Genomic DNA, 54,675 nt, shown 5'->3' with positions numbered 1-54,675 from the left:
TTTGGATTCGCGAGCAATTCGTCGTACATCGCATCCATATCCATGTCGTCGAGGTGCTTTCCATATTCTTTAAAAACGGAGTGGCCGCCGAATACGGCGAGAGGTTTGTTTTCTTCCGCCAGTTTGTAGAACTTGTTAGGCACGATAAGGCCGATCGATAGAGTCTTAATACGTGTCTTTTCATCCGCGTTAATCTTTTTACAATCGAGGAACTCAATTACGTCCCATCCGAAAATGTTGTAATAAGCTGCTCCGGATCCTTTACGCTGGCCCATTTGATCCGCATAAGAGAACGCGTCTTCCATTAATTTCATAACGGGCATGATGCCCTTGGCCGCGCCCTCCACGCCTTTAATCGCTTCGCCACGACCACGCAGCTTCGAGAGATTAACCGCTACGCCTCCGCCGATTTTGGAGAGCTGCATGCACGTTCCGAGCACGTAGTTTATCGAATTCAGCGAATCGTCCATTTCGAGCAAGAAGCACGATACCATTTCACCACGTCTCGCTCGACCTGCGTTAAGGAACGTAGGAGTAGCCGGCTGTAAACGCTGCTCCATCATGGATCGCGCAAGCCTCGCCGCTCGCCCATAGTCGCCTTGGCCGAGATAAAGCGCAACAATTGCGACGTGTTGCCCGTAATCTTCGAGGTATTGGCGCTTGTCGTTCGTTCTCAACGCGTAGTCAGAGTAGAACTTTGACGCGGCCATATACGAAGCAAACCGGAATTTATATTCGTTACAAAGAAAGTGAACGTCAATGATCTCGCTTTCCGCATATTGCGCGAATACGTCGTAATAGTACGTATTCTCTACGAGGTACTTGAGACGGTCGATCACGGAATCAAACCGCATCGACTTTGCCTTAACCTCTCGCATGAATGCACGGACGGCTTCCGCATCCTTTTCTAAGCGGTAGAAACCGTCTTCTCCGCGTTGCATAATCTCGTTGTTGAGCTCAATATGTTTCGGCAAGTAGCGCAACCTCCTCCGTAAATTTACGTACATCTTCGTCAGTTCCTGATAGCTCAAACTTGAGCAGCGCAGGAACGTTATATTTTTCGCTAATCTTATCGGCAGCTGCGCCGAAGTTGGCGCCCCAATTCCGATTTCCGGACGCAGCTACTCCGCGCAAGTACGAACTATTTCGGATGAGGTAACTCACGACTGGTGTCGGTATCTCTCCGTATCCAGTCGTAGGCGTTACGAGTACAAACGGTTCGACCGCTGGCCAACGTGTGGGTAACGATATCGCAGGTGTAATCCCCGTCTTCCGCACGAATCGGCGAACGTTGCCTGTTAGCGAATAATAGACGATCAGCATGCGTCAACCAGTCCCTCCGCAATCAAATACGCCAGGATAACCGCAGCCGCATCCGATTCATCATCGGTAGCGAACGCATAGTCCACTGGCAGTCCGCACAGTCTACGCACGGCCGTCGCAACCTCCGGCTTCTCCGCCTTACCGCTACCGGCTACGGCCTTCTTTACGGTCGTTGGCGCGATATTCGCAATGACCGATAGACCTACGCGACTCAATGCACGATCGACAGCGGACCACGCTCCGTGAATTTTATCGTTTTGCTCGTAGTTTCGTGCTGGCGGCCAGATTTCGCGAACTACAGCGGCCACTGGCGCACCCTTCCGCAAGTGATCGCGAAGCCAAACCAGCGCGAACGATTCGATTAATTCGTAGCGCAACGTCTGAGCGTCCGCTGATTCCGTTTTATAGTGGTTATGAGCGATTAGCGTAGGTTTTCGTGACTTAACGTCAATGATTGCGAATCCTGGCGATGTGATCGAGAGATCGAGGCCGACGTATCGAAGTGTTTCCGTTTTATTGGGAGGCAACTGGCGCAACCTCCTTAACAAACGTATACTCGGTATTCTGCGTCCAAATAACGAGCTCACCTTCGCCTACTAATGCATCAATAACCATCGACGTATGTACGACCGAGTCCTCATCGGCGTAAGCGTAAATCATCGAAGCACCCACTCGACAGCTTATGATATTTACGCGGTCTCCTTTGCGCCGAGCCTCGCGTTCATTAGGTGTACCGTCTTTGTGGCGGATCCCTTTGATAAAGTATGTCATGCAGGCACCTCCGCCCTAATCTGCGTAATCAACTCGTAAGCCTCAACCGGTCCGCGTTTCTTAAAGTCCGGTAGATTTGACGAAGCCAGGCGTTCGACATACCGCCCAATTTCCTCGTACTCTTCTTCCGTAAGAGACAGCGCACATGCACGTTTGAAGTTATTAAACGTGAATTTCTCAGGATCTAGTTTCGGTGCCTTGCCTATTGCCACCGATTCCAAAACGTCCGCAAAGTAATCGAGCACGCTATTCCGATCATCGTCGCTAATCGCAATACCGAACGCTTTTGTATCCGGATTCTTGGCGTAATCCGCAGCGTCCATTTCCCACGATTTCTTTGACGCGTTAACGTAAAGGATGATATAGTAATCGATCGGCTCGGCGTCTGTCCCGTACATTAACGAGTAACACACGCATTGCTTAACGTGATCCTCCTTCGGACCGTAACGCGTAGAGTAATCGGAGGTTTGGGCCGACGTTGTCTGTTTCGATTTAACTTCGAGGCCGACGCGGAGAAATTCGCCGTCTTCCGTTACATAGCGCATGATACCGTCACAGGTACCATATAGAGCGAATTTCTTTCCGTTATGCTCGATTACATGCGATTTCTTCGCAAAATCCTCGAACATCGGGCGACCGTCTTCCGTGCGTTCAAACGTGAATCTCGGCGCATCGCCGGTAGCCTTTTCGTAATGACGTTCCGCGAATAAGATATCGCGCTGGATGACGTCGCCGATCGCGGTCCCGATGCGGGTCCAACGTCCTTGGTGCGGTGGGCGTCCTACTTTATCGCGCTGAGCTCCGCGTTGCTTTTCGTACAGTTCACGCTTGTCCGAGTTGGCGCTCGAAGGCGAGAAATACGGCATATTGCGTGGTGGAAACAGTGGCTTATCCCGTAAGGCATTTGTATACCATTCGTGAATCTGCGCATCAAGCGGATTATCGTACACTTCATCCGCAGAATGCCACGCGTCGAGGAATCGTTGGAACTCGGTGGCGATTTGGTCGGCGATGGCTTGTGGTGACTTATCCGCTACTGCTGCGGAACCAATACGTGTGAATACGCTCAGTTAGATCGCCTCCCATACTTCGGTTACGATTGTCTTCGTTACCTTACGGACTTCCGAGATATCAGCGTTTCCGTAGTCATCGTAATGCCAGTCGGAGAAGTACGACCCCGATCGCGTAATCGTGCCGCTGAAGAAACGCTCGCCATCCGTGAAAATTACTTCTAGCGATTGATACTTCTCGCCAGCTCCGTCCCATTCGCCTTCCTCAACAACCGTTAGCTTTCCGCCTGGACCTTCTAGCTCCTCATCGCTCCAAAGTTCAATAAGCTGTTTCTGCGTAAGTTTTACGTCCATATAATCCGCCTCCTCTTCATGATTAAAGCATCCGTTAGGGCAGCCGTGATCTCCGACCTCATCCGCAAGTACACGGAATGTGCGTCGGCATCTCGAACATGTTTGCGTAGCTGATTCATGTTCGCGCATTACTATCGCCTCACTTTCGAATGTTTACGTACACGTAAACGTAGATGTATACGTCACACTTATTACGACGCCGTACGATCGGATTCCGTACAGCTATGCATACTTATTCGCAAACTCCACTTTTGGTCGGCAGTTAACGAAGTCCCATTCAGACGGTTTATACTCCTGCATCCAACGCGGTTCGATCACTATATCGGTTACCAGCGGTACGCTCAGCGTCGCAGTCTGCGTCATGATATCGTTAATTAACGCGATCGCTTCTTCCGTAAGCTGCTCGTTTAGGACAGAGTTTTTTATTTCATCATGGATGGATGCGTTGAACTCCCAACCGCGCTTCTTACATTCTTGAGCGTTGCGATTACCGATCATCTTCAGAATGTCGGCGCCAGTGCCTTGGATCACCGCGTTAAATGCGGCGCGCTCCCAATAACCAATGAGGCCGCGTTTTTCCGATAGCACGTCGATTTCGTCTTGGACCGCGATTAAACGTTGCGCATCACGTTGGCTCGGCGCTTCCTTACCGCGCAATTGCTTACGCTCCGTATAGAGCCGGATTAAGCGTTGCTCGTTCTTCGAAGCCGCCGCCGAAACCGATGCATAATCCGGAAAGCGCCGTTTCCGACCATATAGCGTCTCAACGTAGCCGTTCTTGCGCATACCTTCGCGGATATCGGCTACCATCGTTTTGAACGACGGAAATGTGCGGTCGAAGTTTTCGAAGAAGTACGCTGCCACTTCGTCCGTAACGTTCATTTTCTTCGCGAAAGCTCTCGGTGACTGATCGTATGAGACAGCGAGCACGCCCGTTTTCATCATCGAACGTGGTTTGAACGTGCCGGTCGGATCGTACGCTTTGTCGACGCAGAATTCCTCCGCGATATTAAACGTCCTCATCGCCATCGTCGTATATAGATCAACGCCATCGAGGAAAATCTGACGAAGCGAGTTGTCACCGTAACGGTCCCACATAATCGCGCTCATTACACGCGGTTCAATTTGGCCCAGGTCAGCGCCGACAAACGTGAATCCGCGCTTGGGAACGAAGCAGTTACGAACGCGAGTACCTGCGCCTTTTGACGGGAGGTTCTGCATGTTTACTCCGAGTGGAATTTTGCGATCATCGGCTACTAATTTACGTACAATTGCGTGATAGTTTGCGTCAGTTACTACGAACATAGGCGTGGATTACCTCGCTTTCTAGGCATCCAAGTACCTTGCCTCATATCTTTTGCGACTTTTACCGCCTCGTCAAAGTTTTTACGTTTGGCTCTCGTAACAACTCCGTTTCGCATAACAGCGACATGGTATAGACCGCTACTTTCCGAATAACAAACGTTTAGCTCTCCGCTTTTGTTGTTTCTACTTGGAATTCCTCTGAGGTTCTGCATGTTCTCAAAGGTATCCGTTACACGAAGATTACACTTACGATTGTCTAGTGTGTTTCCGTCGATATGGTCAACAACTTTGCCATCTGGAGCGTTAGTGAGAAACCTATGAAGCTTAACGAATTGTCTGCCACCACCTTCGCGCGGTGCGTTTCGGATAGCGTAGGGTTTTCTAGCTGGATCATTATGGACATAAGGTAAGTCTACGCACCACGAACCGCCCACCTCAAGAAGTTTAGGCAAGTCCTCTGTATCCATTAAAAACTCGTACACAATACCGTTTTTTCTCTTGATGAAGATAACTGTCGTTGCTTCACGGATTTCGTAATCATTCTTCATCCGCGTTTACCTCCCGAAACTCGTCAAGTATATCGATCGGTCGACCACTGTACCCGCTTGAGCTATACCGGCCTGTAGCAGTGCCTCCAGCTTTGAATTCGCTGTGTAGGCGTCCGTCTATTGCTATAGCATCTGGAATCTTCATCACATACGTATTCAGCAACTTCTCGTACGCCGCAACGGTTGCCAGCGGCTTCAGCGCCTCTTCTTCCTCGTAGTAAACGTCGAGCACATCCGCAGCCGTTGAGCGCGTCTTCCCTCGTTTAAATCGTCCCGTAACGTCTTCGATACCGAGCGCATCGTAAATGAGATACGCGAGATGGTTGCCATTCGTAATCGTAAATTCCGTTATCGTAAGTGGCGCGTTTGCTTCGATCGGCTCCGCCAACACTTCCGCCTCTAATTGCGCTAACTTGGTGACTGCTTCCGTATAGCGTTTCAGCTTCGTTTTGCTTGCCGCCTCACACTCTGCAATAATAGCGCGTTGTTTAGTGATGGCTTCCGTATGTTTGGCGATCTTCCTACGCTGCTTATCGATCCACTCCGCAACAGCCTTCGCGTTAATATGTCGGTCCATCTTCCGGACAAACTCGTCGTTGATACCGTACGATTCAACCACATCGGCACGCGCCTTCTCCAATAACGGAGTAAACTCGTCCTCTAACGCCTTGAGTCCCGCAATATCAATCTCGAATCCGCATCGCGACATAAATACGTCAGTTTCCGGTAGCTTCGAGTCTATCTGCGCGTAACAATCAAGCAACCGTCCAGGCGCGTTCTTCATCGCTTCATACTGCCATTCGAACAGTTTCCATCCGTACAAAACGTCCTTTATCGCGTAGATGCCGACGAGCTCAACGTTGTATGGCGCCGGCGAACCGTTGCCGAAAAGATCTTCGAATGTAAATATCGGCCCCATTACGCCGAACATTTGTCCGTACTTCGCTACGAGCGGTTTCAAACCGTACGTCGCCTCGTGTTCGTTCAAATGGCGCATAGCGTCCAACGTATCCCAACAGCATCCGGCGATCTCGTAACCGTCCTTAATCGCAACGTGGAGGTCATACCGCGCGCTCCCCATATGAAAAGTTTTACCGTGATTCGGTCGCGTCAGGTACGGAGCAATGGCTGCGATTACTTTTGAACGTGTTAGCTGCGGATCACCTTCTTTAAACGCGTTCGGCACGTCGAATCCGCTAACGTGTCCGTACGGTAGGTAATAGCCTTCGTTAAGCAACGGAAGCCATATGCTGAATCCGATTGATAAGTCGATATACGTATCAACGCCGGTTCCCTCGAAATCGCCCGCCGTCATCGTATCAACGCCTAGAATACGGAAGCGATCGCGCCACTCCGAAAGCTGGCGGCGACATTCTTCGCGTAAACGTTCAACAAACGCGGGCAACTCCGAGTCGTCCGTTAATATGAAGTAATTTACGGGCTTACTCACTAATACTTCGGCAATCCGTTTCTCGCGCAGTCCCTCCGCTTGTTGGCGCAAGAGAAGGGAACCCGCTGAGATAACGTCACCTTTCGTCCATTTACTGCTTCCGCTACCAATCCGGACATTGCCTAATTGTCCGGAGAAGTATGCGGATTTTGCTGCGTTAAATTGTGCGCGTTCTTTATCCGTTAATGACATCGCGCTAATTCGATCGAACGCTTCGGCGGCCGTTTCTGGTTCGGCGGATGCCTTACGTTTGGCTGCGTCTTTAATCGCGTCGGTCGACGGTTTTGCTGCTAACGTCAGCTTCGGGGTCTGTATCGGATTCATACGTTACTTCGCCGCGTTGAACAGCGATTCGACTGGCGCGATGAGTTCTACGCATGACCAGCAGCTAGCGCCGTCAGGGTTATCTACCGTTGCTACTCGGACACTACCCTTATTACCTGAACTTAGCGCGGTGCCTACGTGCCCTACGGGTGCTCTACCACCGCATGCCTTTACGACACGTACAATATCGCCAATCTTGATTTCGTCAACCTTACGTCCGATCGCGGACCATTTCGCCTCTAGCGCAGTCTGTTGCGCCTTTACCTCCTCTTCATTGCGCGCTTGCTCCGCCTCAACTGGCGTTACTGCTTCGAATTTGGTTGATAGTAATCGACTATGTCCGTCCCATTCGTAAGTTACCGTACTGCCGCCATCGCTTACAGCTACTACTTTAACGATAGTACCCGCAGGTGCGCCGGATTGATACCCCGTAATCCTCACGTAATCGCCGACTTTAACGTTCTTACGTTTAGCCTGCGCAACTTCGGCAGCCGTAAGCTTAACGAACTCATCGTAGTTACCGTTCCACCTTTTTTGCGAAGGGAAATCAACGGAAAACATATTGCCGGAGATGTAGCTAATTACGCCTACATCTCCGTTTTTGACCTCACCCCAACCGCGTGACGGACGTTTGCCTTCCGCGATGACGACTTTGACTGTGTCACCTACGGCAAATTGCGCTTTCGCCACTTTACGTTTAGCCTGCGCAACTTCTTCGTCAGTGGCGCGGACACAATCGTCGTTGTGTACAGAGTACGTGGATTCACCGCCGTCAATACTCTCGCAGAATACTCGGTCTGTAGCGTGATCCCACCATTTCGCGACTTTTACGATTTGTCCGATATTGAACGAGTGCGGTCCGAATGAGCCGCGTCCCCTTCCGTCTCTCGTAACTTTCGCATACTCGCCAACTTGCAAGCGTGAGTCAGAGGGAGCTACCGGCTTAACGTTTGCTACCGGCTCAAGGACGACATACTCACGTAAGAAAGCGGTGTTGCGATCTCCGGCTTTATCGGTAAACCTAGCGTCGCCCTCACTGTCTACGTTAGTTACGACAAACTCATCGCCTTTACCGTAATCTAACGCACACTCAGGTTTAACGATGCGAATGCGCTCGCCTACGTTGGCTTTACGTTTAACCTCCGTGTACGTCGGTTCCACTGCTTCGCGATATTTAGGCTGAGCGGCCGCTTTCGGAACGAGTACGAGGTATTCGGAAGATACCGTAACCATCTCGTTAACTACCGGATCACTCCACGAGTCAACCTTAACGTTAGATGCGATAGTACCGATACTGTATTTACCGCGTGCGCCCAAAGTCTTAACGATTAGAACCGTATCGCCTCTCTTAGCCTTGCGCTTCTCCAACGTATACTCAACACCGTCGATCGTAACGGAGCCGGTCGGTGTAACAATAACGTATTCTTCCGGCTGAATTGTAGCAATTCCGTTGCATTGCGGCGCGAACGATCCTTCGCTTTGATACGGATTACTAACTGTTACGATATCCCCATTCGCATAGCTGTCTCTGACACCGGAGATATGGCGTTCACGGTTCCACGCTGTAATTAACGCTAACTCTCCCTTTTTCGAAGCCTTACGCGCTTCCTTCACGTACACTTTGCCGTTGTGGATTACGTAAGTGTCCGGTAAGGACGTAGCTTGCGTCGAAGGAGGAGTCGGTGCTAAAGCTGTGGCTTCGACCTGCTCAAGTACGCGATAATCCTCAGTAGCTACCGTTTGCGTAATTACATCGCCACGTTCGCAAGGCCCCTCTGCTTCGATGTCGCCGCCTGTACCGTAAACTTTCTTTACGTCTACTACGACCGGAACATTTAAGAAGAAGTGAGTCGGACTGCCGATGCGCGAAACTAAGATGACTTTATCTCCTTCGACTGCTCTGCGCGCCACTTTACGGTACTTCACGCCTTCGTGAAAGACTACGTCGTCTGATTTCGTCACAGCAGCTTCTACGCGTTTGAAAACCGTTTTGTCTTCGCCACAAAGATCGAGCTCATCACCGTCATCATCGATAATTTGCGGATCGTCATGTGAATCAATCCGCGTCACTTCATAGAAGGCACCCGTAGTCGCGTAGCTGGATGAATCATCGAATCGAATGATATCGCCGACAACCGCAGCCTCATTGGATTTCACGTACTCCGCACCGTTATAAGAAATGCGCTCAGATACCAATGTTACACCGTTTAATTTCGCCATTTATAAGTTGCTCCTTCGGGCGGTCGTTGCCGCGTATATTTTATTACGTTACTCTACGTCACCTAGCGCTGTAATCGTACCCTCCGCGTCATACACTCGCTCAAACGCGAATTCCTTCGCACAAGTCGAATCGTCACCGCCGTGTACGAACGCCTCTCGGTCATCTACGCGGTGTACTTCGTCGCCGACGTAAATCTCTCGTCCACACCACGCGCAGTGAGCGACGGTGACGGGCTCGGCGGGCGGTGCGAAACGGTCTAGGCCGGACATGATACGTCAGCCCCTTCGTAAATCTCTCGATTCAATTCAATCGGCAACTCGACCCACCGCTGACTTACACGAGCCTCGGTCGCCCAGTACTCGCCGATACCGCGATTTTCGAACATGTAAACGCGCGGCTTCTCACCTTCCGCCCCCAGGACGCCAATAATATAATCAGCCTCGGATAGCGTATAAGGTTCGCCATTACCTTTCTTCGCGTAGACTACGAGGTCGCCGCCACGGTCCATACGCTGACGGATCGTTTTTATTTGCGCAGTATAGAACGTCTTATTCAGCGGATCACGGAAAATCACGTCGTATGATTCGTCCGTTTCCGGTTTAGCTACGACGTACCCGTTAGCTAAAAGTGCTGTCCTCGCGATTAATTCCGAATGTTTACCGACTGCCTCCGTAATATGTGCGATCTCACTCAACCCCTTCCATTTCGTCGTCACCGTCGACGTATACTATTTCGATTGTTTGCGGCAACTTATCGCCAGCTTTCGGAAACTCAATCGGACCAATCATCGCCGACTCCGTAGGCTCGACGCTAACTGCGATATTCAACTCGAACGGACCGTGATCGTGATCAACGCTCTTTAGAAACTTCGCAATATCGCGTCCGACCTTCGGAAGATTGTCAGCGTCCTTTACGTTGATCCCGATCGAGAGTGTGCGCTTGATAACTTGCGTTGAATGCGTTGACTCACTCATTCCGCGCTCACCTCGATATCTACGCTTGTAATAGCGAAGGCTACGATTAGTGCTCCCGCGATAAGGAATGCGAATCCGAACGGAAATAACCCGCCTGTAACTGTCGTAATGCCTAGCGCGACTAACGAGATGAACCCTACTGCGAGCAGAGCTGAGACTACGATCAGTAACGCTATGCTGATTTTTTCGCGCATACAATCCGCTCCTTTACGTTAATTTACGTCAACAAGTACGATCCCCGCGTTTAGCGGAGAAAGTCTTTTGGCGCATCTACTTCGCCGATACCTGCTTTAAATGTAGCGAAGAACACGAATGCTAGTGAGAAAGAAGCGACGGACATAAATTTTGCGATTGTTTTCATTGGATGATTTCCCCTTTTCGATTGGTTTAGTTTTTAATTAAAAGTTTAGCGTTGAAACTGGTGTGTTTGGATCGATCGGCTTTACGTCCGCGTCCACAGGCTGCTTCGGTGCATCTCCGCCGTACGTTAGTCCGAGGCGCCCGATATCGAAGCCGGCAGTGATCAAGTTTTTGACCTGTTCCGCTTCGTCCGCTACGTAAAGACACGTTTCGAGCGATTCCATATCGAATGGAGCCGCGGACAGTTTCGCGAAATTGGCGCGTTGTGCATCCGATAAATCCTCGTCAACGTCGATGATCGGCGATAAGCTTACGACGGCGCTCGTTGAGCTTCCCGTTTTAGACAGTTCAAACGCGAGCTTATCGAGTTTCTTCGCATACTTGACGATAACGGCCTTAATCGTTTTCTCCTGGTTCGGCGAAAGATCCACTACGATATCCTTGCCGGTATCGAGATCGAAGAATGCGCGTAGGAAGCGAGGTTTTCCACGATACAGATAAGCTTCGTCCGTTAGTGGTTTAATTTCCGCTTCACTGGCGCCGGCTTCTTTAGCTGCGTTGGCCTCGGCATACAAGAGCTCAGCTGCTCGGTCCCAGACGCTCGGATTAGCTGTGATATAACCTTTCGCGTTACGTTCGGCGGGATTCTTCGGTACGAAAGTATTACACTTCTTGTAGATCGAGTATCCGTAATACTCCGCAACATCATCGATCGACTTAACGCCGACTTTCAGCGATGTACCGGACTTGAACGATACAATCGGACTATCCTTCGCGCCTCCCTCGTTAGTAGCTGCGGAGTTAACCGCGTCAGAGCCCTTCTTCGTAAATAAACTCATTCGATCACGTTCCTTCCTCGTTCATCTGCGTCATTTTGCGTTGACGCTACGCCGGTCCGCACTTTCAATTTCCCGCGTCCGCCACACGTCACCTAGGCTTACTATTCGCGCTCAACCGGTAAGACCGGCAAGGGCGTTTCTTCGGCGTAGATGGCGCGTGGCCGACGTGGGAAGTGGTTACATCTATTACGACGCCACTCGGCTTAATTCCGTACACTTTTTTACACGTAAGCTGCAATTCCTTTTGCCAGCGTTGTTTTCTCGCGTCTTACTTCGAATACTTCCGAGTTGATCGTAGTGACCGCGCCATCTATTTCCGCAATCCTGGCGTCCATTTGCTTCGCTACATTAATACTCGTCGTCTTAAGTTTACGAAGCGCACACTCGGCACGCTCAACGGTTAGCTCCGCCTTACGCAACTCCAATCGTTTTATTTCGCGTGTCTCTTTACGTTGAGCTGCGCGTAATACCGTCGTCAATGCTTTCGCAACACTCTCACGGACTGTTATCGGCGAGTCTTCACGTGGATACATCGTTATAACGGTGTCTTCGTATTGTGAGACTACGAACGCAGTCCGTCTGTATGCGAATAGGCGGCCGCTGTTTCCGTCTTCACCGAGTACATTTGCATCGATTAACGAAGACTTACGCAATAAATCCATTACGTGCATTGGCGCCTTACTGCGATCGACTCCGAAGTACTCGACGGCGCGTTCCAATGCGTGAGGAGTGACGAAGATTTTACCGGTAAAATGCGTGCCGGCTCGCGGATCCAGTGCGGTCGTCATGCGATTATCACGCCTTTCAGCGAGAGCCGCGGTAGGTAATCGGCGAGATCTTCGTAGGGGCGGCAGCCTCCGTTATATTGAAGGAACGCGTTATCTTGACGCGGTTTCTTAACCAATTTCGTTTGTTTGCGTGTAATTACGTTTTTCATTATATTAACCTCCGTTAGTTAGCGTAATCTTTATCGTATCTTTACGTAAACATGACTAAATAAGCGTTGACATCTACGGTTTTTTCGGTAAAATAGGTAATGTAGACGTAACATAATTTTTATAATATTAACAACAACGTATAACATACGTCATTTATACCCATACTTTAGGTAATGACATCACGGCACTGTGTGCTATAATTAATTAAGTTGAACACGGTAACTGACGCAATGCCTAATCGCCAGTCACCGTTTTTGACCAACTGCTAACTCGCTATGTATTGGCGTTTAATACGTAAATAAGGTGAAATAAACTCGGTAATATCACCGTGGGAATTTCGGTCATATGCACGCGCTAAACGATCAAACTTACGAGCTAGTGTGTTGCGTTGAACACCGAGCGCTTTCGAGAGCGCCTCGATGCTAAAACGTTGTTCTAATCGTTGTAACTCTTTGATGGCGCTAACCATCTCTGAGTCGAAAGGAATCCGGGCGGATTCATGAAGGGAGACTAACAGTTGGCGCTGTTGGTCTTCTTTCTTTTTGTCTAAACGTTCTACAACTTCGTATTCCACATCCAGCTCGTCCGCGATCAAGTGGGAAGTTGGCGCTTCATCACTGTCATCATCGGAGTTGCTTTTCGGTGCTAAAATATAGTGCGCCCGCCGTCGTTTTTCTTTTCGGAAAAAATCGATCCTGGCGTTCTTAAGTGCTCTTGAGAACAGCTTACCGAACTCGATAACGTCGTCTCGGTTGATTAACTTGAAGAGCCGGTCGTCAAAAATGCTGTCTGCGTCGTTCTCATCACCGAGACCTGATCGCAGCACTAGACGCGTGTTCGTTCGTCGTTCTTCGTGTACCTCTTCGTAAATCTCCGCAAATACCGACTGATCATTAGTCGCGCGGTACACACCGACCAATCTATTCAATTTTTCGAAGTTATTAATACGCTCCATCTCCCTTCATTTTCACCTTACACTTACTACGACGCCGTCCAAATACTTTCCGTACACTTTAGCGAAAACTTTTTAGAACTTTTTTCCAACGCTTAACTCTGCTATTATTACGTAGTAACATACGCCCCAAAATATGGGAGGCAAGCGTCAGGTGAGTCGCAAATTCACTATCGGACGCTGCCTTATTCCGGAACTCCTTAATGCGCGCGGTTGGAACCAATTGGATCTCGCAAAGCGAACGGGGATTAGCGAAAGCACTATTTCCGCATACTGTACTAACTTCCGCAAGAAAATGCCGTTAATTACTGCGGTCATAATTGCGGATTCTCTGGGTGTCGAGCCGCGAGATTTGTATGATTGGCTTTACGTTAAGGCGGAATAGGCGGCGTGTGAGCGTTCGGTTAACTACCGGACCTCACCGCTGATCGATCCACGATCGTGGATTACCGCCTAATTTCCTCCCTACAGACCAAGTTATTTTGTGAACGTGCCGACCTTACCTTCTACTAAATCTTACCATGTTTTCCATGTTGCTGGAACACCAGTATTTGGGGGTAAATATTGTTGTTGACATGTCCAAAAAAATGTGTTTCAACTTTGGACAACGCTTACATGCGGGAAAAGTTTCTTTAGAATCTTCACTTTAATCCTCGCGATTTCTCCTCGTATCTCAGTATCGCGGAAGACAACTTCAGCTGCAAAAAAGCTATCAACGACTTTATCGACGTGAGCCATATTTATGAGATTGGTGCTGTCCGCACGCCAGAATCCGAACATCTTCAGCATGTCCTCCATTACACTCAAAGCACCGCTGAGGTTAAACACATAATCCCCGCTTATCGCACGCACCCTTAATCTGCGATCATTCTTTGAAAGTTCAATCGTGTCAATAAGTATGACGCTGCTTAGCGGTATCATGTCATGCGATTTTACAACTTTACCATTTACTAGTCTGCTGCACGACATTTCCGGCTCGACGTTATACATAGTGTTGGTCTCACTTCTTAAAGAAGTTTTTTGGAGCTTCTAATTCGCCGATACCTGCTTTAAATGTAGCGAGGAACACGAATGCTACGCCGTAGGATACTGCCGACATAAGCTTAGCTACGTTTTTCATAGTGGTTTTACCTCCTTCCGTGGAATCAAAAGTAATGCCTGCGCCAGGAACGCCAACGCAACGGTTGTCGAGCCGAACGTACATCCGATTAACACTACGCAGATCGCCGCAGCCTTAAACGCCATCTTCGCACTAGCCTTACCTGTCCATAACGTGTTCCTCAAGTTAGTTGGAGCAAGCAACGCGACTAATACGAGACTTACCACATTAATCCAGACGACATACTCCGGGCTTACATGAATTAACGGAATAACTCCGTAAATTGTTGCTGTAACAACCGCGCAGACGTCCAAAGATTTAAAGTGGTACCCGCCCGATAACATACGTAGTGCGGTAAACGATGCAGCTGCGACTAATGTTTCCGTAAGTTTCCCGCTAACTAGTCCGAAAATGAGCGTCAACAGTACGATCGAGACGAAATTTAGCAGAACCGCGTACTGGTAAACGAGTGATTCATGACTCCGACGCTCTTCGGGATTCCCTCGTAGCGTGAAATCGGCTAACTTTCGCGATAATGTCATCGTCATTGTCCGACATCCTTCCGTAAAGAAATGTAGAGAAGTAACGTTAATGACACGAGAAGCAGCGGTAGTATTATTAAAACGTGAAGCGAGAAATTAAGTATCCAAAACATTATCGTTGTCACTACGAGCGTCGCTAGCGCGTTCGCTACTGAGTCCATTGACGTTTTTCTCTCAACTACATAAGGATCGTGCGGCGGAATATCTACGTAAGAAAACCCTAATCTTAATATGTAAAGTATGAACGCTACTGCAAACGCGCCTAACTCACTTGAAGCCTGGATAATGTATGTACCAAATCCGCCCATCGCTTCAGCGTCGCTAGTTGATACAATGCCTAAAGCGAGCAGTGTCGGATAGATGATAAATTGAATAGTAAGATAGCCGATATAGCCAATTGAGGTAAGAGGAAAAGCGTAGTAGCAGGTGACTTTAAATATGAATTTCAGCGATATAATGTATAGTATGAACTGAATCGCCGGATCGAACGCTTCTAACCCGAGTACGCCCCTATCAACGTAGGAAACTAATCCCATTACAACGGAGATAACGAGTAACTTATTAAATTCTCTAAAGTAAGGCCAGCGAAAGGTTTTAAAAATAAGAGCAAAGATTGCGAGAGTGTCTAAGGTTCCGAATAACACGTTTAATAACGAATCCACCATCGGTTACACCATCTTCTCTATAGAGATAATTTCGGTAATGTCGTACGAATCTTACGAGCATCTGTTACGCGTTCTCTCAACGCTTCCAATCCGCAGCCCAACGCCATCTCATTCGGATCCTTCCAACGCTTGGGGTAGCCGGCCACCTTTAGCGTTATCTTACCGCGCATCAACTCGATAATCTGGCGCTTCAGCTTTTGGCCCGCGTTATCGTGGTCCGCTATAATAACGAGCTCTTCGATCGGCGACCGCAGAATAATATCGGCCTTCGTTGTATTAAACGTGCTACCACCGGTCGCAATACCGAAGATTCCGGCCGCTGCGCATGTCATCGCGTCTATCTCTGCCTCCGTAATGACAGCGCGTTTTATGCGATGCTTGTACGCCAGGTCGATTCCGAAAACGCATTCCCTTATTGGCTTCGCGCCCTTCTCATACCAAAACGTTTTTGCGTCAACTCGCCGATACTTCACGTTGGCAAGTTCTTTACCGTCTGGACACCGCCAAGGTATCGTTACTGCCTTACGCTGTCTATCGAATCCGACGCTGTAGTAACGCTGAACATCTTCCGGAATCATACGAGTACCTAGATATGGGTGACGGTATTGGTACGCGTCGAGTATTCGCGGATCTAGCGGTCGGCGGCGCTCTATTAGCGTCAACTCCGGTACCTCGAGCGTGAAGTCCTCCGCGTATGGGTCGGCGGGCTCCTCGGACGCGTATTCGGCGACCAGATACTCGCGTGTACTATATTCGTCCTCGTTTCGAAGGAAGGCGAGCAGCTTAACGAAGCCTCCACGCTGCCATTCCGGATCAGTTGCGCCCAAGTCGCCCCAATCTCCAGCACGTGCTGACGCAGAATTAACGAGATGAACGTAGAAGGAGCCTGCTCTTCTTTCGTACCGTAACGGGCTTACAGCGATAAGCCGATCCGCATGCCATTGCGCTTGGTTCCATTCATACTCACGGAGTTCGCGTTCGACATCAACGGTGACTCTGCGGCCGTTAATCGTTAGTGTGGCAGACAAGCGCGGTCACCTCCGGTTATTCGGGAAAATTTTTACTGCGGCGTTTCATGTACAAATGATAGGCGGCAGCCATCTCCTTAGAAGCACCTTCTATTTCTTCTTGAGATAAACCAGGCTTGTAGTGGTCGAGTAACTTCATAATTCCTACTCTCAATTCGTTATCACTCTCGCCAGTGGGAAATTGTTCATTTATGAGTTTGGTTGCTACTTTGCCACCCGCAGCCCCGATGATTGCACCCGCAACTCCCCCTAGTATGCCTGCTCCGCCGAAAAAAGCACCTGCAACAACTCCGATACCTGTAATTGCAGCCATTGATGGGCTTCTCTTTACTATAGTTTTCTGCGTTGCTAGCTCTCTGATGATATCCTCTTGTATGTCCTTATTAACGTATCCCGCGAGTAGGAATAGCTCGTTCTTGTCCGTTTGTAAGGCGTAGGCTATTTTCTCAAGTGACTCCTCAGAGGGTTTAGCGAGTCCGCGCTCAATCTTACTTAACTGAGAGTAGCTTACGCCTGACATTTCGGAAAGATCCCGTAACGTGAGCTTTTTAGTCTCCCTAGCCGTTCGTATATATTCCGCTAAAACACTATCTCCCATAACTTAACCACCTTTTTCCAATAGCTCGTAATGTCATATTAAACCAGCTTGTTTCCTACGTCAACACAAATTTGTTTCTTGGTAGGAAACACGCCAATTATTCTTCTGAAACAATTCGCTTATGTGCAATTATGTTTCTGCATTTTCGTAGTTGTTCTAAAGCTGATTTTAATGTGTGGATGATCTCGATTTCCTGCATTGACATAAACAAAACATCACCCTTTTTGATATCAGATATGTGATCTTCTATCTCACTGAGCTCTACGTATCTTACGATATCCATCAGTTTATAAGAGAGTAATGTGTATTTTACTCGGCTGTTTTCTTCGGAAGATTTAAGAGAAGCTATGAAATCTTTCGTATCTGTCGGTTTAGATTTAGAGTCAGTAGAAGTAGCAGACTCGGTTTCATGTAATAAATCATTCGAAGGGAAGATGAAAACATTTCTCTGCGATAGCTTTTTCTTAATAACTAATTTCGGAAATTTAACATCTAAGTTCCACAAGGCGTTCCTTACAGTGTGTTCTTCAACAGCGAAGTCTGATAATTCTCTTTCTGTTACCTTAAACAGATCAGACTGCCGGATACCCGCCGGATGATCAGCTACTATTTTCAGAGCCTTTTCTCTTATAAAATCCGGCGTTAATGCATGCGACATCTTATCCACTCTCGAATCTATTAGAATTTAGATCTAGTAATCTATATCTAGAATCTAACACCTCACCATGCTTGATGTCAATCTAGAAATTGGTAGAGAATTGCGCAGCCACTTCCGCACCTTTCGGCAACTCCCGTAAAACCCCGTAATCCATGAGCGCCAGCAAGTCGATCGCGAAGCCCTCTCCGCCATTGCGTCCCTTCTCTACGCCGATTCTACCGTTGCCATCGACGGCATCGAACGCGAATAAGTTAGTCGCGATTTCGAGAACGGCCTTCGTCGTCTTCACCTGGTCGCGTCTCGGTAGCTTAAGCTCGCGCCGCCCATCGTCGTCCGATTCGGACTTCTCCGTTGAGCTCGCTTGTATCGCGAATATGCCGACCACATCGTTCGCTCCGATAATCTGTTCAAATCTACGCGCAGCTTGTTCGGCAGCACCGCCCGCCGTCTTGTTCGCGTTAGTGCCGTAGATATCCGCAAGTCCGTAAAATGGATCAACGACACATACGTCAATCTCCGGATTTTGCTGAAGCTCACGGTCTAGGTCCGCCAGTGTTCGCGTTAAGTCACGGTCACCCTTCGCCTGAAGGTAAAGCGCGCCTGGATAATACTCGTTTAACGCGTCAACCATCCGGAGGAAGTACTCCTCGATCTCGCCGTCGAGCTGTCCGCTTAGGATCGCCTTATTCGGAACGCCGACTTTCTGCGCCAGCTCATGGTGATCCACCGCACCTTCGCGTGCCGTTATTATTGAGAGAAGACGCGATAACCACAGGTACGCTTTGAGTTCGTATGACTTAACGAGAACCTTCGCTCCCTGACGGAGAAGCTCGTCTACTAGACACGCGATAAGGTACGATTTGCCGCGCCCTGACTCCGCCATGACTCCGTATATATCACCGGAATACAGACCGCCAATCTCCATGTTTAGCGACTCAAATGGCGTCTTCCACAGCTTAAATGAGCGGCCGTCCTTCCGTTTCTCATACTCCTCGCGAAAGTCATGGCGGAGAGTTTCCAGCGTTTTCCCAACTAAAATACGAACGGTTGTTCCCATTGTAATACGAACAGAACCCTCACGCAAGTAATTTCCGAAGTCTTCCGCACTTAATTCGGTAAACTTTTGCGATATCTCTCCGGACTCAAACCACTCCGCGAATTGGCGCCGTCCGGCCCCGTCTTTAAGCCGTTTTGCAAGGAAATCGAAGGAATCGGTCACGGCGGGTATGTACGTAAATCCGTCAATTTCACCGACGATCGTGGCGTAGGAAGGCGCGTTACCTTTGTTCGCATCCGCATACGAACGGACATATCTGTACGCCTTCTGTTCGCATTCCGTTGCGAAATCGGATTCGGTGATTGAATAACGGATTATTGCGCCAACATCGTTCTCGTCGACGATTTTACTTATGAGCTGTTCGCCGTAATTTGCCATGCGCTCTCTACACCTCCAATTATATGACGAGCGACGTATGACCTGTAAAACGCCATATTCGGTCGAATTCCGCAATTTGATGTAATCTTAATAATCACATACCGTTTCCTAACTAATCCGTTCTAGTTGTAACATTTATAATAATTTAGATTCTTTTGTGCTATTTGTACTAACTAGTCCTTGATTCCGGGAAATAATATTGGGAAATAAAACGTACGTTCTCTCATTTCCTCGCGTTCTCTCACTTTCTCATTCCGCGATTACTAACGCCCTGGAACGATATCTCAACCGCCATATCTCGCACACGATCGGCGAGGCGCGCGTCATATAACCGCACCAATTCAGCCATCGGAAGATTCGACGTATATACGGTGGGGAGTCCTCCCGTCGTCCTTGCGTTAATAATTGCGTGTAAGTCTGCGCGATATGCTTCGCTAGCATCGCGTACACCTACGTCATCCATTACGAGAAAGGGAACGCTCATACTGATACGCTGCTTTTCGTAATAACGTGCGGCTGCCGGCGCTGCAACTTCTTCCGGTACTCGCGGGCGGTTGAATCCGTTGAAGTCCGTCTGCCATTCGTTTACATCGAGAAAGTACGCTGGTCTGTCCGACGCTTGCCTATTGCGCCTGAGAGATCCGATGTAATTTACGATGAGATATTCGTTGAGGAGAGCTGCCGCCGTCGTCGTCTTACCGGTGCCTGGCGATTCACTATACAGATACAACGATTTGATACGTTTGGCGCCGTCATCAAATTGTCGTGTAAATGTTTCCGCATACTGGCCTATAAATGTACCGAGTGCCATCGTGTCGCTGCCTATACGAACGAGTGCGTCTCGGCTCGGCGCTTCCTTCAGCGTGAGTAGTCGGTAGTCTGACGGAAGTCCTGCGGCTGCTACGCGACCTCCTTTGCCAGAGTGACCGTGGTTTGCGACGTAAGGTCCGCACATTGCGTTACATGACTCCGTATTGGCGTACGTGCATGGTTCGCGTAGAATGCATTTGTGAGCGTGGGACAACGTTTGATCACCGCCTTCTACGTTATTAATATTCGCTCTGAATTTACCAACTCGTTAATAATTCCCTTCAGTTCCACTAGCAGCTCCCTTGCTTCCTCAAAGTTAATTGTATTCTTGCTGTTATTGGCCGCCGCACTATATGAGACTGTTATTCTTTGGCGTATCCGATCAAAGTCATCCTTTAACTGTTCGACTTCCTCAGAAGTGAATGCAGGACCCACCACTTTACTTTCAAGTGTAATTTTTCTGAATAGAGCTGGAACTGAGGTGTTCATGATATCGGCTTTTCTTTTTATCCCAGCGTATTCCTCGTCAGAAAGCCTGATCTTAACTTGTTTCTCGCGAAACCTTTTGTCGCTACCCATTTGAATTCATCTCCTTGAAATTATCATCTCATGAACTATAATAACTTTCAAATGAGTGAAACAGTTTGGGTACCCGCCATCACTTTTACACTGCCTCGGTTTCGATTATACGTCTTAATTACGAAAATAAGCGATCGCCAAATTCAGCGATTTTAGGTGCGACGATCTGCGAAATTTTCTTCTGAATGCTAGCGTTATCTCGCGTTTACGGCGTTTCTTGATTTCGTTATATTTATAGCGTATCAGCAACTTGAGCAATCATCAATATACATCCTCACTTCTCCCCCACTTCACTGATGTTAACACGGGACTTGACTATTGCGTTATAACCTTAACTGCTAATATATTGCTAATTTATTTATACTTCTTTGCTACCGACGAACCATCCGCTTAATCGCGTGATATCCGATGAACACTGCCCCGAAAATAATCCACGGATAGTCCGCTACTTTGATGATCGTGAAGAGCACGGGATGAACTTCCGCCCACCTCCACATTAACGCTTCAGACATACGATCGGTTTGCGCAGTTAATCCGAGTAGTTTATCGAGCATTCGCGGTCACGTCCTCTCTCATTTCGATAATAGCACGTTCTTCTCTCTCACTTCGATAATAATACGTTTAGTCTTTGCGCGTTTCCTCGTTACATCGAGGTATAGTTAAATACCGCGCCAGAACTACGGTTTCCGCGAGTCCGTAGTGCAACTGGGGCCGCTTTTTGTTCTATTATCTCGCAATCCCGCATAAACTAGATTATAAGCGCGAAGAGTTGACGGATTCCCGAACTGCTGAATATGCCGCGGTTTCGATGTTCCGCCTCGTACCGTGCTTTCTCTGCGTTTATAACCACGCGGTCACCTCGTCCGCTGATTTCCCTTCGTTCGTAACTACATTCCGCTCCGCGTCCGTTCTCGCACACAGTATCTTCGGTAATATCCGGCTCGCCATGTAAGATAGAACGAAGCCTGCCGTAAGCTGCGGATACTCTCGCGTCGGCCGATACTCGCGGAATGACTCATCGAATACCTCGCGCATGACTTCTGCGTTATATTGCGTTAAATTACGTTTAATCATGCCCTGCTCAAACGCCCAATTCCGCATCGGTACATACTGCTCGACTCCGTACAGCTCGCGATTCTGGTCGGCGAAGTAAGCGTGTACTGTTCGCGTGTTCCATTTATCGTACGGTAGATTTCGCCAGTCAGCCGTGTTGATTTTTTCGCGTGGCATCGGCGTTCACCTCTTCTCATTTATACTATAATATTTTGATCAGTAATAGCAGTAGGGGCTCTGGATATGTGGATATGTGCATAGTTATGTGCGAGTAACCGTAAATCACACGGTCACCCCTTCGATTTTGATTCCGAGAGTTTCTATCGCGAGCTTCATCCCGTCAGCAAACGCTTGCCCATACGCACTGTTACCGCGATAATACTGGTACTTCTTACGGATAGCATCGTGGGCTCGCTGTTCCGACGTCATCTCTCGATCGTAGCCGTTGATTATTGCGCTCACGGTTATCGTTGGGTTACCTACCGCATAGTTTGCGAGCAGCTTTCGTTTCGGGCACGTTGACGTAAAATATGCTCCATTGAAACAGTTTCCGATAATCGCGTCGTCCCAAACGGAGGCTTCTTTACGCAAATACTCGATTGCATCCGCAACCTTACTCGGCAATGTTACGCGTTTGATTTCGCCCATTACGCTACCGCCTCCCTCATGCCCGCAGTTAATTCCGTCAGTCGATTGCGTTCCTCTATGATCGCGTAAATATAGCCCGCCATTTCCTCCGACGCACCCCACGCCGACCGGACCGCCACCGTATGGATCAGCGCTTCAAGCCCCGCGATTGTGAACGAGTAGAAGCCCGCCTGGCGCCATTCATCGCGCGGAACATATACGTAGTCTTCTGGCGGATTAACGAGCGGTTTGACCGTGTGGCGGCGTTCGAGGATGAAGTTGCGGTCGCCATCCGTTGTTAGGCGGAAGTCGTGCGTGAGTCGGATTGATTTCGTTTGCTTAGCGTTAGTTTGCGTCATTTACGTTTACCTCCTCCGAATAATTCCGCGATAGCTTCGATACTATCACGTGCGCTTTCCGGTCCTACGCCCATTTCGTCCGCGATTTCTTTGCCGGATTTGTAAACGGATGTTGTTGCGTCATCGATCGTCTTGAGCGTTTTAACTGATTCACTTACGATATCCTTAAATATTCCGAACATTTTACGTTCCCCTTTCGTATTAAACTACATTTGTCCATATCGCTAGCACGCGGTAAATGCCGATATCACATTTATCCATGTGCGGAATGGCTGCGGATGGGCTTACGGTAGTCCTCCGATAACTTAGCGTTGAGCTTACGTAAGAGATAACGTAGTAAGAACGTTATAAAAACGTATATAAAGATCTTAAAGATATATAAAAGATCTTAAGATCTAAATATAACAATATTCACTACGTTCATATCGTATCGGTTAAACATAATATCTTACCGCGCAAAGGGTTTCGTAAGAAAACCCAACCAAACGGACAGCACGGGCCCCCATTTTCGCAGCCGCCACCTTTGCCGCCGACTCCTCGCCTTGATTTTACCGTGGAATTTACGCGAAATTAGCCGTTTTGGCAGCGAGTTGGAACATTTTATCGTCCGAGCGGTTTAAGGCGCTAATTTGACGCTAAAATCACGGGCAAACGTTAAGGCGGTATTTTCGCGAGTGGAATCGTTAATGTGGGGATTGTTGCGTACGTTGAAGTCACATTTTTCCATGCGTAAACTACAAACGTCCATATTCGCTTATACGGTAAAACTCAGATATCTACGCAGCCAAACGCGGCGCACACGTTCGTTACCGCGGGATAGCTCGGCGAGTTCGAGGAATATGCGTGGCGGGCACGTTGCGAAATCGATGATTTTCATATTGCGGACCTCCTTACCGGTCATTTTCGTCTTACACTCACTACGACGCCGGTCGGAGAATTTCCGTACAGTTTACGCGAAATTAATTTAAAACTACGCCATTTCGATATCGAGATTCATCTGCTCATTGCGGATAGCCGACGCGATCCATTTCGCTGGATTATAGAGGCCGCTGCCGAGTTTAATACGTAGAATCGCCTTTTTGAATGCGCGACGAATAGCCTCTGCGCTATAATGCCAGATATCAGCGCCAGCTGCGGTCATATGTGTGAGGATTGCCTTGCGGATTTCGGACGTGATCTTATTACGTTTTACTTCGTTTTCGAATGGAAGATATGGCGGATCCTCATGCGTAAGTATATTTATATATTCTTCTTCTTGTTTAGATTTAAAAGAACTTTCTTTATAGGGTGAATTTGAGAGCGCCGGCTTGTCCGATACTGGTGAATTTGAAGACGCAGCTTCGTATACATTGGACGTTTGCTTCACGTCTTTAAAACGCGCCTCCTTCGTTACTAGGCCACGTTCAATTAGTCGTTTGACAACGTTAATAGCGGTACGGCGAACCATGCCGCACTTCAGCGCGATCGTTTCGTAGGATGGGAATACGGTAGTGTGTTCAGTGGATAATGTACGGAAATAGATGAGGACAACACGCTCGTACGGATCTAAATCCGCGAGCTCAAATACGGAGGTGATTGCGGATAAATTAGTGGACATAACGAAAAAACTCCTTCTTTTTAGCACGCCATTCATAAAAATGGCAACACTTAAGCAGGAGTTAGCACTTGCATTTTTCGAAAAGGTTAAGTAAAATAAAGACATAAACTTTTTCGAAAAAAGAAGTAGCTCTCTCCAGGGGTTTCATTAAATGCGGTTGGTCGCCGGTTTACATTTAATGAAATAGTGTGTGAGTGCTTCTTTTTTTATTTTATTTTGTGGATAACATGCAGATGGAATTATGTAAAAGTACACGATTGTGGATAAGTAAAATTTTTCTTCCCCTTTATACACAGATAATATTGCCATGCTTCGATAGATTTTGCAAGAGGTTTGTTCAATATCTACGTAAACGTATACGTAAACGTTGATGTTTACGTATTTGTTGATGTAAACGTATACGTCTACGTAAACAGATATTGTAAGTTTCGCGAAAAGCTTGTACTATATAGGAATAGAGCGATGTATACGTATACGTAAACTAAAACGGAGGTTTTCTATTCATGGCAAAGATTATAACATTCGGCATCCAAAAAGGCGGAAGTTCTAAGACGACAACATCCGGAATCGTAGCGCATCTTCTTAGCGAAAATCACCGCGTTCTTGCGGTAGATATGGATTCGCAAGGAAACCTCACGGAGTTATTAACACAACGCGATATCTACGATTTCCATAAGCGTACGATTTTCGAAGCGCTACAAGAGCAAGACGCACGCCCATACATACACGCAATTAACGATAACCTACATATTTTACCGGCCGAGGACCATATCGCACGTTTCGCGTCTTGGCTATATTCGCCGAGCAACGCGTATAAAGGTAATAAATCGCTCGTATTAATGGAAACGCTTGAACCGGTTCTTGACGATTACGATTACATAATCATTGATACGCCACCAGCACTTGGTGAACAAACGCTGAATGCGCTGGCCGCTGCCGATATCGTTGTCGCGATGTTCGAAGCGAGTAAATTCTGCTATTCCGCGCTTAGCCGGTTTCTTGAGACGTGCGTTCACATACAAAATCTCGTTAATCGCGAGATGCAGGTTGCGGGAATTCTGCGCTGTATGATCGACGTGCGACGTACGGATAATAAAGCTCTGATCGAACTAGTAGAGGAAGAATACGCGGAATTGTGTTTTAAAACCGTGATCACACGCACAGCTGCTACCGGACGCTTATCTATTAACGGTTTCGTTGATAATCCGGAACTTAAACAGGCGGTCGCTCAATACCGTGAATTTGTAGAGGAGTTGATTGAGCGTGTCTAAACCGAAGCCTAATACTATGGATTCAATTAAGCAGAAGGTAAAACAGCTTGGCGCAAATAGTGTTCATGCGCAGCTTATCGATTCGAGTATTATCGAAGACGATCGCAAAGAAAACGCTACTGTACCGCCGCAAGTCACCGCGCCAGAGCCGGATATAGCCGTATACGTAAACGTAAACGATGATGTAAACGTAAACGTAGATGTAAACGAACCACCCGCTGAGCCGGCTAAAGAACGCCGCCCGAAGTTTGAAGACAATCATACGCGTCAGACCGTTTGGATCCGTAAGGATCTCGTTGAGCAGATCGAAAAGGAAACGATCGGCGAACGCGGAGAAAAGGCGCGCATATTTAACGAAGCGCTCGAACAATATCTACGTAAACGTAAACGTTGATGTACACGTATACGTAAACGCGAATAAAAGAAGCGTTAGTCCTACGGAAATCAGTCCGCGCGACTAACGCTTCTTTTTTATTTAACGATCGACGCATTCGCTACGCCCCACGATTTTAATGAGCTACCTGGTTCTGCGAGAACACCTTTCAACGTTATCTTTTTACCTTTACTCAAACTCGCGATATCTTCCGTCTCTGGCAATGTAAACTTTACGAAGTCGGTTCCGATTTGTACAACGACTATCTTCGTTTTCTTATCGGCCGCATCTACGAACACATCGTAAACATCTCCGCTCCATTGTACTTCCGTGCCTTTTAGCGTTTTCCAAAGTTCGTCTTGCTGCGCACCTGTTTTCGATTCGTAGTTCTTTTTAATTGAAGTGAACTCGGTAGTCGAAGTTGACGTCGATTGAGTCGCGCCACATCCGGCTAATCCGATCACGGCCGCTATTATAATTACTGCGATATACTTAATATTCATCCAAGTATCCATCCGCCTTTTCCATATATTACCGACATTGTATAACGTTTAGTACGTGCATGCCTAGACCTAAGTTTCAGCCGTTTTAATACGTCTCTCCACTTTACCCGGCAGCTTCGTTATAAATCGTGCGTAGCCTTCCACGCTCTTCACGTAATTCATACTGTGATAGCGCTGCAATTTGCGGAGATCCTCCTCGTTAAACGGATAAAGCTCGCTCTTTAACTCGTCATAATTTTTCTTGTCGCAGCCCGCGATTAACATATACGACGTGTTTGCGCTTCGTAATTCATCGCGCATATAGCGGAGCTGATTAATATAGTGGCAGCTTACGATCGGCTTACATATAAACTTCGCCATTTGCGATAATTTCGCGGTCAGGAATCGCTCCGTATTCTCCACCTGATATATCTCGTCGATGACGAGGTTTACCTTCGTACGAGCCGCCTTATCGCGTATCTTATCGGCGCGAACCTGTAACGCGAGCCATATCTTCGAAATCCAATACGTTGTGCATACGTCCTTCTCTCCTGGCGTCGTAAACATAACCTGCGGCATCTTAATCGTAATCAGCTGCGCTTTCTGCATCTCCTCCGTCAAATTGACGTTATTAGTCGTGGGCTTCTTCAACATGAGCTCCATATACGGATTACGTTTAAGCGCGTTAAGGCGATCGATGATGCCGGCAATTAACGTGTGCTTCGTTCCAATTACCGCGCCGGTTTTGTTATCGTGATCGTCGAGTTCACGCAGGCCATCCATATAGTCTTCTTCGAGATTTGCGTATTGCCTACGTGGAACTTTAGCGAGGAACTCCGCGCGTACTTTATGATTCTGTAGCACACTGAATACGTCCTTTATGCTTCCGTGGCTGATAAATACGATAAGGCCAGCGCTTTCTAAATAACGCTCCATCTTCGCGCTCAGCGGACTTTGCTCCGTATTAATCGAATTGATTAGCGCCAGCATATTCGAAGTCTGATCTTTTGCGTTAACGTACGCCTTAAATACGTCATCTGTACGGCCAACCTCGTTATAGCCGAGACCCTGCATCTTATCGTAATCGTCGCAGCGGATTTCGAGCACCTTATCGCGCGGAAATAATTTCGCAATCTCATCGCTGAGTTCGCAGTTTTCGATAAAATCGAAGATGATAACGCACTCTCCCGCCTGGATCGCATCGACCGTAAGATTCGCGATAAGGTTCGATTTACCCGCACGTGTTGGTCCGATAAGCAGCGTAAGTAAATTGCGGAATTCACGGTCATTACTTAAGTAGGCCGGCGTATCTTTTCCGCGATAACGATTTGTTCCGATGCACATAACGCCTTCTTGTAAATCGTCCGGTACCTCCGTCTCCTGCGTTTCTACGCGATCAATAAAGTTATAACGTTCAAGCACTTCGCGTCCGGCTAACGCAAGGAAACTCTGACACTCTTCGTCTCCCATCTTATTTACGGACGCGCCTCGTATTGTATAATCCGTATAGCGTATATTTCCCTTAAAATTGCGGTGTTTCAGCGCGTTATCCTCCGTAACCGTATCAAAGGCTTGCGCCAAGCTGCGCGCGTTATTTCGCTGTCTTAACGCGTCAGAACTGCGGCTCATAACGAGTATCTGCGTGTTAACAATCGACGCGGTCGCCTTGCTATGCGTGCTCTCGCTAACACGTTTACCTCCGTTCATCCGTTCGAGCGCTTCTTCGAAAAGGTTAGCGCCCTCCTTCTTCTTATCTCCGCTTCCTAACGTCTCCGCCACGGAGTTCGCCGCGTTGACGAGGAGTCCAATCGCCAATTTAGCGAGGTAAGTCGCGCCTGTTTTATCGCGATCAACCGGCTTGTTATTGCGGACCTTATCAAGTGTCGCGCGGTAAGAGCTGCGCCAAGTAAACTGCGATGTCGGCACGAAATTATAGTAGACGCCGACGCGATCGCCTTCCTCTAATACGTCAATAACGTTAAGCGTCGAGTAAAGTAAGTCGCTATTTCGGCGGTCGACTGCGAGACTGAGCGCATCCTCCTTCGTATACGTAAGCTGATATTTTGTTGCGTCGCGGTCAAATTGCGGGAGCTCCGATACCTCATCGACGGTTAACGAACTCCATACGTCGGTCATCTTCTCTTTGATAACGGATAAGTAAGTACGCGGAATGATGAAGTAAAATTCTACGCGTTTCTTTTCGATATAGATGAAATACGCGACTTTTGACGGAGCCTCATACGTTATTTTCGTTGGAATGAATAGCTTCTTACCTAGTACGTTCAGTACACGGATTTCGTCGCGTTTTACGGATTCTAATACGTTCTTATGAAGCGATGCGATCGTCCGCGCCAGCTTGTGGGTCGATTCATTGCGGATAGAGTTATTCGGTTTCAATCGTAAGAATACGTACTCAGGGCGGACGATGCGGATAGCTTCACGTAAGGAAATGGCTTGAATCATAGACCTGACGCCTTCAATGTTTCAAATAATATGAAAAAGAATTTTGAAATGTAAGGGAATAAGAAAACCAGCAATCCGATTTTTATAACTAACTCAATAATGCCGTTAAATGACTCAGCCAAGAAACTAGCGACATCATCCAAAACATCAGCTGTCTTTTTTACGATGATACCAGTACGCGATACTTCTTTTCCATTGATTTTAACAACCATTTGAACTCCTCCTCGTTTAGTTATCTGATTTATTCTCCTGGATGTACCGGAACATATCGTAAATCAGGTCGAAGTTTCCGCCATTAATGAATGCGACGAATTTCAGGAGCTCGGCTGCGGACAGTGATTCCGCCATTTTTTCGATAATGACTGCGGCCTCCTCGATTTCCGCTACGCCATCCTCCGTGTAATAGCTCAATATCCGCGGGAACAAATCCGTAGTAACAATTTTCGCTTTCATAACGCTCACCCTTTCTGTTCTTGCGTCATCTGTTTGTGCATCCGTTCGGGCAAGAGAGCCCACTTGAAATAGTAGCCCCACACCGAGAGCAGGAAACTTTTAATTGTTTTTTCACGGCAATCACTCCTTTGGTGTTGTAATGCGATTCTTTACGTAAGTTGTCGCGACGTCAATCGCGGATGTACACACTTTGATACCGACGATGTACGGTCCGAATTTCAAGAACAGCGCAGCGGCGGCAGTCAGCCCAGTTATAAACATAGTAATCACGCTCCCTCCGCGCACAATGATCATTACGGACCTACCAGAGACATAAAAATCTCTACTCCCCAACATGCAGCGCGATAGGCATGTTCTGTTACGGGAGTCTTATCCATAACCCAGTATATAGCGCTGTCGGCGTGGTCTACGAATGCTCTAACCCCTTCTACTGCGTTAGAGCTAAAACAATCGGCATAAGATGACGTTAACCCTTGAAAGTCTACTTTAGGTGTTGGGGTCTGAACCGTATCCCAAGGAACCTCCGTTTAAGCTAATTTTCACTGCAATCCTCCTCCTTCCTTTACGTTGCCAAATACTTGATGAAGATGTAAGCTACCGTTAAAATGCCCGCCCAGCGAGCGCCCTTTTCCCAGCCTGCTACGTGAAGGATAATACACATGCCTCCGCCAATTAACGCGATTGAATACGATAAGTCGAGTAGCAAGTCGCCCACGCCTTTGATGAATCCGATCATCGTATCGTACGCAACGGATCTCGCGTGTTCCTGAACGTTATCCTTCGCCTGGTCATACGATTTTTCGAGCACTTTACCGAGTATTCCGAGGTGTCCGCCAGCCTTCGGTACTGCTTCCGCAGGATCTACGAATGCGCCCGCCTTGTTGATGAGTCCGAGATGAAGATGCGGCCCCGTAGAAAAGCCGGTCGATCCCGACAATGCGATAAGGTCGCCGGCATGGACGCGATCCCCTTCGTGTACAATCGTGTTATCCGACAGGTGTCCAAATATATACTGGTAACCTGCGCGTGTTTTGACGAATACCGCTTTGCCTAACGAAGCATCACCGTAGTCAACGACGCGCGATACGATGCCTCCTTCCGGCGCATAAACTTTGCTTCCGATCGGCATGGCGTAATCAATACCGGTATGAGGCGTTTTATGGACCGAATCTATGGAGCCGAAGGGTGCGGTTATGCGTGGCGCTAAGTTAAACGAAAGTGTTGCCGTACTCATTGCGCCGACGCCTCCATCTCCGAAAATAGTTTCTCAACCTCATCGAACGCCCATGGCAGCGCCCATAATATCGCGTATGTGAGAACGTAGCCGAGGAAGTTCTTCTTGCCCGCCTGGAAATCGCCCTCCGCTACGGCTTTAATGATATCGATACCGCCTTTTACAATGATCACCCATTTGCCGACGCCAATTAATCGTACATACAGCTTCTTTGCGCCGACATCAATGCCAGTTGACGCGAAGGCTGCGTCTGTTATTCCCAGAAACAAGATGATCGCTGTCCCTATTACGCGATACTTAATTTTGTTGCGCTCGAGATGCGCTAGAAATGCGTTAATTGCCGTTTCTTCACGCCAACCATTGCGGACGAAATCGGGTATAGACATCGTGCGCGTCATAACGTCATCCCTCCGAAAATATCACCGATTCCAGCTTCGCTATCGACAATGACTGGCGCAATAGGTTCCGGTGCAACAAATGAGCTACCGTTAAGACGAGCGCCACTTTTGTGTACGAGTAAGATGTCTTTTACGAAACCGCTAAAATTACCGCTTTGCTCAGCGCACCATTCGTATAGTTTACGTTGGTGTGCGTCGTCCATATTGAAGATGATCGACTTACGAATGTAACCGTCATTCATGTCGTAGCCCTCCCTGCGCGATAATATCCGATCGCGTTAGCGTAAACGGCGTTCGGTAACGGAACTGCTAGCGGAAAGTATTGCCGTAGATTATCCGCCAGTTCTTGCGCACGACCACCGCCGACGAGAACGGTATCGGTCGAGCCCCACTTAATAGCGCCGAGTTCGCCCGCAATCTGAGTCGCGAAATCCTGTACGTTAATCTCCTTACCTTTGCGCTTCGTGTTAAATCCGAAAGGCAGTGTGCCGGAATCGCGATAAATGTAACGGCGATCCTTCATTGTTACGTAGTTCACCGTCTTACTTCCCGCGTCAATTAATCGGACTAGGCCGTCTTGTGGCGCTGACCAAAAGGCAGCTCCGCCTTCTACCGCTACTTTGAGTTCGTGAATCTTGATGATTCGTCTTTGACCGTTAATCGTAACGTCCCATAATCCGGCTCGTGGTCCCATTAACAAACGTCGGAATGCCTGCTTAACGTCTTCAATGTGTTGTTCGACGGGTAAGCCCGTAACCACAGTAACGTCTTGAAAACCGGATTGGTGAATTGCGGTTAATGCGAGCAGCCGTGCGTCCTCCGTCACCTTATCGTCGATTAACATGTAGCGCCAGTTATCTGATTCGTTTTCCGCTAAAGCACCGATAAACTTTTTAACGCCGTCTACTTCGATCTCAAATCCGCTGTTACCGTAGTCGAAATTATTTAGCTTCCGTTCGTTCCATTCGCCGACGATCGAAGGAAAAGTGAATAAGCGAGATTCTGCGCATACCTTCACGCCATTGCGTCCGATATCCAATCCAATTACGTTACTCATTCGTGCTATCACCTTCTTTCGCGAAAAACTCTTTCCACGTGATAACCTCGGTTTTAACCAACTCTCCTGAACTAACTCCGGCGTCTTCGAGTCCTTCCGTCAATCCGATAAAGATTCCGAATACTGTACCGATAAATGTCGCCATAATGATGCACTCCCTTGATGTATTAAAGCTCTTGTAAGCTTTATTGCACGCCCGATGGTATGTTCAGGCGCACATAAAACCTACACTGCCGCAGATCCATCTTCTTCGGGGTCCTCCTCCGCCATTTCCATTAAGTAACGAGATGAAAGCCATTCGTGACCATCGCCAGTTAGATAGATATCAGATCCCATTGCGTAGGCGGCTAGCATTTCCTTAAGAATTTCTTTTTCGCTCATGTTGTGAGCCTCCTTGTGTGCTGTGTGTAAAACGTAGACGTGCTAGGCATCCGCCCGTGTTTTACTTATGTCTTACAATATGCGTCTCCGTTTGTCCGTGTTTCCAATAATCTGAACAAAAGTTTGAAAATCTGAAAACTAGGACATAACTGAAGTAAAACGATTCAAAGGTGGATGTTTCTTATGGCAACTGGAAAGAGTTCGTATGGATTGGGCTTAGGAAGACCGCGCAGTAAATTTGGAGATTGGCTAGATAAGCGAGGAATAAAGCAGCAGTGGTTAGTTGAGAAGACCGGATTAAGTAAAGCGGTCATCAGCCAGCTTGCGGTAGAGGACGATCGGGCACCGACATATATAAACGCGATGAAAATAGAAAAAGCGCTACGAGAGGTCGTACCCTCCGTTCGCGCTTCGCATTTTTGGCGTATAGACTAGCTATTTATTACGGTTAAACGTCGGCTAGGACGCCGTGAGCGTTATACTCACAGCTTATGCGTGACCCTACCGGAATAATGCGTGTACACTCGATTTTCGCGAAAATTTCCCGTATAATGAAGGTGAAGGGAACGAATATTCGCATAGGGAGGTCATCGCGCCACCATGTACGGAACAATGCAAACAGAAACGACGACGTATGTCGCGCAGTATATTAACGATAGATACGGAAAGAACGTAACACCGGAAGAAGTGTTCCAGAAGCTTCCGTGGCATAAGATTGTGTGGCAGCGGTTCTTTGCGGATGCTTATTATAAAAAGCGGAGTACTTACTTTAGCTGGGAGGACGTACCGGATCCGGTCGAAGGGGATACTGCGAATATTATTTCGAAGGAAGTACTTGAGCGATATCAATTTCGTCAAGGCCGTTGGTATAATCTCGGCGAAGCTACGGCGGATTGTTGGAAGCCATAAACGCAAAAAAGGCGCCACCCTACCGCGATTAAGCGATAAGATGGCGCTGTTTTTTGTTACTTACGGAAGTCTTTTGGCGCGTCAATCTCGCCGATACCTGCTTTAAATGTAGCGAAGAACACGAATGCTAGTGAGAAGGAAGCGACGGACATAAATTTTGCGATTGTTTTCATTGGATGATTTCCCCTTTATAATTGTTTTTTTATTATTCAACTGGAAGCCCCGCCGCTTTTCTAAGCTCGTTGGCTAGCCAGTGGATATAATCGCGTTGACCTTGATCTATTATCTCGTAATATGACGGCACCATCCACGTATTAATCACGGTGAGCGCGACGCCAGGATCGAGTAACGTTTGAGCTGCGGGCTTAGGCGGCGTAAGAGCCTCCGCTCCCCACCATCCTTCGAGTCCGAACGATCTATTTTCATCGTATTGGTCACCGTTTTGATACTGGAATATTTGGCAATCCGCGAGCTTTCCGCGACTCCACGCGTATGTCTGCCATAGTTTGCTCGCTGCCCCCGCCGCTTTAACCGCGATTACAACATCGTAAGATCCGTATACTCCCGTAGAGTAATTCGGGGAGGCATCGTTCGCACCTCTAATGTACGCGATTATTGTACTCATTTGGGCCGGCGTAGGCTCGAAATCGACCGCGAAATATATCGTTGACCCTTCTGGTTGCCCCACGTCTACGGCGCACTGTGACGCGATAGCACCGTCGATCAGACCGGCCGCCCTACCGCCTAGTGCGCGATCAGCTGTCGTTTCAAATACGGATACGATCTTCATGCCGACCGCTTGAATTATGTCAGCCTCCGTTTTCGTTAACGCCTTCCAAGCACTAGTGGCCGGAACTAAATAACGGCACGCGAATTCGTATCCGTTAGATTTGAAGGATGCTGCCGTTGTCGTGTTAAGTGGCGTAGCGCAATCGAATCCTTTTGCCATTACGCAGCACCTCCGTCGTCCTTGCTACGATCCTTAAGTACGGAGATTACACGTTTGAGTGCGTCCGGTAGCGGTAGCCCCATCCGTCCGTAATTCTCCGTTATAGAAACGAGTTCGTTCGCGAGATAACAGTAGATGGCGCCGTCCATTACGAAATTCGTCCCCATGAGGACGTCAACTCTATGCGCGAGTAAAATCGCGATTAACATGAACACTTTTTTGCCGAGGCCAGCGAATCCGACCGCGCTAGAAACTCCGCTACCTTCTTTTACAGACGCCATTACGCCGGTCACAATATCGATCGTAATCGCGAGTAAAAAGAACGACATTAACTCCGACCACCCGCCAAACGCGTAACTTGCGAACGCCCCTAAGCCGCCGATTGCGCTATTAAATACCGTAACTTTCATCGTTATCCTCCCCGTAAATCAATTAAATAGGTCGACCGCCATAAATCCGCAGGACTTACGTCGAATGTTGTTTGATCTACGATGCGAATGCCGGTCTCTTCGTATGTTGCCGCAATGAGTTCTTCCGAGCAGATATAGCGTTGCCGATCGTCGTAGTAGAGATTGATACCGAATTTTAGGCGCAAAAAAAGCGCGGCAATTTCGCCCCACCCATAACGAGCCCCTTCGGTCGCCAGTATTCGGTTAAGTATCGCGCGCCTTGTTTCTAACGGAAAGGCGAGCCGTTTTACATCGTATTCAACGAGGTCCGCTAAGTCTGCGAAGCCCGCCGTCCTATTCGCGTTAGCCTCGAAGAGAAGCGTCCCATCAACGTAATAGGCAACGTGTGAGTACGGTGAGCCCGTCACCCACTGAACGAGTCGGCCGAATATCGACGGTCGTTTGCGGCGCTTAACGAATATTACATCGCAAGGTTCCACGTAATCGCCTCGATTTCCTCCGCTGACGTGGCGCCATTGACAGCGGCTTTTAGCGTCCAATAGTGACCGATCATCGCGTTTTTAAAGGCTAATCCTGCGCCGAATACCGCTTTAAACTGAGCGACCGTATGCACCTGCGGAATTCCTGACGCCTTCCATACAATATCACCCGTTACGATTCCTGCTGTGATTGCGTTAAGCATACCGCCGAGATTGATTTGAGCGTCGTAGTCGAAGTCGTACGCGTTAGCGGTACCAATCGCATCAGACGTGAAGCCTGCGAGAATTGCTGCGTTGCAGAACTCATTTAGTTGTTTAATTTTCTGTGCTTTGACGTCCTCAATCGTTCCGTCACTTCGCGGTGTCCAAACTAAGCTCTCCGTTCCCGGGTCGACTCGCAGATCGTATTGCATAAATTTATCCGCGTACTGTCCATATTCCAATTGAACGCATCCGACGGAATCAGGTCCTCTGCCTAAAAGCTCTATAAAAGAGTTTATGTCCTGCTCTTTTGTTGTGACTACCACATCGCCTGTCATTTCATTTGTAATGACTAACACGTTACCCGTTTGAATGTCATAATATATTTTTTTGCCTATCTTCATTTAAGATCCAACCTCCTTTAATTACCAATCAATAGAGTTGTGTAGGATGATGAAGCTGAGGCGGGCATTGTTACACCGTTAGTTGCCGAAATTCCGATAGTACATCCCCCATACACAACAGATGTAACATTCAAGTCCACACTGTAAGAAGCAGGAGATGAACCATAGATAAAGTTAACCCCAGTCTTAGAGATGTATTTCGTTGTATCAGAAGTCCACGCAAAAACCACGTTAGCCGCATTACTCTGCCCGGTAGGAGTTCCAGAAAATGAGACGATAGCAATAACAGGCGTAAACGTCAATCCGGTTATTGTTCCAATGCCGGTAACTTTAGCTGATTTCATCGGTAATACATTCCCGGTAACTCCGAAAATACTAAGGCCGTTCAGAATGTTATTGCTGACTAGGTTTGCGTCACCTGCTACTGTCCCACTTCCGTTATGGTAACCCGCTAAAATCGTCTGTGACGACGTCCCTGGCGTAATGGACACCGCTCCCCTGTTCGCCATCGTACCGGCTGTTCCCGCGATTGTTGTTCCGGTCAATACGTTCGCCGCTGGCACTACTACCGCAGGTACCGAACCGCTCCCGTTATGATATCCGGCCGCGATTGCCTGACTCGATGTGCTCGGCGTAATCGTTACTGCGCCATTATTCGGCATCGTCCCAGTGAGTCCCGCGCTGGAGCCGTTCGTGAACGTCTTACCTGCGAGAACATCCGCGACAAAGGCGTTACCAGTTCCTGTACTAATCGCGCTAATTTTTGTGCTTAATTGCGTAAATGTGTCGCTCCCTGAGGCTGCTACGCCCTTGCCAGTAATAGCGGAAGCGACCGCTGTTTTACCGTTACTGACATTTGTAAAAAGCTCCGTTAAAGCGCCCTCGACGTCAGTCGCTGTAAGGTTATTACCTGCGTCAACAATCGTAATATTTGCTGCCGCTATTTTCGACCCGTTGCCGGCCGTTCCGTCGTGCGTATGAGCAATCTTAGCCGCCCCGTTATCTATTGCGTCAATTAACGCCTGCTGATTCGCGAGCGTTACGTTATCCGAACTCGTCGGACGCGGTAAGCCTAATTTCGGTGTTGTCGTAGCTATGACGAACCCCTCCGTTCTTATAATGACTCAAATTGAGTCCACGTGTAATTATGTGTATCAAGAGAGCCCCACGTAAAAGCATTCGCATCAAGCGCGCTCCACGTCATGTACGTAAACACGAAGTTTATCGCTAAGTGAGCCGGAATAATCTCGCGTAACGCATTTTGGATATCGGGCACATTGGCGGGAACGCCGCGCGTGCTTACAAATTTAATGTCTACGGTATAGGTAGCGTTGTTTTCAATGACAGCGACTTCCCCGTTGTCAAACGATTCCGCCACGCTCTTAATCAGGGCGGTGGTCACCGTGCCTACTCCGCGCAGCTTCGACTTCAGTACGGAGCGCCGCTGATCGATCGGCTTCGAGTCATCCGTCGCGATTCCGCAGATGCGTTCCCAGTTCGCGAGGCCCCACGTAGCGGTATCAACGAAAAACTGCGCGAGAACATCGTAGATATCCGCGTTTAATTTCGTTATTTCCGCTGACTTAGCGTTAAGCAGATTATCGACCGTCTTGGAGTCGCGATAATACGATGGAAGATAATCGCCCATATCCGTCCGGATTGTCGTGAATATGCGAGCCCCTACGTCGTAGTCTTTTGTAGCGTATTTTTTCGTTGATGCGGCTTGGAACGGAGTAATGAAGAACGTGCTTTTCGCCATAGGCTGGCACCTCCTTTCTATCCACGTTTATTGCGTATAATAGTCCGATTGTTCAAAATTGAATAACTCTTCGTTAGTTAAATGCAAAAGAACCCGTCTATTCGACGAGTTCCTTGTTCCATAGTGATTCATTTAATCTTCTCGATGATACTTTTGACGACTTTTTGAATGATCCTTTTATAATTGTTGTACCGAAATAAGGAATTGCTGCGTACCACAACAAAGGTCTCACAATTGTTGCTGACTCGTCCCTCGCAATAAAAAGTAGGAAGGCAAGGAATGTTGCAACCATTGCAATTTTCGCTGGATCACCATTTCGTTCAGCCCATAAGAAAAATTTAACAAGCACAAATCCAAATACAAATAAAGAAATTGGAGCAATTAAGTAACCAAAGTTTGCATAAGCTTCTGCGATATAAGAATACCCAATTCCTCCCCCCAGATTAGCTATAAAGGGATCGACCTGCCAAATTAGCCAATTAGCAAATTTTCCATGAGCAACAGCAGGATGGATATCCCAAAATAGATTCGGCATTGCTGTTGTTAGAGCGTACAAGTAACTTGCTCCTAAATCATAAGACCTATTTGCGGGGATAATAGTCAACGTATATACAACTGTATTCATTGAATTACCCATTTCATGAAAAATGGATACAACTGGATTATCAATCGAGAAGTACGCGTCTGATATCGCAGATAATGAGAACCTTTCACCACCTGAACTATTTCTCAATAAACCAACAATTGGGAATACAAGAAACAAGAATGTTGATCCAAATGTCGTTAGTACAGTTTTTGAAATAGGTTTTACACATGTGTGCCAAACCCATGCGAAAGCCAACAGTGGTAATATTGGGCCAGATCTTGTACCTACGAAGAAACCTGCCAAAGAGTAAAGTGAAATTGTAACCACTGCTAAAAATATATTCAGTTTTTTAGATCCCCGATTGCTACCAGCGATCAAAAATAAAACAGCCGGCACAACGAATGTTGCAAGTAGTTGTGATGAATTATCTAACCCAACGGATGCTTCCTTTTGAAAAACACCCATATATCCCGAATTCAGCACGGTGACGATTGAATTTTTAAATTTTATTATTGTTGGAATAATTGAAACCGCTAATAAAGCCCATCCTATCGTACTAACTGCCTTATAATGCTTATCATCGTATTCCTTCTTTACTAAAGTCTTATCAACTTTCTTTTTATTCCATGCAATTAAAGCGCCTAAATGTAGAAAAGAATGGCATAGGATTACAAGAAATAGAGTCTTCACAATTAAATCATTGCTAAAAGTTCCGTCGAAATACGTGTCTTGTATTCCGAATGTGATCAAGAATGCTTGGCCTGAATTAAATAACATAGACGATAATAAAAACAATGGATACGGACTAAATATCACTTTTGTTACCATTCTCCAAGACCACAATTGCCATATAAACAGAAGGACAGATAAGAGTGAAGTAAAGTAAACATAATTACTCGGATCCAGTGAGGTGTTATAGAATATTGCCCCGCCTAAAATTAAAACAATTGTTATTACAAAGTGTATAGCGGTAATAAAAACCATAGGAATCTCCTCATTATTGTTCTTTTGAATTTCACCTCCGAACACTAGCATAATTTACCTATAATGGCAACTATCTTTTTGATTATGCGTCTATTGCTCCGAATGCCTTCCAAGTACCCGGGGTACCTGCCGTAACGCAAACAAAACCTATCTTTCCACTTGCGGATGGAGCTGAATGCCACACAATGTCACCTACAACCCATGTTCCCGTTGTAGGTGCAGCGCTAGCGGTCCTTTTTATCATTACTTCACGGTAGACTGTCGTACCATCAGGATCGTACTCAAGCTTAGATGAACCTGAATTAAATCTCATATGCCCTTGAGTAGTACCAGTATTTCCTTCGAAGTAATTAATCCCGTTGTACGCTCTATTAGTACCATATTTCGAGTTAAATCCCGATACTCTACTAATCTGATTCGTAATAATTGCCCTAGTATCAATCCCAATTAGCGTATGGATAATAATGTCAAAATTAAACAATGATTGGCCTGCGTTAAGTTCTACAAGAAATTTACCGGCAGCTACAATGTTCGTTTGAAATGTTGTGCTTTCAATATCAACAACGACTCTTCCTGAACCGCTAGCGGATCCGCTAAAGTCAAACACTGAAGCGAGCGAGTTAGGCAAGATCACCTTGCCACTGAATAATTTGATTAGATTAGTCGATAATAGGGTCATTGTCTGCTCAATTTTTAACACTCTTGAACTTGTTCTCTGGCTCACAAAATAAGGATTGATTGCACTAATAACCCCGAAATTTGAAATTGAAGGCGAATTAATACTGAAAACCGTGTCAAACTCCTCAACCCAACAATCAAAAAGATTAATTTCGGAAAATCCACTTTCAATTTTGAACGTATTTGTTGTATCCCATACATTGAGGTTTTGGAAAGTAATTAATCCATTGAATGCAACAATCCTAAACGCATTAGTCGCTCTAGCAACTGTGATACGGTTAATCTGCACCAAACTTGAATTCCCTAGAGTCATCGCGTTAACGCAATCCTCGAAAGAAACATTTGAGAATTTCGCTTGCTCTAGTTTGTCACCAACTATTAAATCGTTGTTACTGTTTCCAGTGAGGGTGATGTCTTCAATTTTCGTTTCATATAAATAACCACCACCTGATTCAACTAGCTGTAATCCGCCCGAATTATGCGTGAAGATCAAACTACTTTTCGTGATATCTCTACCTTTTATATGGAGATATCCGTTTGTTCCAGCTACAATCTTCCCTGCTTTCTTGATTTTATATCGATCGTTCACCATCAACACAGAACTTGTTGACATTGCATCTGCTACCGCTTGTTCTAAAGCAGATGACCAATCCCAATCTGCTTTAGATAAATGCTTATCAGTTGCAAGATTCTCGTAGCTACCTAATGCAATTTCTCTTGCCGTTTTGTACGCAACATCCGCCTTAAGCGCAGTAATCTCTTTCGTAGGGCTATGTTCAAATCGCGACAAATGAGATCCCCTCCCCGCTAACCGACGCGTCAATCCATATTAAATAAGCGTTGCTCACCGAAAGGGTAATGCTATCATTTGCCATTAATTCCGCCCCATAAACGCTTGCCGATACATCCGCACCGCCAACGTAAATAGATCCCGTATTTCCCTTTTTCGCAATCAACGTCACTTCACGGCATGGAATATTCGGCAACTGTACGCGAGTACCCGCCGCCGTCACGCTCTTAAGCGCACCGCTTAGTGTTGAGCTTCCTGTTTGATTAACGTTTACTGTAGCTAAGAAGTCCTTAACGATAACGTAGATAGCGCCATCTTTCCCCTTAAGGACTTCATATGCGTCGACTCCGGTTTCCGCGTTAAAATACTGCGGAACTGGATCTAATTGCTGATCCCCGACCATTTTTTTCGTATTGTAACCCAAATCACGTCAACCCCTTTACGTTATTGTTCCTACAACCGCTATACTTCCTTCCGCGACCGTAATGTTCGCCGTCCCACCGTTAACAGTAAGACCGGAATAATCCGTAACTGCGTCGGCAGTAAGTACGATGTTTGCAATCTGCGTGTACCGTACGATTGGATCAGTAAAGGCTAGCGTTTTTAAATATTCCGCGAGTGCAGCCGCGATTTGATCTCGCGCATCCGTTAACGTTGCCCCCGCTTTTAGCGTGTAGGTTCCGCTAACATCGATCGCGACTTCCGTTGCTCCGACGACCGTAACCGTAGCGCCAATCGGGCTCACCGTTCCAATATACGTCGCCGCATCCGTAACTTTGGCGGTTAGTGGAGCTCGTTTGTTTGCGTCGAGTAATACGACTTTTACTGTTCCCGCACCGCTCCATATCGGATATACTTTCGCGTCAGATATTCCGCTTACTTCTAGCGCCCATTTGCGATATTGATTCGCGTTACCTGACGTAGCTGGCTTGCGGACGTCTTCGAGATATCGCGCGAGTAATTCTTCGTCCGATTCCGTGTTAATACCACCGGAGAACGGAGCCGAGTTCGCCACGCCGGCCACACCGCTAAGATTACCGAAGACTAGCGTTATGGCGCTTGCTGCTACGTTGCCGGAAACACCGCTTAACTGTGCTTCGGCTGCGACGGTAATGGAACCGCCGGCGATGGTACCGTCTGCTGTTGTTACGAATAAGACGGGCGTATTGCCGCCGGTAGAAAGTACCGTACCCGTTGCGATGGCCGTGCCGTTAGTTCCCGTAATCGTAACGGAGCCTGTCGCTTTAACAGCTGCCTTACGTGTGATACCGCGTTCACTTGCACGATAATCGAGATAAGGACCGTACGTTATATCCGCGAATCCAAATCTTAGTACGTTGTCCATTTCAACGTAAGCTTTCGCAAGTTCAATAGCTGACGTTGAGAGTAAATCGAACGTAACAGAGCCTTCGCGTAGATCTAACGTTTGATCGCTTGCGTCTAGCATCCGCTGTAGGACGGCGGCTTTCGTTTCAGTTTCGTACATTTATAGCGTCACCTCCTGCGTGGTCTCACCATAGACCGAATCGACCGTGAATGAAATGTATAGACCGTCGAGTGACCGGCTTATTACGAAGTTTCGGACGGCTTTAATGCGAGCATCGTAGATTAGAGCATCGGTTATTACGCGTGGAATCTCAGCGTTTAATAGCGCCTGCGGAACGTCTTGACCGACGATGTCTTCGAGCTCGCATCCGTATTGATTCGAGTAAATTTGAAAGCGGTAGCGAGCGGTCAGAACCGCTTTTCGGACGAACTGGCGGACAGCATCGATTCCGTCTATTTTCGCGCCACTAACTTCTTCACCATCGAAGTCGATTGCATACGTTTTGGACGGCAAAATAACCGTCGCAACTTCAGTCGCGCGGTTTGTTACGGGTTTTAATGGGCTCAGCGCCATTTACAAAATCACCGCCTTATCGATTACTACGTACGATTGGCCGCCGTTCATTGATACGGTAATCACGCGATCCCCTACTTCAAGCGGAGACTGTACAACCATAACGGATGAAGAGCCGCCGTTTATCGTCACTTGGCGTGTATACTGCGTAAGGTGTTCCGCAATAACGAGGTCGGACGCGTCGAAAACAATCGGGCAGTTATCGATCTTTAATGTGATTGCGGGAAGGACTGAAGTTATGGTAGCGAGCTCGAATCGGTCGAACTCGTTATAGCCGATCTGGCGTATGACCTGTGTTAGACGACTGATACCGGTTCCCTCAAGAACATCGTGACCCATTCATTCAACTCCTTATAATAGCGCTAAAAATTCGTCGTACTGCGACGTGTCCGCACTCTTTTTAATAGCCGGCGCCTCGTACTCTAACGTTGGAAGTCCTTCATCCCCTGAGATCGTCACCGTCATCTTGTACGTATCGCCATCCCACGTATGAGAATCGTTAATAACGTAGTAAGCACCTGCAATACTCGTAAGCGATTCACGTACATATACGACGACACCTGCGGTTACATTGACGTCACCTAACGCTGTTACATTTGCGTCATCACTAATCGTTGCCTTTGTCGCTAGCAAAACGGTAGCTAATTGCTCTAACTGCGACCGTGTCATATCGGAATCTGCGCGCTCAAGATGCTGCATAACTCCGAATTTCTCCGTGAGAGTTTCATCCTTAATCGTAAACTCGATCGGGTTCTTATCCTCGTCGCCACCGATTATTTTAATCTGGTTACGTGTATCTTCGATAGATAGCGAGTAAGAAGCGTCAATGATATTCGTAGAATCGTCGAGAATGAAGTTTACGACTTTTTCTCCGCGCTCGATCAAATTAACGCGACCGTGGTCAGACTGAATTAAAAACCGCCGCCCTGTCTGCTTCCGCGTTTCACTCAGCGCAGTAATCGCCATGCTCCATAATTCCATATCACGAAGCACTAGTTTCGGTAGTATATAACCGGTATCCGCTATTGAGCCAATTTCAATTCCGAAGTCATCGCATAATTCGCGTAAAATAGCCGAGGCCGTCATATTTGAAAATTTACGTGAATCAACGGATTTCATGAGATAAACCGCCTCGTCATACGCAGTTATCTGCATAACGCCTGAAGCACCGATGCTGTGCGAAAAGATGACTCCGCGAAATAGTTCTGTATTATCCGATAATAAAACGAGCTGCTTGCCGAGTTCTACCGTAATCGCCTGCGTGAGCCCATCCTGCGTATTCTTAATAGAAACGTAAAGTCTTCGGTATGCTTGCGTGATGTCTCCGGACCAGTTAACGGATGTGACTAAAGGATCAATAATCGTGTCATCGTAAATTATAGAAATTGTCACGTTATCGTTAACACCTGCCCCGCGTAGATAAGATTCGGATTCTTACCGATAATTTCCTTATTCGCGTTATAAATGTCGCTCCACTTATCGCCGTCTATATATACCGCATGCGCAATTTTCGTTAGGTCGTCACCAGGCTTCACCGTATAGGACGTGACTGTTGGGATAGCCTTCCCTGTACGCGTTTCTTGTCCGGATACAAACGCAGATGCAAATTGCAATCCTTCTGCCGGCTTCTCTGTGACCCTTTTCAGCTCCGTAAATCTGTACTCTTTCAGAGCAATCTCGTAAAAAATATCACCAACGTGACCGGCACGCTCCTCGTAAGTAAAAGAGCGTATAGTTACCGGAATATTTACCGACCCCGTTATTGTTAGGCGAATTGGCTGCCGTGTTTCGATCCACTTTTCGATTAACGCTACGGCATCTTGCGGATTCGGAATGTCTGAGTATTCGCAAAAGGACGAATTATAATCGCGTGGAAAAAACGAAGCAAGCGAATATTCCCGCAATCTATCCGTTCCGATTACGGTAAGCTCGCCGAGTTGTGTCGTCAACACATCGTCGTAGCCGTGCGTTTTCGAGATGCGGATTGATTCCGGATTAACGGGGAGGCGGAGTTTTTCAGCTCCGTTATTATACGTTAGCCAAAACTGAAGATCGTTTGTCATCATACACCGGCCTCCCTTGCTCCGCGAATCTCCTTAGCTAACGCACCAGCTAGCTTTTGAATATCCGCGTCTTCACGGATAACTGTACCGTGCATATTAATCGTAATACCACCGTCATTACCGCCGCCTGATCTGCGCTTATCAGCGTCCGCCTTCGTAAGTACTTCCTCATCTACGTGAAGGCGCGCCGTGTATCCGTTGTAAGGAACGCGTGACAATCCGCCAGCGTGACCGTTCGGGTCCGGCGGGCCTGCGATCGGATTCGCCTTCCGGTAATCTAAGAGCGCTTTTCCTCCGAGAACCTTACCGTTTTCGTCTCTGATAACTTCCGGATTGAGAAGTCTATTTGCCGGAGCGAGAAAGTTTTTAATTCCGGAAATAGTTCCTTCGTTCTTAAATACTTCCGCGTCTGACTTAATATCGCTCGAAATCTGTTTAACCGCGCTTACGCTTCCCGAACCTACCGCCAATGCAGCCGCAATCTTAACCGTCGCACTGCCTGGCGTCGCGATGTATGCCATTAAAGCAGCCATTTTCGGATTCTCTTTGGAAAATTGCTCTAGGCCCGTTAACATGCCGCTCGCGAGCGATTTACCGAGATCAATTCCGACGCTCGCTAACTGGTCGCTGGAGCCTGATAGCGCCGTACTGATAAATCCGATGAGGCTACTTGTAGCGCTTTTTATCTGCTCGTTTCCGCCAGACTTATACCACGAGTCAAACGTCTTCTTCAGATCATCGATGATAAATTCGAATCGTTGCTTAATCGTAGCTAAGTTCTTAAATGCTGGATTATCGAGGTAATTAGTCCGCACGTACTTAAACGCACGCTCAAAATTCGATAGGATTGCGTCCGATCCCGCCTTTGCAGCTTTCGCCAGTCCGTCACCCCAACGTTTAATAGTTGCGCCATTATTGTTAAGCCACGTTACGATCGCGTCGAATCTCGGTTTTAATGCTGCCGCAATGCCTTCGCCCCACTTAACGAGCAGCTTATTGTTGAACGTGTCCTTCATCGTTGACCACATGCCGCCGAGTGATTTCGATTGTTTATCCATCATGTCCGGAAACGTCTTATTCATTCCGTCGATTAACGCGTTGATAGCTTTATCAGCCGGTATGATACCTTTCTCCGACATCTTCATAACGTTGGCCGTCGTAGTATTCATTTTATTTGCGAGGATTTCCCACGCAGGAATACCTGCTTCGACGAGCTGTAACATTTCGTCGCCCTGTACCTTACCCTTCGCGCGCATCTGACCGAGTGCTAGCGTTAATCGATCGACGCCTTCCGCTCCTAAACTAAGCCCAGCAGCGGCGTTACCGACTCCGGTTAACATTGGTACCACTCTTTCTGCGCTGAAGCCAAACGCGAGCATCTTTTTAGCTGCATCACGTAATTGCGGAAGCTCAAACGGAGTTCTATTTGCAAAATCGGACAACTCTTCTAAAAACTTCGCCGCCTTATCGCCGTCCTTAAGCATCGTAGTAAAAGCGATACTCGCCTGCTCAGCGTCAGACGCCAGCTTCAATGCATTCTTTGTTGCCGCAACACCTGCAATCGCTGCCCCAAGCGCATGAACTCCCACCGCTGCTGCGGACGCTTTTAAAGCGAGTGAACTCATTGAGCGTAACGCGCTGTTAACAGGCCGCGTCATATTATCAATTACTCGTAGACGCGCTACCAAATCGTATGCGATACGTCATCTCTCCTTTCCTTGCGCGATCTCTTCGTCAAGTACTATCGCTTCTGATACGAGCATGAACCGTCGAGTCCGTATATCCTTCGCGTAAAACTCGTCAGGCGGGATATGGTGGCGTTGAAAAATCCGATGAACTAGATATGGAACGCCGCCCGCCTGAATTAGTTTTTTACGTCTTCTTCCGCATCCTCTTCGTCTCCGAATCCCGATAGTTCCATGCCGGCAGCTATGATGCGCGTTAGCTCGCCAGGTAACAACGCTTTGCCGACGCACTCGACCGCGTTAGCTGCGCCGTATTTCGCTAGAAGAGCTTTATCTCCGAAGTCCGGTGATACGCAGAATTTAACCGCGAGCACCGCGTTAAGGCGGTCGGCATCTACGGTTGATTCCTTACGCGATCCCTTACCGCTAAATTGCGTACATTGTTCACGTGCCTTTTCGAGTGATTTCGTATCAATCGCTTTAAGGCGGAAATTTACTCCGAGTCTCTTGATGTAAAGATCCTGTTCAATCTCGAGATTTGCGGATAGTAGCGCTTGTAGTGCATCCATTTATATTCCTCCGATAATCGGCGTTAATTGCCGTTGGTTTTCGTAATTAAAAACGCAGCTAACGAATTAACGTTTGAGCTGCGTTTATGTCCGTTACATTTAATTAATCGTGATTTTATCGAGGTACTCAAAGTCATCGAAAACGAAAGGCCATTCTTGCTCGACGATCGATCCGCTTTCGAATTTCATGATGTCTATCTTCGTAAATTGAACGCCTTTTAATCGGACGCGCTCATACCCGTAAGCTTCCGGATCGGCAAGCTTCATAATCAATTCGCAAACGAATGCGCCTCTTCTGTCATCCATAGCCTGCGCGATTTGTTCTGCAAACTCAGTCGTGATTTTATATCCGCCGATACTGCCTGACAGTTCGATCGAGCCTAGCTTGTTACCGACTCTCCGTGTACCACTACGTTTAATCTTGTCGTACGAGATGTCGGCAGCTGCTTCTGCTTTATAGAAATTCGTCAACCAGGCGCCGTCTTTCCAGACTTCACCGGAATGCCCTTGAATCGCGCGTGTAGGATCTAAAACTGGCATACGTTACACCACCCTTCTTATACGGAAATTGTGAGGAAAATTCGTTCCATGCTATCGAGTTCAACGTAGCTAATCAGCAGGTAAACGCTGTCGCCTACGCTTTGGAATTGCGGATCGAGACCGACATTGATGCCCGTTAGGACGCCCGCAGCTTCTAACGTTTCGAGATACGCCTTAACAGCGGAAATAAGCGCCGCCTGACCGTCCGCATCGTTATTGATTTGTCCGATATAGGAATCGGCCGCCGTCTTCGTAATGTCGTTGCTGATCGCCTGGCGTGCGCGAATAGAACGAATTTTCTTACCAGAAGTCGTTAGTCCCTGTTCGATTTTCACCTTTTCCCCGTCGTTAACGAGTACGAGTGAGCCGGCCGCCAACGCCGTTACAACTTCTGCGTTTGTATATCGTTTATTCACGTCAGTCACCGGAGCGATCTTGTACGTAATCGAACGATTGATTGGTGTACCTGCAATAAGACCCGCTACATAAGGCGCATAGACGCCGGACGATACGGTTACACCGTTGATTACTACGCCTACCGTCAGATTAGCGGCGTAGTCGCTGAGTAATCGTACGGAGCGCGCGTTACCCGTTGCTGGCGTTTGATCGTCGACTGCTGCCGCCGTTCCGAATATCGCAAAGAAGTGCTTACCCGCCGTCTTATTCGCGGTTACCCACGTTAGCGTCGAGTCTTGAATAGCCGCCGTAACTTCACCGTCAAAGACGAAAACATTGAACGGACGTGTATCGAACGCCGTCCGTGCGTCAGCGTAATCCGTTACTGTTGCGCCTACTGGCAATGTATAAACGAGGATCTCCTTTGCGCCACCTTGTAGCGCGTACTTAATTGATTCGATATTCCCCGCACCGAACAGTCCTGCCGCCGTTGTTTCGTTATCGACCGTGTAGAACGTTTTAACCGTAGCTGTACCGCCGGCGAATGCTTTTAAGGGAATGGCTACCACTCCTCTTGCGCCACCTTTAATCTGCGCAGCGGCTGCGGTTTTAAAATTGATGTATAAACCCGGCCTAACTGGTAATGCCGTCGGGTCCCAACTTCCTCCTGCCATCGTGCAGCCTCCTTTTTAATACCGAATATTTACGTGCATTATTTTTTGCGTGTTCTCATACGCATCCATCGACTTCATTTCGCGAGTGGTCGTCGTCAATACGCCAATGCTCACATAGACGTCTTCAGCCGCCGATTTAAACGGCATTCCGTAAGCAAAGGAGTCAACGTTTATGTAACGCGTAGATCCACTCTTCGCAATAACTTTCGCGGAGTATAAAGCCGTACTAAGCGCGTCCATCTTAGCGAGTACGTCCTGCGGATTAACGCCAACGTAAATGATCTGATATTCACGCTCAGCTCGCCAGCTGACGTTTGTCTCCGTTTCCCTGCGCTCATTTTGTAGCTCCGTTACGAACGTATTAGCAGCGGTCTTAAGCGGTCGCGCCATGAACGTTTGGGCAGTCGGAAATTTCTGCGCGATGAACGCGTCGATCGATTCAATATCGTTAATTAACGACACGCTACCACCCTCTCCGCCTCAGTTCGCTTTGTATTTCCGCTTCGACTCCGCGTAGCCACTTTTCACCGTGCTGCTCCGATGCTACGTCGAGGAACTTTTTCTCCGTCCCTGGCTTACGTAATGACCGGCCGCCTGCGTTTTTTTCGTGAATGTAGTAAGCGTAATTAAAACGTTGCGCGCCCCGATTGCTTTCGATCGCAGTTACGTTGAACTCACCGTCCAAATCGAGACCCCTTCCGGTAATCCGATTAGGTCCGAATCCGCGACGCAACGTACCCTTGTCTAGCGGAGCAATATCCGTAGACTCGATTCTCCATTCGTCGAGAGCATCGTGCATACCGCGTTTGGCTGCCTCCGCAACAACGTCCATAGCGTTCGAATACAATCGCAAAACGTTACCTAAATTGAGCTCGATTTCGCGACTCATACGTACACCTCCGTAAGCATCGGCTTGCCACTGATTCCGCGTTTCACTGCGATATTTAGCGGTTTTCGTTCGACTGTCACACCGTTTTCGTTCGTATACGTTATCGTGTCGTCGTACGTGATATCCGCCAGTTTATCAAGTGTAATGCGCAAGCTAGTGACCGCTTCTTTTCCGCTAGGTGCCGTTATGACCTTCGTTTCCTCTACAACGCGCGCTTTGAGCGTAAGGATATCGCCCACAATAGCGCCGCCCCAACCATCGGTACCGGCCGATTTAGTTACGTTAATTTCTTGTTTCAATGGAACGATCGGCATTATATCACCGTCCAGGCTACATTACGGCGCGTTGGCTTTATTCCACCGTTTTCAACGCCGATTAAATCGAGAGTTGATTGCGGAATAAACTTCGCTAGGTCTCCGCCAGCGGACGATACTAACGCATCCTTAAACGTAAATGAAGCAGTTCCGCTAATGCTAACGGATGTAACGCCTTGCTGCCCGAGCTTATTCGTATCGTTAAACGCGATCGCGAGATTATTTGCGAAATCATAGACGGCTTTATCCGGAATCGTATACGTTGGGTACTTTGTCGTTAGCGTACGTGATGCGACGTTTAACAATCGTTGTTTTCTCGCTTCGTCACTATCCGACCAGTCCTCAACGTCAATACAATTCTGCTCGATATACTCGTCGGCTTGCCCAATATTTACCGCCATAACGAACCTCCTCCGTTTTCTATTTCGCGGAGGATTTACGCTGAGCTGGCGCTTTAGGCGTTACTTCCTCCGGTATTTCATCCGATTCTTTTGTAATCCATACCGGCACAAGTCCGTCAAGTAAGTGAATCTCTGCTACATCGTCCGTTGAAAATTCGCCAAGATGATCGAAACTAACGCGGATGTCGCCGTTTTGTACCGAATAAAATGGACTAGCTTTATAAATTGCCATTACGTACCTCCGGAGAAAGAAAAAGAGGCGCTAAGTAGCCGCCTCAATCTTCGTTTTATTAGGATACTGACGTGCTGATGTTTTCAATGATCGCGATTTTCTCTTTCGCGTTCTTAACTTTGATACCGTACTCACCGCGGATTTGACGTGCAACAAAGTCAGCGCCTGCTACTGATGCGTCAACGTCACTTACGGAGCGACCGTTAAGAGCGTGCATGGACAAGATGCTACGGTCAAACAACGCAATTTTATTTTTCGGGAAGTTCGGGTCAACTACGATCGTCGCAACGTTTCCGCCCGTGATATCAGAAACGAACGTGGAAATCTGATGACCAGTAGCGGAATCAGTACGCTGTACTTGGATTGCGTTAGCAGCCAACTTCGAGATTTGACGAGCGCCCGCAGTGTTAGTAAGGATTGTGTTTACGCTACCACCGCGAAGGAAAACTTGCTCCATAACTTCATTGATATCTTTCGCAGCTACTTCCGCATTGCTAAGATTTTTCTTGAAGGCGCCCTTTTGTTGTGCGAAGTACAGTAGACCGCCTGTCATACGTGGAGCTCCTGCGCCGGCATCTACACGACGGCCATAGATCAACCAGTCATTGAACTCGCGTGTCATCTCTTTTAGGCGGAGCTGCACTTGGTAGTCGAGCTCGTTGCCGACGTTATACGTACGAACCGCTTGTTGAGTACCCGAAACTTGCGCGTAGCGTTCGATAATTTGGGAGAAGTTGTACTCCACTTGTCTGTCGTGACCTTCGTCAGTTCCGACTCCAGCGCCTTCAAGTTGTGGACGTGCTACGATTCGGATTTCTGCACCGTTGGCGAGCGCAGCAGCCGTAGTACCGTCAAAGCCACGCGATACAGTTATCACATCGCCTGCAACGCCAGTAACTTTTAGATACTCTTCACCGATTACGATTAATGCATTAGCACGGAATTTAATCCCGTCGCCTGTCGCTACAGTAACGGTAGTGTCGCTGATTAATTTTGCGCCGTTAACGGTGGAACGGTTGGAGTTGAGGTTATCGCTCATCCATTCGTATTTCGTTTGTGTAAGCGGCTCGCCATTCATACCAACTAAACCTAGAAGAGTTGGAGCATCGTTGATGATAAGGTCAATACCTGCGGATAGATCACGGATTTGATTCTGAAAGTCGTATGTTTGTAACATTTAAAATTCCTCCTTGGGGGTATGTGTAAATTAAAAAACCATCCTGCACTTTGGCGGGACGGTTATCTACCGTAGTAACTCTTTAATTTTGTTTGATAACTGAATTACCTTACTAAAGTCACGCTTCTGCTTCGCGTCTTCAAGCTGATGCTCTAACGTTTTCACTTCGTCACTAGATTGGTAATTCGTACCTTCACCGATCTTTTTTGGCGTCTCTTTCTTCGCCTCCGCTAGATACGGTTTATCTTTAACAAGCGCCTCAATTACGTCCTTTACGCCGACCACGTTTCCATCATCGTCAACACTTACCGCGGAAGTGTCAGCTAATTTGAATGCGTCATCGAGCGCATCAGCACGAATACCGGACTCTCGCGCTAAAGCACGGAATTCCGATTTAATGAGGCGTTGGTTAGCGGCTGTTAACGCTTTGTCGCGTGACTCTTCGGCAGCTAGCACTTTGTCTAACGCGTCTTTCTTCTCCGCTTCCAGGCGTTCCTTGTCGGACATTTCCGCTAGTTTGCGGGCTTCTTCCGCCTCTTTTAGGCGTTCGCGTTCTGCTTTGATATCGTCGTAATCCGCAAATTTCTTACGCTCACGCGTGATTCTATCCGCGATCATCCGGTCGAGCTCCTCCTGCGTCATCTCTAGCTTCTTAGCTGGCGGATCAGCTGGCGGGTCCTGCGGTGGATCAGCGGGCGGATCTTGCGCGAACATTTGCATATCGAGACTTAGCGGGAATTTACGTTTAATATCGCTCATTGCGTGTACCTCCACCGTTTAAGGTCCGTCGACCATCGTTTAAAACAGCCGTTTCAGTTTTACGTCGTGAACGTTCGGACAACGAGAAATAGCCCCGATCGGCTCGGAGCAAAGATTATTTTCAATTGACATCATTATAGCAACGTGATACAAATTGTATCGAGAGCCTATTATAAAAATGGAGTGAATAATATGCATAAAGTCATACAATCCAGCGATCCCGACATCGATACGTTAAAATGTCCTAAATGCAAAGCGATTTGGCGCGTTAAAGGACACTATGACTACGATGGGGGTGGTTGGGTTTACGAAAAAATCAACGATGAACTATGCCCTTGTGGTTGTAACAATTTTTTTGGATTTCGACTAAAAGGAAAAATATTAAAATAAAATTCTAGTAATTTAATATTTGCCTAAAGATAAGTTCGGCTATCTTTTGCGCTCCCGCAGGATTGGGATGTACTCCATCCGTGGTGAGTGTACTTAAATTTCTGAAGTGCAACCCACTTGTATTCTGTAAATCAATAACGGGTAAAGCGTACTTTTGCCCGATTATTTTTATAGCTGCTGTTGCTTGTGCTGTGTTGGTGATATATTCAGCATCCAAAGACTGAATAGGTGTTAGTAATATGATTTGAATGTTAGCGTTCATACTTTGAATGAACTCAATACTTCGGCAAAAGTTACCGTAATACGTATCAGGGTATGAGTTGAAATTACTAATACCTGAAATATCGGCTATTGTCGAACTTCCTACACCTGCATTATGTCCGATAGTCATCGTTACGAGATCGGCTTGTGCGTAGTTAGGCGCAGTAAATGTTAAACCTCCGCTTGACGTTCCGCCGCATACAATGCATCTAAAACGGTTATGGTCTGCGCCTGAACTTCCAAAATTAGTGAATGTCACATTTAGCTTAGGGGCTAAGTATGTAGGGTAGTTATTTAAGCTAGTTGTATTTGTTATACTATCCCCGAAATTGTACATCCTTTTACCGCTATATTTCATGTATTCGCTGCTGCTTCCACCACCCGATCCCGGAGGACCTTGCGGGCCTGTATCTCCTTTAGGACCTTGTGGACCGGCGGGGCCCTGAGGTCCTACCGATCCGCTGCCGCCGCTAGATTTCTTTATCCACATAAACGAAATACCTCCGTTCTTTAAACAGCTGTTATTTTGAAGTTATCCCCTCTAGGTACGGTAGTATTGTAGAAAACAAAACCGTGTCTAGTACTTGTCAATGCTGCATTCGCTGTATCTGTATAGGTTTGGATCAACACTCCGTCGATATAGCCTTTATACACATTACCTCTAACTTCTAGTTTCAAATGATACGTTTGTCCTGCAACGAAAGAGAAACTAGCTTTTGCAGGTGGGGTAGTAGCGCCTGAGATAGTTGATAGGAAACCTGCGGTTGTTCCGGCTCCTGCTGCCCCGAAAATCAAACCTTCATCCGCAGCGGCTTGGTTTAATCTTGCTGCAACGCCTGAAATGTTACCAGTTGCTAAAGTAGGTAAGACCAAGTCCATTTCAATATCAATATTATCCGATTTGGCTGTGTTCACATTCGGGAAGAAAGTTGAGGCTGAAAGGAATCCGACTTGGTTGCTAATCACTGATGCTCCCATATCGTTCCAACTACCACCTGTTTCAGCGGTTGTCAGCGTTGCATTAGCACGGTTGAATGTATCGCTCACTATAACTGTAGTCCCTGCTATTGGTGTAGCTGTGGTTGTTACCGCCGTGGAACGGTTATTTGATGCGTCAATTGCAACCACTCGGAAGGTATAAGCTGTCGAAGCGACCAGCCCTGTTACAGTTGTACCCGTAGTTGCAGCACTTACAGGGGAACCAAATACAGTGAAGTTTGTTCCGTCTGTACTGTAAGCAACTTCCTGCGTTGCTACATCGCCGCTTGAAGAGAGAGTCCACGAAAGCGGTACGCTATTACTTGTAGGAGTCCCCGCTGTTAACCCTGTTACAGGATTCGGCGCAGTTGTATCGGCTGTCGCTGACGTTGTAAACGTGGTATTCGTTCCTGTCGCCACATTGCCCGCAGCATCACGCGCTTTAACCCAGAATGTGTACTGCGTTGATGCGGTCAACCCCGTTACATTGTAAGTTAACGCCGTTACCGTTGTAACAAGAGACGCACCGTTGTAAATCTCGTATCCTGTTACAGCCACGTTATCCGTCGCCGCTGTCCAATTGAGCGTTACGCCAGTTTGAGTCAATCCGCTTGTAGTAAGACTAGTAACATTACTCGGCGCGGTTGTATCGGCCAAGTTAATCGTATACGTCGCAGTCTGAACTGCTGACGAATTGCCCGCAGTATCTCTACCGAAGTATTTTAGCGTTGTCGTTGCGCTAATTGCGATCGTTGACGAGTATTGCG

Annotated in this window: 76 protein-coding genes (1 of these 76 only partly in view); 5 read left to right on the top strand and 71 right to left on the bottom strand. The window is 47.5% G+C overall.

The window, feature by feature from the left end; translation table 11 throughout:
* The 18 genes from nrdE to AC58QG_RS34690 all read right to left on the bottom strand — a co-directional run.
* Positions 1-941: the 5' portion of a class 1b ribonucleoside-diphosphate reductase subunit alpha gene (gene nrdE / locus AC58QG_RS34775; protein ID WP_497366605.1), read on the bottom strand. 1,120 nt of this gene lie to the left of the window's left edge; only the first 941 of its 2,061 coding nucleotides appear in the window; the start codon lies at positions 939-941; the stop codon falls past the left edge of the window.
* A 16-nt stretch (positions 942-957) separates the two neighbouring features.
* On the bottom strand, positions 958-1,323 hold the full coding sequence (nrdI, locus tag AC58QG_RS34770) for a class Ib ribonucleoside-diphosphate reductase assembly flavoprotein NrdI (protein WP_497366586.1): 366 nt from the start codon (positions 1,321-1,323) through the stop codon (positions 958-960).
* Entirely contained in the window at positions 1,317-1,850 is a 534-nt protein-coding gene (locus tag AC58QG_RS34765; RefSeq protein ID WP_497366585.1) for a crossover junction endodeoxyribonuclease RuvC, read from the bottom strand. The genes nrdI and AC58QG_RS34765 overlap by 7 nt, the downstream gene beginning before the upstream one ends.
* Positions 1,837-2,094 carry a hypothetical protein gene (locus tag AC58QG_RS34760; RefSeq protein WP_497366584.1) on the bottom strand — a complete coding sequence of 86 codons (258 nt, stop codon included), beginning with the start codon at positions 2,092-2,094 and terminating at the stop codon, positions 1,837-1,839. Before AC58QG_RS34760 ends, AC58QG_RS34765 begins: the two co-directional genes overlap by 14 nt.
* Complete coding sequence (locus AC58QG_RS34755; RefSeq protein WP_497366583.1) at positions 2,091-3,044, bottom strand: hypothetical protein; 954 nt, start codon at positions 3,042-3,044, stop codon at positions 2,091-2,093. Before AC58QG_RS34755 ends, AC58QG_RS34760 begins: the two co-directional genes overlap by 4 nt.
* A 120-nt stretch (positions 3,045-3,164) precedes the next feature.
* A complete protein-coding gene (locus AC58QG_RS34750; protein ID WP_497366582.1) occupies positions 3,165-3,458 on the bottom strand; it encodes a hypothetical protein in 294 nt (97 codons plus the stop codon).
* A 222-nt stretch (positions 3,459-3,680) separates the two neighbouring features.
* Positions 3,681-4,763: a DNA polymerase gene (locus AC58QG_RS34745; RefSeq protein WP_497366581.1), complete on the bottom strand. Its 1,083-nt coding sequence runs from the start codon at positions 4,761-4,763 to the stop codon at positions 3,681-3,683.
* Positions 4,754-5,311 (bottom strand): HNH endonuclease, encoded by a 558-nt coding sequence (locus tag AC58QG_RS34740; RefSeq protein WP_497366580.1) that lies wholly within the window; start codon positions 5,309-5,311, stop codon positions 4,754-4,756. Before AC58QG_RS34740 ends, AC58QG_RS34745 begins: the two co-directional genes overlap by 10 nt.
* Positions 5,301-7,085: a DNA polymerase gene (locus AC58QG_RS34735; RefSeq protein WP_497366579.1), complete on the bottom strand. Its 1,785-nt coding sequence runs from the start codon at positions 7,083-7,085 to the stop codon at positions 5,301-5,303. Before AC58QG_RS34735 ends, AC58QG_RS34740 begins: the two co-directional genes overlap by 11 nt.
* Positions 7,086-7,088: 3 nt before the next feature.
* A complete protein-coding gene (locus tag AC58QG_RS34730; RefSeq protein WP_497366578.1) occupies positions 7,089-9,305 on the bottom strand; it encodes a hypothetical protein in 2,217 nt (738 codons plus the stop codon).
* Positions 9,306-9,353: 48 nt separating this feature from the next.
* On the bottom strand, positions 9,354-9,575 hold the full coding sequence (locus AC58QG_RS34725) for a hypothetical protein (protein ID WP_497366577.1): 222 nt from the start codon (positions 9,573-9,575) through the stop codon (positions 9,354-9,356).
* Positions 9,563-10,021, bottom strand: coding sequence for a PDDEXK-like family protein (locus AC58QG_RS34720; protein WP_497366576.1), 459 nt, complete (start codon positions 10,019-10,021; stop codon positions 9,563-9,565). The genes AC58QG_RS34725 and AC58QG_RS34720 overlap by 13 nt, the downstream gene beginning before the upstream one ends.
* Entirely contained in the window at positions 9,993-10,280 is a 288-nt protein-coding gene (locus tag AC58QG_RS34715; RefSeq protein WP_497366575.1) for a hypothetical protein, read from the bottom strand. The genes AC58QG_RS34720 and AC58QG_RS34715 overlap by 29 nt, the downstream gene beginning before the upstream one ends.
* Positions 10,277-10,474, bottom strand: coding sequence for a hypothetical protein (locus AC58QG_RS34710; RefSeq protein WP_497366574.1), 198 nt, complete (start codon positions 10,472-10,474; stop codon positions 10,277-10,279). Before AC58QG_RS34710 ends, AC58QG_RS34715 begins: the two co-directional genes overlap by 4 nt.
* Before the next feature lie 204 nt (positions 10,475-10,678).
* Positions 10,679-11,479, bottom strand: coding sequence for a hypothetical protein (locus AC58QG_RS34705; RefSeq protein WP_497366573.1), 801 nt, complete (start codon positions 11,477-11,479; stop codon positions 10,679-10,681).
* A 221-nt stretch (positions 11,480-11,700) separates the two neighbouring features.
* Positions 11,701-12,267, bottom strand: a complete 567-nt coding sequence (locus tag AC58QG_RS34700; RefSeq protein ID WP_497366572.1) for a hypothetical protein — start codon at positions 12,265-12,267, stop codon at positions 11,701-11,703.
* Positions 12,264-12,416 carry a hypothetical protein gene (locus tag AC58QG_RS34695; RefSeq protein ID WP_497366571.1) on the bottom strand — a complete coding sequence of 51 codons (153 nt, stop codon included), beginning with the start codon at positions 12,414-12,416 and terminating at the stop codon, positions 12,264-12,266. The genes AC58QG_RS34700 and AC58QG_RS34695 overlap by 4 nt, the downstream gene beginning before the upstream one ends.
* 266 nt (positions 12,417-12,682) lie before the next feature.
* The gene (locus AC58QG_RS34690; RefSeq protein WP_497366570.1) at positions 12,683-13,345 is read right to left on the bottom strand and encodes an RNA polymerase sigma factor; all 663 of its coding nucleotides are present in this window, start codon (positions 13,343-13,345) and stop codon (positions 12,683-12,685) included.
* Positions 13,346-13,505: 160 nt separating this feature from the next.
* Here AC58QG_RS34690 and AC58QG_RS34685 point away from each other — a divergent pair, with 160 nt between their 5' ends.
* Positions 13,506-13,754, top strand: coding sequence for a helix-turn-helix transcriptional regulator (locus AC58QG_RS34685; protein ID WP_497366569.1), 249 nt, complete (start codon positions 13,506-13,508; stop codon positions 13,752-13,754).
* Between the two features lie 209 nt (positions 13,755-13,963).
* Here AC58QG_RS34685 and AC58QG_RS34680 read toward each other — a convergent pair whose 3' ends face one another.
* From AC58QG_RS34680 to AC58QG_RS34610, 15 genes are all read right to left on the bottom strand, one after another.
* Positions 13,964-14,359: a LytTR family transcriptional regulator DNA-binding domain-containing protein gene (locus tag AC58QG_RS34680; RefSeq protein ID WP_497366568.1), complete on the bottom strand. Its 396-nt coding sequence runs from the start codon at positions 14,357-14,359 to the stop codon at positions 13,964-13,966.
* Between the two features lie 126 nt (positions 14,360-14,485).
* Positions 14,486-15,016 (bottom strand): accessory gene regulator B family protein, encoded by a 531-nt coding sequence (locus tag AC58QG_RS34675; RefSeq protein ID WP_497366567.1) that lies wholly within the window; start codon positions 15,014-15,016, stop codon positions 14,486-14,488.
* Entirely contained in the window at positions 15,013-15,546 is a 534-nt protein-coding gene (locus AC58QG_RS34670; protein WP_497366566.1) for a hypothetical protein, read from the bottom strand. The genes AC58QG_RS34675 and AC58QG_RS34670 overlap by 4 nt, the downstream gene beginning before the upstream one ends.
* A 146-nt stretch (positions 15,547-15,692) precedes the next feature.
* The gene (locus tag AC58QG_RS34665) at positions 15,693-16,703 is read right to left on the bottom strand and encodes a toprim domain-containing protein (protein ID WP_497366565.1); all 1,011 of its coding nucleotides are present in this window, start codon (positions 16,701-16,703) and stop codon (positions 15,693-15,695) included.
* A 16-nt stretch (positions 16,704-16,719) separates the two neighbouring features.
* Positions 16,720-17,301 (bottom strand): helix-turn-helix domain-containing protein, encoded by a 582-nt coding sequence (locus tag AC58QG_RS34660; protein WP_497366564.1) that lies wholly within the window; start codon positions 17,299-17,301, stop codon positions 16,720-16,722.
* 97 nt (positions 17,302-17,398) lie between these two features.
* Complete coding sequence (locus AC58QG_RS34655) at positions 17,399-17,959, bottom strand: hypothetical protein (protein ID WP_497366563.1); 561 nt, start codon at positions 17,957-17,959, stop codon at positions 17,399-17,401.
* Positions 17,960-18,041: 82 nt separating this feature from the next.
* Positions 18,042-19,394 (bottom strand): AAA family ATPase, encoded by a 1,353-nt coding sequence (locus tag AC58QG_RS34650; protein WP_497366562.1) that lies wholly within the window; start codon positions 19,392-19,394, stop codon positions 18,042-18,044.
* 241 nt (positions 19,395-19,635) lie between these two features.
* Positions 19,636-20,349, bottom strand: coding sequence for a P-loop NTPase family protein (locus AC58QG_RS34645; RefSeq protein WP_497366561.1), 714 nt, complete (start codon positions 20,347-20,349; stop codon positions 19,636-19,638).
* Positions 20,350-20,435: 86 nt separating this feature from the next.
* Positions 20,436-20,783, bottom strand: coding sequence for a plasmid mobilization protein (locus AC58QG_RS34640; RefSeq protein WP_497366560.1), 348 nt, complete (start codon positions 20,781-20,783; stop codon positions 20,436-20,438).
* Between the two features lie 371 nt (positions 20,784-21,154).
* Complete coding sequence (locus AC58QG_RS34635) at positions 21,155-21,337, bottom strand: hypothetical protein (RefSeq protein ID WP_497366559.1); 183 nt, start codon at positions 21,335-21,337, stop codon at positions 21,155-21,157.
* Positions 21,338-21,623: 286 nt separating this feature from the next.
* Complete coding sequence (locus tag AC58QG_RS34630; protein WP_497366558.1) at positions 21,624-22,013, bottom strand: hypothetical protein; 390 nt, start codon at positions 22,011-22,013, stop codon at positions 21,624-21,626.
* Positions 22,014-22,118: 105 nt separating this feature from the next.
* Entirely contained in the window at positions 22,119-22,484 is a 366-nt protein-coding gene (locus tag AC58QG_RS34625; protein ID WP_497366557.1) for a hypothetical protein, read from the bottom strand.
* A complete protein-coding gene (locus AC58QG_RS34620) occupies positions 22,484-22,822 on the bottom strand; it encodes a hypothetical protein (protein ID WP_497366556.1) in 339 nt (112 codons plus the stop codon). The genes AC58QG_RS34625 and AC58QG_RS34620 overlap by 1 nt, the downstream gene beginning before the upstream one ends.
* The gene (locus AC58QG_RS34615; RefSeq protein ID WP_497366555.1) at positions 22,819-23,004 is read right to left on the bottom strand and encodes a hypothetical protein; all 186 of its coding nucleotides are present in this window, start codon (positions 23,002-23,004) and stop codon (positions 22,819-22,821) included. Before AC58QG_RS34615 ends, AC58QG_RS34620 begins: the two co-directional genes overlap by 4 nt.
* A gap of 788 nt (positions 23,005-23,792) precedes the next feature.
* Positions 23,793-24,419 carry a helix-turn-helix domain-containing protein gene (locus AC58QG_RS34610; RefSeq protein WP_497366554.1) on the bottom strand — a complete coding sequence of 209 codons (627 nt, stop codon included), beginning with the start codon at positions 24,417-24,419 and terminating at the stop codon, positions 23,793-23,795.
* A 503-nt stretch (positions 24,420-24,922) separates the two neighbouring features.
* On the opposite strand from AC58QG_RS34610, the gene AC58QG_RS34605 reads away from it, so the two are divergent.
* Both AC58QG_RS34605 and AC58QG_RS34600 read left to right on the top strand, forming a co-directional pair.
* On the top strand, positions 24,923-25,690 hold the full coding sequence (locus AC58QG_RS34605; protein WP_497366553.1) for a ParA family protein: 768 nt from the start codon (positions 24,923-24,925) through the stop codon (positions 25,688-25,690).
* Positions 25,683-26,084: a hypothetical protein gene (locus tag AC58QG_RS34600; RefSeq protein ID WP_497366552.1), complete on the top strand. Its 402-nt coding sequence runs from the start codon at positions 25,683-25,685 to the stop codon at positions 26,082-26,084. The genes AC58QG_RS34605 and AC58QG_RS34600 overlap by 8 nt, the downstream gene beginning before the upstream one ends.
* A gap of 77 nt (positions 26,085-26,161) precedes the next feature.
* On the opposite strand, the gene AC58QG_RS34595 is transcribed toward AC58QG_RS34600, so the two are convergent.
* The 11 genes from AC58QG_RS34595 to AC58QG_RS34545 all read right to left on the bottom strand — a co-directional run bounded on the left by AC58QG_RS34595 (position 26,162) and on the right by AC58QG_RS34545 (position 32,531).
* Positions 26,162-26,566, bottom strand: a complete 405-nt coding sequence (locus AC58QG_RS34595) for a hypothetical protein (RefSeq protein ID WP_497366551.1) — start codon at positions 26,564-26,566, stop codon at positions 26,162-26,164.
* 69 nt (positions 26,567-26,635) lie between these two features.
* A complete protein-coding gene (locus AC58QG_RS34590; RefSeq protein ID WP_497366550.1) occupies positions 26,636-29,008 on the bottom strand; it encodes a type IV secretory system conjugative DNA transfer family protein in 2,373 nt (790 codons plus the stop codon).
* A complete protein-coding gene (locus AC58QG_RS34585) occupies positions 29,005-29,220 on the bottom strand; it encodes a hypothetical protein (protein ID WP_497366549.1) in 216 nt (71 codons plus the stop codon). The genes AC58QG_RS34590 and AC58QG_RS34585 overlap by 4 nt, the downstream gene beginning before the upstream one ends.
* 16 nt (positions 29,221-29,236) lie before the next feature.
* Positions 29,237-29,461 (bottom strand): hypothetical protein, encoded by a 225-nt coding sequence (locus AC58QG_RS34580; RefSeq protein ID WP_497366548.1) that lies wholly within the window; start codon positions 29,459-29,461, stop codon positions 29,237-29,239.
* Positions 29,462-29,581: 120 nt separating this feature from the next.
* Positions 29,582-29,722, bottom strand: coding sequence for a hypothetical protein (locus tag AC58QG_RS34575; RefSeq protein ID WP_497366547.1), 141 nt, complete (start codon positions 29,720-29,722; stop codon positions 29,582-29,584).
* Between the two features lie 301 nt (positions 29,723-30,023).
* On the bottom strand, positions 30,024-30,695 hold the full coding sequence (locus AC58QG_RS34570) for a M23 family metallopeptidase (protein WP_497366546.1): 672 nt from the start codon (positions 30,693-30,695) through the stop codon (positions 30,024-30,026).
* Positions 30,692-31,093, bottom strand: coding sequence for a hypothetical protein (locus AC58QG_RS34565; RefSeq protein WP_497366545.1), 402 nt, complete (start codon positions 31,091-31,093; stop codon positions 30,692-30,694). Before AC58QG_RS34565 ends, AC58QG_RS34570 begins: the two co-directional genes overlap by 4 nt.
* Entirely contained in the window at positions 31,090-31,335 is a 246-nt protein-coding gene (locus AC58QG_RS34560; RefSeq protein WP_497366544.1) for a hypothetical protein, read from the bottom strand. Before AC58QG_RS34560 ends, AC58QG_RS34565 begins: the two co-directional genes overlap by 4 nt.
* Positions 31,332-32,150: a ParM/StbA family protein gene (locus AC58QG_RS34555; RefSeq protein ID WP_497366543.1), complete on the bottom strand. Its 819-nt coding sequence runs from the start codon at positions 32,148-32,150 to the stop codon at positions 31,332-31,334. Before AC58QG_RS34555 ends, AC58QG_RS34560 begins: the two co-directional genes overlap by 4 nt.
* Positions 32,143-32,295 (bottom strand): hypothetical protein, encoded by a 153-nt coding sequence (locus tag AC58QG_RS34550; protein ID WP_497366542.1) that lies wholly within the window; start codon positions 32,293-32,295, stop codon positions 32,143-32,145. The genes AC58QG_RS34555 and AC58QG_RS34550 overlap by 8 nt, the downstream gene beginning before the upstream one ends.
* Positions 32,296-32,375: 80 nt before the next feature.
* Positions 32,376-32,531, bottom strand: a complete 156-nt coding sequence (locus AC58QG_RS34545) for a hypothetical protein (protein WP_497366541.1) — start codon at positions 32,529-32,531, stop codon at positions 32,376-32,378.
* A gap of 183 nt (positions 32,532-32,714) precedes the next feature.
* Here AC58QG_RS34545 and AC58QG_RS34540 point away from each other — a divergent pair, with 183 nt between their 5' ends.
* Entirely contained in the window at positions 32,715-32,966 is a 252-nt protein-coding gene (locus AC58QG_RS34540; RefSeq protein ID WP_497366540.1) for a helix-turn-helix domain-containing protein, read from the top strand.
* A gap of 165 nt (positions 32,967-33,131) precedes the next feature.
* Complete coding sequence (locus tag AC58QG_RS34535) at positions 33,132-33,440, top strand: hypothetical protein (protein ID WP_497366539.1); 309 nt, start codon at positions 33,132-33,134, stop codon at positions 33,438-33,440.
* Between the two features lie 205 nt (positions 33,441-33,645).
* Here AC58QG_RS34535 and AC58QG_RS34530 read toward each other — a convergent pair whose 3' ends face one another.
* The 27 genes from AC58QG_RS34530 to AC58QG_RS34400 all read right to left on the bottom strand — a co-directional run.
* A complete protein-coding gene (locus tag AC58QG_RS34530) occupies positions 33,646-34,389 on the bottom strand; it encodes a DUF1906 domain-containing protein (protein ID WP_497366538.1) in 744 nt (247 codons plus the stop codon).
* A complete protein-coding gene (locus tag AC58QG_RS34525; protein ID WP_497366537.1) occupies positions 34,389-34,799 on the bottom strand; it encodes a phage holin family protein in 411 nt (136 codons plus the stop codon). The genes AC58QG_RS34530 and AC58QG_RS34525 overlap by 1 nt, the downstream gene beginning before the upstream one ends.
* 2 nt (positions 34,800-34,801) lie before the next feature.
* Complete coding sequence (locus tag AC58QG_RS34520) at positions 34,802-35,278, bottom strand: hypothetical protein (protein WP_497366536.1); 477 nt, start codon at positions 35,276-35,278, stop codon at positions 34,802-34,804.
* Positions 35,260-35,883: a DUF4376 domain-containing protein gene (locus AC58QG_RS34515; RefSeq protein WP_497366535.1), complete on the bottom strand. Its 624-nt coding sequence runs from the start codon at positions 35,881-35,883 to the stop codon at positions 35,260-35,262. Before AC58QG_RS34515 ends, AC58QG_RS34520 begins: the two co-directional genes overlap by 19 nt.
* A gap of 17 nt (positions 35,884-35,900) precedes the next feature.
* On the bottom strand, positions 35,901-36,545 hold the full coding sequence (locus AC58QG_RS34510; protein ID WP_497366534.1) for a hypothetical protein: 645 nt from the start codon (positions 36,543-36,545) through the stop codon (positions 35,901-35,903).
* A 452-nt stretch (positions 36,546-36,997) separates the two neighbouring features.
* Positions 36,998-37,642, bottom strand: a complete 645-nt coding sequence (locus tag AC58QG_RS34505) for a YmfQ family protein (RefSeq protein WP_497366533.1) — start codon at positions 37,640-37,642, stop codon at positions 36,998-37,000.
* Positions 37,643-37,739: 97 nt separating this feature from the next.
* Positions 37,740-39,212, bottom strand: a complete 1,473-nt coding sequence (gene wzy, locus AC58QG_RS34500; protein ID WP_497366532.1) for an O-antigen polysaccharide polymerase Wzy — start codon at positions 39,210-39,212, stop codon at positions 37,740-37,742.
* 82 nt (positions 39,213-39,294) lie between these two features.
* Complete coding sequence (locus AC58QG_RS34495) at positions 39,295-40,680, bottom strand: hypothetical protein (protein WP_497366531.1); 1,386 nt, start codon at positions 40,678-40,680, stop codon at positions 39,295-39,297.
* On the bottom strand, positions 40,667-41,104 hold the full coding sequence (locus AC58QG_RS34490) for a hypothetical protein (protein WP_497366530.1): 438 nt from the start codon (positions 41,102-41,104) through the stop codon (positions 40,667-40,669). Before AC58QG_RS34490 ends, AC58QG_RS34495 begins: the two co-directional genes overlap by 14 nt.
* A gap of 15 nt (positions 41,105-41,119) precedes the next feature.
* Entirely contained in the window at positions 41,120-42,166 is a 1,047-nt protein-coding gene (locus tag AC58QG_RS34485; RefSeq protein ID WP_497366529.1) for a baseplate J/gp47 family protein, read from the bottom strand.
* A complete protein-coding gene (locus AC58QG_RS34480) occupies positions 42,167-42,580 on the bottom strand; it encodes a DUF2634 domain-containing protein (RefSeq protein ID WP_497366528.1) in 414 nt (137 codons plus the stop codon).
* Positions 42,581-42,919: a DUF2577 family protein gene (locus AC58QG_RS34475; RefSeq protein ID WP_497366527.1), complete on the bottom strand. Its 339-nt coding sequence runs from the start codon at positions 42,917-42,919 to the stop codon at positions 42,581-42,583.
* A gap of 12 nt (positions 42,920-42,931) precedes the next feature.
* Positions 42,932-43,972: an XkdQ/YqbQ family protein gene (locus tag AC58QG_RS34470; protein WP_497366526.1), complete on the bottom strand. Its 1,041-nt coding sequence runs from the start codon at positions 43,970-43,972 to the stop codon at positions 42,932-42,934.
* Positions 43,969-44,646 (bottom strand): LysM peptidoglycan-binding domain-containing protein, encoded by a 678-nt coding sequence (locus tag AC58QG_RS34465; protein WP_497366525.1) that lies wholly within the window; start codon positions 44,644-44,646, stop codon positions 43,969-43,971. The genes AC58QG_RS34470 and AC58QG_RS34465 overlap by 4 nt, the downstream gene beginning before the upstream one ends.
* Entirely contained in the window at positions 44,643-46,331 is a 1,689-nt protein-coding gene (locus AC58QG_RS34460; RefSeq protein WP_497366524.1) for a tape measure protein, read from the bottom strand. The genes AC58QG_RS34465 and AC58QG_RS34460 overlap by 4 nt, the downstream gene beginning before the upstream one ends.
* 176 nt (positions 46,332-46,507) lie before the next feature.
* The gene (locus tag AC58QG_RS34455) at positions 46,508-46,897 is read right to left on the bottom strand and encodes a phage tail assembly chaperone (protein WP_497366523.1); all 390 of its coding nucleotides are present in this window, start codon (positions 46,895-46,897) and stop codon (positions 46,508-46,510) included.
* A 99-nt stretch (positions 46,898-46,996) separates the two neighbouring features.
* The gene (locus tag AC58QG_RS34450; protein WP_497366522.1) at positions 46,997-47,437 is read right to left on the bottom strand and encodes a phage tail tube protein; all 441 of its coding nucleotides are present in this window, start codon (positions 47,435-47,437) and stop codon (positions 46,997-46,999) included.
* 17 nt (positions 47,438-47,454) lie between these two features.
* Complete coding sequence (locus tag AC58QG_RS34445) at positions 47,455-48,507, bottom strand: phage tail sheath subtilisin-like domain-containing protein (protein WP_497366521.1); 1,053 nt, start codon at positions 48,505-48,507, stop codon at positions 47,455-47,457.
* A 15-nt stretch (positions 48,508-48,522) separates the two neighbouring features.
* Positions 48,523-48,969, bottom strand: a complete 447-nt coding sequence (locus AC58QG_RS34440; RefSeq protein ID WP_497366520.1) for a hypothetical protein — start codon at positions 48,967-48,969, stop codon at positions 48,523-48,525.
* Position 48,970: 1 nt separating this feature from the next.
* Positions 48,971-49,396 (bottom strand): HK97 gp10 family phage protein, encoded by a 426-nt coding sequence (locus tag AC58QG_RS34435; RefSeq protein WP_497366519.1) that lies wholly within the window; start codon positions 49,394-49,396, stop codon positions 48,971-48,973.
* Positions 49,393-49,710 (bottom strand): hypothetical protein, encoded by a 318-nt coding sequence (locus AC58QG_RS34430; protein WP_497366518.1) that lies wholly within the window; start codon positions 49,708-49,710, stop codon positions 49,393-49,395. The genes AC58QG_RS34435 and AC58QG_RS34430 overlap by 4 nt, the downstream gene beginning before the upstream one ends.
* Positions 49,710-50,111 carry a hypothetical protein gene (locus AC58QG_RS34425; protein WP_497366517.1) on the bottom strand — a complete coding sequence of 134 codons (402 nt, stop codon included), beginning with the start codon at positions 50,109-50,111 and terminating at the stop codon, positions 49,710-49,712. Before AC58QG_RS34425 ends, AC58QG_RS34430 begins: the two co-directional genes overlap by 1 nt.
* A 19-nt stretch (positions 50,112-50,130) precedes the next feature.
* On the bottom strand, positions 50,131-50,343 hold the full coding sequence (locus tag AC58QG_RS34420) for a hypothetical protein (protein ID WP_497366516.1): 213 nt from the start codon (positions 50,341-50,343) through the stop codon (positions 50,131-50,133).
* Between the two features lie 58 nt (positions 50,344-50,401).
* Complete coding sequence (locus tag AC58QG_RS34415) at positions 50,402-51,520, bottom strand: SU10 major capsid protein (RefSeq protein WP_497366515.1); 1,119 nt, start codon at positions 51,518-51,520, stop codon at positions 50,402-50,404.
* Between the two features lie 66 nt (positions 51,521-51,586).
* Positions 51,587-52,279, bottom strand: a complete 693-nt coding sequence (locus AC58QG_RS34410) for a phage scaffolding protein (RefSeq protein WP_497366514.1) — start codon at positions 52,277-52,279, stop codon at positions 51,587-51,589.
* Between the two features lie 394 nt (positions 52,280-52,673).
* Complete coding sequence (locus AC58QG_RS34405) at positions 52,674-53,420, bottom strand: SGNH/GDSL hydrolase family protein (protein ID WP_497366513.1); 747 nt, start codon at positions 53,418-53,420, stop codon at positions 52,674-52,676.
* Positions 53,421-53,440: 20 nt separating this feature from the next.
* Positions 53,441-54,675, bottom strand: a 1,235-nt coding sequence (locus tag AC58QG_RS34400) for a fibronectin type III domain-containing protein (protein ID WP_497366512.1), incomplete at its 5' end; no start/stop codon positions are given.

The organism is Paenibacillus sp. J22P169 (assembly GCF_059691995.1).
The sequence above is the reverse complement of the archived record's forward strand: the minus strand, read 5'-3'. Positions and strand labels throughout refer to the sequence as shown.

Bases quoted from the DNA above. Each gene is read 5' to 3' on its own strand.
- AC58QG_RS34575 (WP_497366547.1), bottom strand. From the start codon at position 29,722: ATGTTTATAACTGGGCTGACTGCCGCCGCTGCGCTGTTCTTGAAATTC.
- AC58QG_RS34630 (WP_497366558.1), bottom strand. From the start codon at position 22,013: ATGCCACGCGAAAAAATCAACACGGCTGACTGGCGAAATCTACCGTAC.
- AC58QG_RS34635 (WP_497366559.1), bottom strand. From the start codon at position 21,337: ATGCTCGATAAACTACTCGGATTAACTGCGCAAACCGATCGTATGTCT.
- AC58QG_RS34560 (WP_497366544.1), bottom strand. From the start codon at position 31,335: ATGAATGACGGTTACATTCGTAAGTCGATCATCTTCAATATGGACGAC.
- AC58QG_RS34710 (WP_497366574.1), bottom strand. From the start codon at position 10,474: ATGCGCGAAAAAATCAGCATAGCGTTACTGATCGTAGTCTCAGCTCTG.
- nrdI (WP_497366586.1), bottom strand. From the start codon at position 1,323: ATGCTGATCGTCTATTATTCGCTAACAGGCAACGTTCGCCGATTCGTG.
- AC58QG_RS34415 (WP_497366515.1), bottom strand. From the start codon at position 51,520: ATGTTACAAACATACGACTTTCAGAATCAAATCCGTGATCTATCCGCA.
- AC58QG_RS34515 (WP_497366535.1), bottom strand. From the start codon at position 35,883: ATGAAGATAGGCAAAAAAATATATTATGACATTCAAACGGGTAACGTG.
- AC58QG_RS34610 (WP_497366554.1), bottom strand. From the start codon at position 24,419: ATGTCCACTAATTTATCCGCAATCACCTCCGTATTTGAGCTCGCGGAT.
- AC58QG_RS34445 (WP_497366521.1), bottom strand. From the start codon at position 48,507: ATGGCAGGAGGAAGTTGGGACCCGACGGCATTACCAGTTAGGCCGGGT.
- AC58QG_RS34540 (WP_497366540.1), top strand. From the start codon at position 32,715: ATGGCAACTGGAAAGAGTTCGTATGGATTGGGCTTAGGAAGACCGCGC.
- AC58QG_RS34550 (WP_497366542.1), bottom strand. From the start codon at position 32,295: ATGGCGACATTTATCGGTACAGTATTCGGAATCTTTATCGGATTGACG.
- AC58QG_RS34475 (WP_497366527.1), bottom strand. From the start codon at position 42,919: ATGGGTCACGATGTTCTTGAGGGAACCGGTATCAGTCGTCTAACACAG.
- AC58QG_RS34685 (WP_497366569.1), top strand. From the start codon at position 13,506: ATGGGAGGCAAGCGTCAGGTGAGTCGCAAATTCACTATCGGACGCTGC.
- AC58QG_RS34705 (WP_497366573.1), bottom strand. From the start codon at position 11,479: ATGAGTTTATTTACGAAGAAGGGCTCTGACGCGGTTAACTCCGCAGCT.
- AC58QG_RS34640 (WP_497366560.1), bottom strand. From the start codon at position 20,783: ATGGGTAGCGACAAAAGGTTTCGCGAGAAACAAGTTAAGATCAGGCTT.
- AC58QG_RS34565 (WP_497366545.1), bottom strand. From the start codon at position 31,093: ATGACGCGCACGATGTCTATACCCGATTTCGTCCGCAATGGTTGGCGT.
- AC58QG_RS34700 (WP_497366572.1), bottom strand. From the start codon at position 12,267: ATGACGACCGCACTGGATCCGCGAGCCGGCACGCATTTTACCGGTAAA.
- AC58QG_RS34645 (WP_497366561.1), bottom strand. From the start codon at position 20,349: ATGTGCGGACCTTACGTCGCAAACCACGGTCACTCTGGCAAAGGAGGT.
- AC58QG_RS34760 (WP_497366584.1), bottom strand. From the start codon at position 2,094: ATGACATACTTTATCAAAGGGATCCGCCACAAAGACGGTACACCTAAT.
- AC58QG_RS34725 (WP_497366577.1), bottom strand. From the start codon at position 9,575: ATGTCCGGCCTAGACCGTTTCGCACCGCCCGCCGAGCCCGTCACCGTC.
- AC58QG_RS34670 (WP_497366566.1), bottom strand. From the start codon at position 15,546: ATGGGATTAGTTTCCTACGTTGATAGGGGCGTACTCGGGTTAGAAGCG.
- wzy (WP_497366532.1), bottom strand. From the start codon at position 39,212: ATGGTTTTTATTACCGCTATACACTTTGTAATAACAATTGTTTTAATT.
- AC58QG_RS34590 (WP_497366550.1), bottom strand. From the start codon at position 29,008: ATGATTCAAGCCATTTCCTTACGTGAAGCTATCCGCATCGTCCGCCCT.
- AC58QG_RS34535 (WP_497366539.1), top strand. From the start codon at position 33,132: ATGTACGGAACAATGCAAACAGAAACGACGACGTATGTCGCGCAGTAT.
- AC58QG_RS34735 (WP_497366579.1), bottom strand. From the start codon at position 7,085: ATGAATCCGATACAGACCCCGAAGCTGACGTTAGCAGCAAAACCGTCG.
- AC58QG_RS34430 (WP_497366518.1), bottom strand. From the start codon at position 49,710: ATGCCGATCGTTCCATTGAAACAAGAAATTAACGTAACTAAATCGGCC.
- AC58QG_RS34505 (WP_497366533.1), bottom strand. From the start codon at position 37,642: ATGGCGAAAAGCACGTTCTTCATTACTCCGTTCCAAGCCGCATCAACG.
- AC58QG_RS34465 (WP_497366525.1), bottom strand. From the start codon at position 44,646: ATGATGACAAACGATCTTCAGTTTTGGCTAACGTATAATAACGGAGCT.
- AC58QG_RS34580 (WP_497366548.1), bottom strand. From the start codon at position 29,461: ATGAAAGCGAAAATTGTTACTACGGATTTGTTCCCGCGGATATTGAGC.
- AC58QG_RS34730 (WP_497366578.1), bottom strand. From the start codon at position 9,305: ATGGCGAAATTAAACGGTGTAACATTGGTATCTGAGCGCATTTCTTAT.
- AC58QG_RS34660 (WP_497366564.1), bottom strand. From the start codon at position 17,301: ATGGGAGATAGTGTTTTAGCGGAATATATACGAACGGCTAGGGAGACT.
- AC58QG_RS34740 (WP_497366580.1), bottom strand. From the start codon at position 5,311: ATGAAGAATGATTACGAAATCCGTGAAGCAACGACAGTTATCTTCATC.
- AC58QG_RS34585 (WP_497366549.1), bottom strand. From the start codon at position 29,220: ATGGTTGTTAAAATCAATGGAAAAGAAGTATCGCGTACTGGTATCATC.
- AC58QG_RS34530 (WP_497366538.1), bottom strand. From the start codon at position 34,389: ATGGCAAAAGGATTCGATTGCGCTACGCCACTTAACACGACAACGGCA.
- AC58QG_RS34675 (WP_497366567.1), bottom strand. From the start codon at position 15,016: ATGACGATGACATTATCGCGAAAGTTAGCCGATTTCACGCTACGAGGG.
- AC58QG_RS34650 (WP_497366562.1), bottom strand. From the start codon at position 19,394: ATGGCAAATTACGGCGAACAGCTCATAAGTAAAATCGTCGACGAGAAC.
- AC58QG_RS34715 (WP_497366575.1), bottom strand. From the start codon at position 10,280: ATGAGTGAGTCAACGCATTCAACGCAAGTTATCAAGCGCACACTCTCG.
- AC58QG_RS34435 (WP_497366519.1), bottom strand. From the start codon at position 49,396: ATGAGTCGCGAAATCGAGCTCAATTTAGGTAACGTTTTGCGATTGTAT.
- AC58QG_RS34695 (WP_497366571.1), bottom strand. From the start codon at position 12,416: ATGAAAAACGTAATTACACGCAAACAAACGAAATTGGTTAAGAAACCG.
- AC58QG_RS34525 (WP_497366537.1), bottom strand. From the start codon at position 34,799: ATGAAAGTTACGGTATTTAATAGCGCAATCGGCGGCTTAGGGGCGTTC.
- AC58QG_RS34750 (WP_497366582.1), bottom strand. From the start codon at position 3,458: ATGGACGTAAAACTTACGCAGAAACAGCTTATTGAACTTTGGAGCGAT.
- AC58QG_RS34410 (WP_497366514.1), bottom strand. From the start codon at position 52,279: ATGAGCGATATTAAACGTAAATTCCCGCTAAGTCTCGATATGCAAATG.
- AC58QG_RS34620 (WP_497366556.1), bottom strand. From the start codon at position 22,822: ATGACGCAAACTAACGCTAAGCAAACGAAATCAATCCGACTCACGCAC.
- AC58QG_RS34420 (WP_497366516.1), bottom strand. From the start codon at position 50,343: ATGGCAATTTATAAAGCTAGTCCATTTTATTCGGTACAAAACGGCGAC.
- AC58QG_RS34680 (WP_497366568.1), bottom strand. From the start codon at position 14,359: ATGTATAACGTCGAGCCGGAAATGTCGTGCAGCAGACTAGTAAATGGT.
- AC58QG_RS34455 (WP_497366523.1), bottom strand. From the start codon at position 46,897: ATGGATGCACTACAAGCGCTACTATCCGCAAATCTCGAGATTGAACAG.
- AC58QG_RS34595 (WP_497366551.1), bottom strand. From the start codon at position 26,566: ATGAATATTAAGTATATCGCAGTAATTATAATAGCGGCCGTGATCGGA.
- AC58QG_RS34425 (WP_497366517.1), bottom strand. From the start codon at position 50,111: ATGGCGGTAAATATTGGGCAAGCCGACGAGTATATCGAGCAGAATTGT.
- AC58QG_RS34480 (WP_497366528.1), bottom strand. From the start codon at position 42,580: ATGGCGCTGAGCCCATTAAAACCCGTAACAAACCGCGCGACTGAAGTT.
- AC58QG_RS34605 (WP_497366553.1), top strand. From the start codon at position 24,923: ATGGCAAAGATTATAACATTCGGCATCCAAAAAGGCGGAAGTTCTAAG.
- AC58QG_RS34745 (WP_497366581.1), bottom strand. From the start codon at position 4,763: ATGTTCGTAGTAACTGACGCAAACTATCACGCAATTGTACGTAAATTA.
- AC58QG_RS34510 (WP_497366534.1), bottom strand. From the start codon at position 36,545: ATGCCGAATAATGGCGCAGTAACGATTACGCCGAGCACATCGAGTCAG.
- AC58QG_RS34625 (WP_497366557.1), bottom strand. From the start codon at position 22,484: ATGGGCGAAATCAAACGCGTAACATTGCCGAGTAAGGTTGCGGATGCA.
- AC58QG_RS34545 (WP_497366541.1), bottom strand. From the start codon at position 32,531: ATGAGCGAAAAAGAAATTCTTAAGGAAATGCTAGCCGCCTACGCAATG.
- AC58QG_RS34615 (WP_497366555.1), bottom strand. From the start codon at position 23,004: ATGTTCGGAATATTTAAGGATATCGTAAGTGAATCAGTTAAAACGCTC.
- AC58QG_RS34655 (WP_497366563.1), bottom strand. From the start codon at position 17,959: ATGTCGCATGCATTAACGCCGGATTTTATAAGAGAAAAGGCTCTGAAA.
- AC58QG_RS34555 (WP_497366543.1), bottom strand. From the start codon at position 32,150: ATGAGTAACGTAATTGGATTGGATATCGGACGCAATGGCGTGAAGGTA.
- AC58QG_RS34405 (WP_497366513.1), bottom strand. From the start codon at position 53,420: ATGTGGATAAAGAAATCTAGCGGCGGCAGCGGATCGGTAGGACCTCAG.
- AC58QG_RS34450 (WP_497366522.1), bottom strand. From the start codon at position 47,437: ATGCCAGTTTTAGATCCTACACGCGCGATTCAAGGGCATTCCGGTGAA.
- AC58QG_RS34570 (WP_497366546.1), bottom strand. From the start codon at position 30,695: ATGAGTACGGCAACACTTTCGTTTAACTTAGCGCCACGCATAACCGCA.
- AC58QG_RS34485 (WP_497366529.1), bottom strand. From the start codon at position 42,166: ATGTACGAAACTGAAACGAAAGCCGCCGTCCTACAGCGGATGCTAGAC.